Origin of the sequence: Candidatus Kapaibacterium sp., from assembly GCA_023957315.1 — a bacterium.
Taxonomy (GTDB): domain Bacteria; phylum Bacteroidota; class Ignavibacteria; order Kapaibacteriales; family UBA2268; genus PGYU01.
The window spans coordinates 1-43878 of the sequence record JAMLHE010000020.1 but is presented as its reverse complement, the minus strand read 5'-3'; the positions used below and the strand labels follow the sequence as shown (position 1 = coordinate 43878).

The window sequence follows — 43878 nt, the reverse complement described above, 5'->3', positions numbered from 1 at the left end:
TAAAGACAGTTTAGGGCAGCCGGTACTCGATTCGCACGGGCATTTGATAGTAAAACACGACCTTTTCAATCATGACGGCTTAACCAAGGACGGCATTGCTGAAGCTTTCGCAGAATTTGCCAAAAAAGAGCAACTAAGTTTTTTTTGAAACAGCCCTTCGATGAAGCCAAATACAAGGCTTTGTTGGAAGGGCTTGAAATAAGCATACTCCTAAAGAGTGAGTTAGAAAATTTCGGAGATTTATCTTCTGAATATTTTTTATCTGAATTTATTAGAATGTCTACGGAAATAAGAAAGCTGAAATACTTACCTCTTGGAGATATTTCCTACATTACTGATGGAGAACATGGTTCGCCTGATTGGGATGATAATTCTATAATAAAATATATAACCGCTGAATTCATTAAACCGAATTATATTCAAAATGGCAATTTCAAAACCATTTCTGAAAAGCAAGATAGACGAAATACCAGAGCCCATTTAAAAGAAAATGACGTGCTGATATATTCAGTAGGCGCTTATGCTGGATATAGTGCAAAAGCTGAAAAACATCTTTTCCCTGCCAATATCCCCCGGTCTGTTGCTATCGTAAGACCAAATGAATTACTCTCTTCGGAATATTTATCGGTTTTTTTAAATTCAAAATATGGAGAATTCCAAACTAAAAGATTTCGAGCAGGTAATTCTCAACCAGTTTTAGCTTTGGAAAAAATTAAACAGTTTGAAATTCCGATTTTAACCGATGCTTTTCAATCAAACATTAAAGTTATTTACAATCAAGCTTATGCTTACCGTTTACTTTCTCTACAAACCTATACTCAAGCAGAAAACCTGCTTTTAGACACTCTTGACTTAAAAGATTTTCAAGTATTTCATGAACCTGTGAACGTCAAAAACTTTTCAGAATCCTTTGGTAGTTCCGGACGTTTAGATGCGGAGTATTATCAAATCAAATACGAGCAAGTTGTTGAGCGTATCAAATCAACTAATTATGACCGCCTTGTCGATATTGTAAAAATCAAAAAGTCAATTGAACCGGGTTCGGTTCATTATTCTGAAGTAGGTTTGCCTTTTATTCGTGTGTCTGATTATAACAAATTCGGACTTTCAACACCAGATAAATATTTAACAGATGAGTTCTGCAAAGAAAACGCTGAACTAATCAAAGGACTGAAACCTAAAAAGGAAACCATACTGTTCTCTAAAGACGGTAGTGTTGGAACAGCATACATGCTTAGAAAAGATGCTGACTTTATTACTTCCGGTGCAATACTGCATTTAACAATCAAAGACAAGACCAAAATCATACCTGAATACTTAACCCTTGCCTTGAATTCAAAATTAGTTCAAATGCAAGCGGAGCGAGATGCTGGTGGTTCTATTATTCTACATTGGCGAGTTAGTGAAATTGAAAACGTGATTGTTCCTATAATTGCTTTAGATAAGCAACTTGAAATTGCTGAGTTAGTTGAAGAAAGTTTCAAGCTCAAAAAGCAATCCGAACATCTTTTGGAAGTTGCTAAAAAAGCTGTAGAAATGGCAATTGAAATCAATGAAAAAAGTGCGATTGAATACATCGAGAGAAGCACAAAAATAGCAGAGATATCATAATCCCAATGTAGTTAATTAATATTTAGCTTTTTTTCTCATATCCTTCCTTTGGCTGCAAGGCGTCTGTAATGCTCTCCGAGTGCTGTTAAACGACAAGATTTTGATTCCATAGCGGCGTGCCACATGTGTGGTGCTTCATGGGGAACTAACAAATTGAGTCTATTGTATTTTTGAAGAAGAGCAAATATTCTTGTGTTTTCGGGAATTGGTAAAGGCATCCCTTCATCTCTACCCTTCTCCTCAGGCTCATATGTTGGGTCAAGTTTGAATTGAAATCCAGGGTTAGGAAATAACTCTGAAATTCGTCTTAATTCATCAAGTGGTATTGCCGGGTTTACACTTCTTAATGAAACAAACGCTTTTACATTTGTTTTAAAAACAGGTCTTTGTTCCCAAGCACCTAATGATTGGTCAATATGAGCATAAATGCTACCTGGAGTAATATCACCAGTTAAATTTGCTGCACTACCACTTAATGCATCTACTAAAAGATTAGTAAATATACCACTCCCATTTTCTTCAGATGCATATTGGTCTTTAGTTGAGGCTGTTAATACAGTCAAACCTTCTGAAAGAGTGGCATGTTGGTTCCCTGATGGCATTGAACCTGCAATACCTGAATGACAGCTATCAAGTATTATTATTTTGTTTGCTGCGGGCGAATCGTTAGCAAGTGTTAATATGTCGTTCAAAGAAACACCATCGTCTGGACGTTTTGACTCTGATGTTATAAGATATCCACCTGTTCCTTCAATAGACCCATGTCCCGCAAAATAAAATAAAACTATTTGAGCATCTGTCTTAAATAGTTGTTCAATGTTGTCTTTGAGAGATGCCCGACTAATACTTTCACTAGGACCCGATGATGTCGTTAATTTGCAGCCAAAGTTTGGCGAACCGTCACCGTTACGTTCTAATACAGACTTTACTTCATATGCATCGTTCACACAACCCGTAAGAAGTGGATGATTGGCATAGTAGTTTATTCCTACTATAAGCGCTTTTTTCATGTTTTTTATTACAAACTGTTAATAAAGTCAGCAATGGTTTCCCAAGTCCAGACATTAGTTTTGACACCTTCAAGATTAGTTCTGTCATCTTTATATGCATAAATTCCCATTACTCTTTTCATTTCTTCTTTTGCACATTTTATTTCCCACTTCTGCCCACTGGAATTAAGTGAATTTTTACTTACAAGAACAATTACGCCGTCAGAGCGTTTAATCCTTGTTCTCACTCTTGCTTTCCAATCATCATCATATGCATCTTTTACAGACATATCTATATATTCGAAAGGTGATTTAGTGTTAAGGGATTGTCCTTTCAAAAAGTCTCGTTGTCTTTCATCTTCCATGGCGAAGGCTACGAAAATTACTTTTTTGTTTTCCATTACTTTTTATGCTTATTGTTAATAAAAGATGATACTAATATAAACATTTTGACCAAATAAATTATTACGGCAATTAAAATTTTCAATTTTAATGAATTAAATAATTCTTAAAAAATAATCCAAAATAGCAGAATATAACTTGCGTGTGTAAGGTTAATGGATTACATTAGTATCAACAGAAGTGACATTTACAAATATTGAATAGGGATTTGAGATGAGAGTAAGTGAATTGAAAGAGATTTTAGAAAACCTGGATGATGATATGGAGGTTCGAGTTGCATCACAACCGAACTATCCATTCGAATATGCCATTGACGGAGCAGTATCCGGTGCCGAACTCGAACTGGACGGCTGCGACAATATACTCTACTTGGTGGAGGGCGAGCAAATTGGATATTTCACTAAAAAAGCATGGGAGATGATATGATTGAAATAAATATTCAAACCTTCGAGACATTATAAATTTTTAAGCATTTCAATTCACAAATAGAAGAAAGCAGCAATCGCTCAATTCACAAGTGTATCCGTAGAATATTGGAGTACCCCCTGCTTTTCTACAGTAAAAGTTTGGAACGAGCGTGTAATGACCATTGTTGTAATAATCCGGCATAATTACTCCAGAGCAGTTAATTTATGTTCGAAAAAGTTGATGTCCGGGTCAGCAAGATAGAATTGAGTTTCAACAACGCGAGTATGTCCACTCATCGCATTCCTTGCTTCGGGGTCAATTCCCAGTTTTCTCCACTTGTTTATTGCAGACTTGCGGAGTATGTGAAATGTGACTCGTGGATATTTCTTTTTAAGCTCTTTTGACATTTGCACAAGCCCGTCTTGGAGAGTACGTTGTGGATACTGCTGTGATGTCCAAGTAACAAACTTAAAGTTACCCATACTCTTTGACTCTTCGAGAATCTCTATTGCACGCGGAAAGTATTTGACCGGAAAAATCCTGTCTCTATCCCCTTTGCCGTGTATCACAAAGTAACCTTTGTCAAGGTGAATATCACTCCAATTCAAATCTATAATCTCCTGTATTCGCATAGCTGTCAAATAAGCAAATTCAATCATCAAAGTCATAGCATAGTTTCGAGTTTTGAAATAGTTGATGACTTCATAAATTACTTCTTCGCTGCAAATCTCAACAGTTTTATGCTCATATCCCGGCACCATTGACTTTGTAATAGGATTTCGAGTCATCCATTCGAGCTCTATTGCATATGCAAATAGTTTTCTCAATCGTTGCATCCGCTTCCAGATGGTATTTTGTGCCAAGTCCAGACCTTGAATAATCGCGTAAACATGCGCCCGGATTTTATCCACTTCTTCAAGATAGAAGTTTTCGGTAAAAAACTGCTTATACACAATCATATATTGCTTCTGAGTTTCAGCATTGAGCTTGATTATCTTGTCGCGATGAAAACGTTCGAGTAAATGCTCAATGGTTAATTCGCTGACATTGTTTGTATCGCTTACATCAGCTGTCGGATAAAACCATCTATCTATTCGTGTCCGCAAGATTTCCATTGCGGCTCTTTTGTTTTTGGGAAGCCATTCGATACTCGTCGCTTGTCTATGCGAATTTACACAGGTATGCACATAACCATTTCGATTAAAGCAGTATGCTTTGCGATAAGTAGGATGCAACCACCGATTTTCAGAAGGCTTGACATATCTGGGCATAATTTTAAAATTCACGCATTAGTGAAACTGCTTTTCCAAGTATATGCAGCTCATCATCTGCTGCAATTTTGATGGGGTCGTAAGCTTCGTTATCACTTTTGAGGTACACGCTGAAATTATTCCGGTAAAATCGTTTAACATGGAAAGCAGAGTTATGCAAAACGGCGCAAATATCGTTGTGTAAAACAGGAACATCTACATCTATAATAAGTTTGTCTCCTTTTATGAGTGTTGGAGACATGGAATCGCCATGGATTTTCACAATATAAGGCTTTTTGAGGCTTTTTATAAAGTCTGAGGGGACATATTCGTCTTCGGTGCCGTCAAAAAATGGTGTTCCATCACCACAGCTTGGACAGCTGACAACGGAAGCAATTTTTGTAGGATTATTTTCTACTAATTCGTAATCTTTGTTAATGTTCATCATGTGTTATTACTAATTTGTTAATGTTTTCGGATAGTTCAATCAATTGTTGTTTTGATAATGATTCAAGATTTTTAACAGATGACCAATCTGAAGTGCTTATTTCGGCTTCTTCCGCTTTAGGAGTTTGTTTGAGTTGTTCAATGTCCATTTCATTTCTCATCGGTCCAATTCCGTACTCAATCCATAGTGGATTTGCTCCTGCCTGCTCTATTCTTTCCAAGAATTTGTTCCCAATCGAGGCATCTTTGTTAAGATATAAGGATATTGATTGCCTTGCAACGTCCATCACGCGAGCAATTGAGGCAATGTTGTTGTTATAATATTCCTTAATGAACTCTTTTAGCCGTTCATTTGCTTTTTCTTTGCTTAAGCAGGTTCCGATCAGATTGATTTCGGCAGGTGGAGCTTTGGCTTCCTGGACGAACTCTTTCAAATCATTTACGGTTCTCCGGAGCGAGTTAATTTGCTGTTGCAAATCAGCATCGTTTGAGGGGATTTCTGCTTCGGAATCAGGATTAAGTAACGAATCACCTACTCCGGTAAAATACCAGTTAAGATTTAATCCCATGTCAAGTAATTTCTTGACTTTTTCGGGTGATGAAAGAACACTTCCACCCGGTTTGGTATATTTTGGCACGTCTCCGGTTGACATCTCCATTTTTTCAGCAAATTTATTTTGCCTCTCAAATCGAGTATCTATGAACCATTTCAGCCGTTTTTGTGGTGTATCAAGCATAATTTTAAAAAATAAATATGAAAATTTGCATATTTTATTTGCGTATATATGAAATATATCATATATTCGCAGTAGATATTATAACAACAATGAAAATAATGTCTATGTTCTTTGAAAATCGGTTAAGCGTATATTTTTATTCTTTTAACAATTTAGGCAAGTATTCAAGTGCCAAAGGGTCTCTGTATTTAAAATAGTTTAAAGCATTTTCGGGGATCCACTTTTCATGAATATATCTGATGAATACAGGGATTGCATCAATATGATACATATTGGCGTCAACTTCTTTGCCGTCAGGGAAAGTATGGTTGTAAGTTTTGTGTTGGTCGTAAAATTCTGATTCTATGTCACGAAGGTATTTAGCGAATCCTCGCCCAACGGATATGTCGGGCATCATTTGCTTGCCGTCCTGACCTCTATCAGGAATTTGATAACCAATTTTTTCAAATTCAATATAGAGCCTTGCAAACATTTCGCTGATAACAGAAAAATAGTTAGCTGGAAGTTTGTGGTAATTGTCCTTGTATCTGGTAATGAAATTCGGCAACTGAGACCTGTCAATTTTGCCGTAATATCCTTTTTTCCGGATAGATGGAATCACTTCTTTTGTAATCCATTTTCGGAATTGTTGGGCGGATGATTTCCTACTTTTGAATATCAAGTTATAAAGCCCACTCTCGCTAATCAGTGTCACTCTGTGTTCTTGACCTGCTATCGGTACTACCGATAGTAGCTTTTCGTCATCATCAAGACGGCTTACTGCATCGGGAACGTTGACAATTTCTAAAGCTTTGCAAACATCTGTTGCAACAAACCATATTTCATCGTTAATCTCGACGGTTTTAATTTCATTTAGCATATTCTCTTCCGTGTTTTGATATTTAAAAACTACTAATTGCATTTTATTGCTCCTTTGATAAACGGGTTAAGCGTATTTAATTTTTTCACTCATTTCTGCAAATTTTGTTTAGTTCGACCTACTATCGGTAATACCGATAGTAGCTTTGAAAGCCTCTGTTTATGGGGATGTCGTGAAACACGACACCCCCCAAAAAGGGTACGATGATTTACCGTACCCTTGGAGTGGCAGGTGTTATTTCGGTATTTCTACATAATGCCAATTTGATTTTTGACCATCTGAAAAATGATACTTCATAAACGCCATCTGCCTGCGGTTTGCTATCATTACTCCCAAAGCGTTCTTAGATTCATATCTCAGGTTAACTACTGCCAAAGAGTAGGTGGGATTCTGCTTAGCCTCCTCTGAGAGTACTAATTCATCGCCGTTTTCATCTTTTGCTTTAAGACCAAGAAAACTGAAGCCATATTCAGTGCCGGCTGAATCAAGAAGTTCAAAATCACCTTCTTCCAGCTTTTCAAACTTGGCACTACTAGGTGACAACAAATTCTTTTTTACTTCTTTGACTGCCAAATCGTATATCTCGTCTTTGGTAGATTTACTGCAAGAGACAAATAAAATAGAAACAGCAACGAGTGCTACTAAGGTGTAAACAGTTTTCATTAAAGACTCCTAAAAATAATTAATAAAAAGAAGATTATTTGACTTCCATAACAACGATTTTTGAGTTACAGACTCGCTCGATAGAATTGCGGACATTCCAATAAGTAACTTCGCCTTTGCCTGTTTTATCGCTACCATAGGTTGGTTGCATTGTTTCTTTAATGCCTCCGGAAAGATTGGATTCATAGAGAAATGTTTTGTATGTTCCCATAATTTTTCCGTTGCGGACATTAAACTCCCAGACTATTTTTGAACCGTAACCGCCGGCATACAAAGGTGCAGTTTCTCGTTCTGCAACAAGAAAACCAATATTTTCGTTAGCGTTTTTGATCGTGAATTCTTCTTGCATGAGTATGGTTGTAATATCTTTGAAAACATCAACATCAGATTTATCACAATCTGCCATATTCCGATAAATCACAGGGGTGCATGCAGTAAAAACAAAAAATACTGTTAAAGCTACGATGAGTAAAGACTTTTTCATGAGAGGCTCCTAAAAATATTTAATAAAAATGTGATTATTTATCTAATGCACTTACAATAGATTTCAATTTGTCGTGATTCTCGTCGAACCACTTGAGTAACTCACGTATTTCGTTGGTGGTCATATTTTTCAAATCGGGTAATTTTATGTTTTGAATGATTTCTGTTTCGCCTTTTTTGGTTGAAGATAACAACATTTCACCCTCACCAGTAAGATACCACGAAATATTTAGGTCAGCCATCGAAAGTTTTGGTAATATCTTTGCTGAATAAGTGCTTTTTTTTCCGCTTCCAACATATTTGTCGGAACCACTTTTTGAAACATTGATTATGTTGGCAAAATGGTCATACGACCAGCCCTTCTGCTTCAAAAACAATTCAAGTCTTTCTGATGGTTGTAGGTTTTTCATCGATAAAAATAAAAATTTATAAAAATTTCTCGAAATAATCGAAATATTTCTTGCATGTCTCGAAAACTTTATTTACATTTGTACTGTAAATATTAGAAACAAATTAAATATGTAGAAATTACACAATACGCTTAGCCTGAACAAAATGAATAACACGGTTTTTTTAACAAATATAAAGGATTACAAAATGAGCAATCAGCCCGTACAGATTGAAAAAGACAAACAGCTTACTGTTTATGTCAAGCGTGACTTACAAGAGAGAATACAGAAAGTTAAAGCATTCTTCTTGCTCCCGAGAGACACTAACGCTGCATCGCATTGCATTAAAGCAGGACTCGAAGTCTTCAAGGATGACCCGGAACGCTTTAAACGCCTTGTAGCAAGATGATGTAAAGTTATTTCCTTACAAGTGTCAAACATAACTTTACAAAGATATTACTTTTTTCTTACAATGCAAATAAAAATACTTAGAATTTGGAATAAAATTTTGAATAACATGAAACTCGAAATCAAAGAAAGCCTTGCAAAATCAACGTTCACAGTAGAACTTGATGATGAACACAGAAACAAACTTCTTCAACTCACAAAGAAAATGAATGTGAAAAATAAGAGCGAAGTTATTAGAAAGCTCATCAGACTTGCTTATGAACAAAATATCACTAATAAAGGATAGAATTATGAGTAAAAAATTAAATCACCCCGGCATCATTCAACATAAAGAATGGGCAAAAGACTTGAAGGACATCAATCGCAGGCTCAATCAAATGCTGCTTGAGCTTCAAGATGCTTACGGAGTATCTTCACGCGAAGTTACATTGGTTCTTCGTACGAAAGAAGAACTTGGAAGGCTACGGTCGAGATTGGATTCCAATGTGATTATGGACAATCCACATTTACCGTTGCATCAGCTAACCTTTTACTATAAATTAGGAGGCTAAAATGTCTAAGAATTCCGCTTTCTCGACAAAAGCCGGGCGAGCAATTGCTGACCTCTTGGTAAATCACATTGCAAGGACTGAACCTTTGCAAAATTGGGATGAATGTATTGAAGAAATTCATGATGAACTTTGCAGGCTTAGTGATAAAAAAACAAATATTCCATATTCTGCGATTTTGACTGCTGAAGTAAAAGCGAAACTGTCAAACAAGGTCACAAACAGCCGCTACAAAGTAATAATTCAGGAGGCTATATGACAACTGTAGCTAAATCAGTTTACGACGGTCTAATGGCAGGCAAATCATTCTTTGAAGTATTTGCATCTGTGACAATAGAATTTGATTTGCGTGATTCAAAAGAATTCCAATCTGTTATGAATGCTTGGATTGACGGTCATGTTGATGCTTTAACAGAGCTAACTGAATCAGTAATCGGATTGAAATCTATTGAAGAATTTGCGCGCGAATACACAAAAAGTATTCCAGAATTGGTTAAGCAAATCAATGAAGAACATATTCCCGATGCTCCACACTCAAATCATCACCGTTTTGTTGCTGATTGCGAAGGCTGCAAGAATGCCGGACGTGAAGCTGACGAAGATATGAAATATTTAAATCACTTTTATATGGAGACAAGATGAAAGCACGTAGAACATTCAACTTTTGGTACTTTATAAACCATGATTTAAAGCGTATAGCGGTGCTCTTGGGACTTGCAGCATGTATGTTCTTGTTGACTGCAAACAGCTACAATTTAGCAACCGCAATGCCTCACGTGACAGATTTGCTGCCGTTTTTCAAAACATTGGGATATATCGGCATCGTTAGTGGCACAGTTTACTTTGGGTTTTTTACATACAAAGCATTTCAAATTATTCGACGCTCGGGGAAATGATGACAAACGATAACCGAAGATTCAACCTTCTGCAACTTTCGAAGGAAACAAAGACCACCCGAAAGACGCTTTATGAGTGGATTAGGAAAGGATATTTGCAACCTACGCAAATTGCCGGAACGAGAAGGAAATATTCGCTCGAAGCATTCCAAATTGCAGAAGCGAAAGCATGTAAGGAAGCTCTACTTACTGAAGAAGAAAAGGCAGAACTTGCCAAGCAGCCACGAAAAATACCTGATATATTCTTTGACAGACTGATGCGCGAAGGAATGAGAATTTACGAAATGAACAAAAAAAATAACGCCCTTGCAGTTACCAATTGACGTTGAAACCTTGCAAGAGCGAACAAACTAATGTTATACAAATATACTAAGGAGCCACGAGATGGCAAAAAAAAATCTACACGACCACCGGCTTTATTTAGAAGTTCTACAAAAAGCTGACGAAAAACTCGAATCCGGGCTTTTGCTCGACGAATGGCTTCGAGTTGAATTAATCAAACGCGAGAAGCTTGACTTCTTGCAAAAACTTCAAGAAGCTGAGAAGCTTATTCTCAAGCCGCTTATCGCTAATGAAATTGATGAACTCGAAAAAATCATACAGGATTTAATAGAATGAAATTAGACCTCAGCGAGAAGCGAAACATGACCAAATACCTTATCTGTAGCATCACAACAATGATAATTTATGTTCTCTTTATATCAATTTTATTTACAATCTAATAAAGGTCAGCCTTATGAGTGGTACTAAAACAATGGAATTTCTCGCCGGAATTCAAAATTCTATAGAGATGTTCGGTAAACAAATGAATGACTTGTCTAAAAACTTAGTTCCAAGTCAAGCCGAATATGAAATAATGGAGCCTCATTATTTCAATCGAGCATTCCACGATAAACTGAAACTACCTACAGTTTACAGATTCAATCAGTCCGGGATGCGTTATTATTTCACAATCGAAGGTCAAAATGTCACCTTCTACCCTTCCGTAACAACGATTATTGACAAAACAACTCCCCTCAGCTATGGTTTGAAGAAGATGATTGGCGATATGGGCATGGAAAAGTTCAACGCTTACATGAAAGAGCGGGCGCATAACGGCACAATCATGCACATGTTTGTAGCGGATTATCTCCGTTCAAGCGATATTGCTTTAGAGAGATACTTCGATTTGGACAGCATTTCTACTCGATTGGCTCTGTATGCAAGTGAGAATCAAATCCCTTACGATATTTCAGATTGGCAATGGAGTTTGAAAAAGGATATGCTCTCTATCATTCAGTTCTTCTTGGATTATCAAGTAGAGCCAATCGTTGCGGAAGTAGTAGGTATTTACAATCACAATGGATTGAAGTATGCAGGAACTCTTGATTTAATCTGCGAAATGACTATTCCACAAAAAGGGTTTTGGGGTGAAACTTACAAAACCGGAGAAAGAAAAGGCGAGGCAAAGGAGACAAATCAAGACATCAGAATTATTGCTGTTATTGACTTCAAATCAGGCAAATCAGGCTTTTTTGATGACCACGAAATTCAATTACACATGTATAAACAAATTGCAGAACAATCTTTTGGATTACAGCCTCAAAAAGTATTTAACCTGGCTCCGAAAGATTGGCAAAATGAACCAACATATCACTTGAAAGACCAAACAGACTCTATTCAAGCAAAGAAAATCCCATTCTTATTGGGAGCATTCCAATGTGAATGGGAAGATCCAAAGGAAATAACTATCATTAATGGCAAAATCAATGGCAGCGATATGAATAAAAATATTAAGCGATTGCCTGCAAAAGAGTATGCCTTGAATTTAATCAGTTCCACAAATTAATTAAGGATTTATGATGAATGAATTAGTATCTTCAACCGAGGCTTTAGTTGTTTTCAATGAAGCAAAAAGCCAAATTACTGAAATCGCAAAATTATGCGATAACGTTGTTGTCAACTCGGTGACTTCTCTAAGTTATGCCAAGGATTTGGTAAAGAAAAGCTCTACAATTGAGAAGACAATTGAGAAACAACGCAAAGATTTAACAGCTCCAATCTTGCAAGAAAAGCGACAGATTGATGAGTACGCCAAAAAGCTTACCGAAGATTTAACAGCTGCAATTAAAGGGCTGCGCTCTCAAATACTTCGATTCGAAGTTGAGCTTGAAAAAGCCAGGCAGGAAGAATTGCGAAGAATCGAAGAAGCCAAACGTGAAGAATTACGGATTGCCGATGAAGCAAGAAAAGCAGCCGAAGCATCGGGAGAAGTCCCGGAAATTCCTGTTGAATCAACGATTAATTCCATGGTCTTGGATAATCGCAAACAGGAATTAGAAGCCGACAAATCAAAAGCAATACGAAAGGTATGGAAGTACGAAATCACCAATGAAAATGAAATTCCGAGAGAATATCTTGAAATCAATCACAGTTATATAAAAAATGCTATTGCCGCCGGCACTCGTGAAATTCCGGGTGTTAAAATTTACCAAGCTGACCAATTAGTAATTAGATAATTAATTAATATTCCAAAAAAAATAGGAGAAATACCATGGGTTTTGAAAATGATTCACCGAAAAGATATCTCAAGATAAAAGCAGGTCATATTGTAATGAATATCAAAGAAGAACATGCCGAAAATTATCAAGATATTATGCAACACGCAACAGCTGTTAGAAAATTCCAAAATGATAATGGAGTAGATGTTATTGATATCTGCTTTAGAGGGATTACCGGAGTTATGAAAAACATTAGTTTGTCAGATTTTGTATATAAAGATGCAACAACTACTAACTATATCCTGACTCTTACAGACGATGGTGTAGATTACATCTTAAACTTCCAAGAGGATTCTGGTGTAGCGCTTGGCTTAATTAACGCTCTGGCATCAATACAAGATGTTTCTGAAGAAATTACGATTAAGGCATATTCCAGTGATGGAAAAAACAGAATTTCTGTTTATGCCGGAAATGAAAGACTTAATTGGAAAGCCGACAAAGATGAACTACCACCTCTCACTCAATTGACTTATACAAATCCCGAGACCGGTAAGCCGGCTGTTGTTCTTGATCCAAAGACAAAGAAGCCCGTGTTGGACAACACGAAGAGACTCGCTTTTGTGAAAGATTTGGCAAACGATATACAACAAAAGCTTACAGGCAAAAAGATTATTCATTACAAAGCAAACGGTGTCTCTGATGCAGAGCCTGAAGCTGTTGAAGAAGAAAAATTTTAAATCGGAGATAAATGATGAGTGAAGAATTAAATAATGAATACGGTCCAAGAGAGGACGAAAGCGAAGTTGATGAAGTAGTTGTGGATGCCGAAGATATCATTGAAATTGGTTCAGATATGGATAAGGCACTAATGCAAGAATCTCCTGATGATAAAAAGTCAACAGTTGTAATTGGAATCGTACACGAATTCTCAGCCCAAGAGCTTGTTGAATTAGCACAGCAAATCACAGAAATTGATGCAGAAATTGACAGTCTTTTAGGCGAGCAACTTGAGACAAATGAAGTCCTCAAAAAGATTAAGAAGAGAATTACAGGCAAAGACGATATGAGACGTGAGTTAAGTAAGCAGTATGTGCAAGGCTTTACTACGAATCTAATTGACTGCACAGTTGAGCAAGATTACGATAACAGACTAATCAATTTTATTGATGAATTTGGAACCGTTGTGAAATCCGAACCTATTCCAGAAGACAAATTATTATAAACCCACAATGCCCGGCATGGAAAATATCATAAAGTACTTTCCCACTTCCTCTGATTGCTGCACACCATGCCGGGTGTTATTTATAAAGGAAAAATGAAATGGTAAAAAAGGTTGATTGCATTTACAACGATAATCACGCATGGTGTACCAATAAGAACATAGCACGCTCATTGTGGGGTTTGGGTGCAAGGTGTTGCATTGAACATAGTTTCGATTACAAAAAATGTGAATTAAAAATTCCAAATTCACTTAAAAAGGAAAAATCAAAATGAGAAAATTATTTATTTACGACGTCGAAACAACAGGGCTTAACCACGCTATTCATGGTATTCATCAGTTGTCATTTCTTATTGTTATCGACAATGTCATCAAGCATGAAGCGAATTTATTAATAAAGCCAAATCCGAATATAGTTATTGAGGATGAAGCTCTGGCAGTTGGAAATGTGACGAGAGAAATGTTGCAAAGTTATAAACCGGCAAGTGAAAATTATCGCCTCTTGCTTCAGGAATTATCAAAATATGTTGACAAATACAACAAAAAGGATAAATTTCACCTCGTCGGCTACAACAATTCGAGCTTCGATAATCAATTCCTACGTGCTTTCTTTGCTCAAAACAATGATAAATATTTCGGTTCATGGTTTTGGTCTGACACTATTGATGTTATGTGTTTAGCGAGTAATCATTTGTCAGATGTTCGGCATACAATGGAGAATTTCAAACTCGCTACTGTTGCAAAACAATTTGATATTCAGCTTGAAGAATCCAAACTTCATGATGCTACTTACGATTTGTACCTGACAAAAGAAATTTATGATATAATTAATTTGGGGAAGTGAAATGAGAGAGGTTACACATGATGAATTTTGGGCGGCTATTGGTGAGCAGGATTGTTGCTTTAGAATAATAACTGAAAAACATCCCTACACTTCTTTAGTGGAGCTAAAGCACAGTCGAAAAATTATAGGCAAAAAAGTTGATTCATATACCGATGGGATTGAGCATCAATATCCGATTGAAACGAAACTATATTTGCCTAATGAATCAAATCCCGAAATATCATGAAGCACGATTACGCAAAATACGCACAAATCTTAAGAGATATTAAGCAAGATAAACTTCCGCCTTTGTACGAATTATCTTCTAATGACAAAGTGATTATGGTCTCGACTATGCCGAAAATTCGGGCTTATCTGAGCGAACTGAAAAAGAACTGTAATAAACAAATGAATTTATTTGGAGAAACAAAATGAAAGCAAGAGACTTACAGATTGATAGCATTTATGAAGTTAAGCATCTTGACGAGACATTATATATTAAAATTAAGAGAATAACCAAAAAACTGATAAAATATAGCTTTTTAAATAGCTATACTGATTTTTTACATAGTCGTTCATTTGAGAATTTTGATGTGGCATTTCGTATAGTTTGCGAACTTGCACCTGTGGAATCGAGCAATAGCAGATACCCTTCCGATATAAGTCGTTTATCTGATAGAGTAGATGAAATAGCAAAAAATACCGATGCAGATGTAAATAGAACACTATTTAGAATTATTGGCAATCACATTGATGTTTATGAAATTGATTTAAGTGAAGAAGAAGTAAAGTCGTTTTTAGGTAGCTTTAAGATAAATGACTTACAACACGTTAATACACGACATTAACGAAGGGACGGCAAACTGCTCGGGTGGGTCTTTGTAGTGTAAGTTTCCCACCTGCCCTTCGAGTATTATTAATTAATTATTAAAGGAATAAAGAAAAAATGCATCCATATGAATCAAAAACATCAGAACCTATTCGTGAAATAAGTGAATACAATAAGATTGCACTTGACATGGGAAAAGCTATTTGCAATTTTACTCCCGAACAACAAAATGAAATGCTGCAAATTATTCACAAAATTGTAAGAGATTACAGGAATGCACAAATAGAGGAAGTTGAAAAACACCTTGCATACTTAAAAGGCACTTTTAATGATTTAGGTTATTAATCTTAACCACCTCTCGGCACGGCAGATCCTTGAAATATCCACAAATATTAATGCCGTGCCGTGGAGTTTTTTACAATTTAATCATGGAGACTGAAAAATGAAACACTCAGAAGCATTAGCAATAGCGGAATCAAAAGTAGAATTACTGAGACCGCATTGCACAAAAATAGACATTGCAGGCTCAATCCGACGTTTGAAGCTTGACGTAAAAGATATTGAAATTGTATGTTTGCCACAGGAATTTAAAGCCAGACTTTATATAAGGAATAATCTATTTGAGGGCGGCTCCGTAACTCCGAATTTTGCGGACACTATCTATTCATTAGGTCTCCCCGTAAAAGGACAGCCAAACGGTAAATATATGCAAATAGCATCACATGAAGGAATTAACTTAGATTTATTTATGCCGGACGATTTTGATTATTACCGACAATTTGCAATCCGGACAGGGAGTGCCGAATATGCAATGAAGGTAATTGCCGCAGGCTGGCGAAAAATCGGTTGGTGTGGCTCTGATAAGGGATTACGCAAAGTATCGGACTGTGTCGAGAAAAAGGATAAAAACGGAAAGTCCTCTTGGAGGTGTGTAAATCTTGATGCGGAATTGCCACCGGTATGGGAATCCGAGCAGGAATTCTTTGCGTGGTTAGGTGTAAAATGGATTGAGCCACAGTATAGGAATTATTAAAAATGTATGACGAAATCAGTATAATAAATCAAATTGCCGACAAAAAGGCAAAAGCAAGTGTGATTATGCTTTTTCTCGTTGAGTACGGTGGCTGGTTGCAACATCTAAACTCGGTCGGTTTTACGTGGGGTGCAGATGGGAAAGAAAGAGGTGCGAACCATGAAGCAAATAAAACAAGGGCGCATATTAAAGAATTGAAAAAAGAACTTTTGAAATTAATAGTATAGGAATTATTGAAAAATGAGTAGAAATTATCTAACAAGTGATGAAGCCCGCTCGAAATTCCCCACTTTAAAAATCGGCGAAAACTGCAAAATTCATAAAACAGTAACCATGAATTCTAATGTCGAAATAGGCTCAAATGTTTGGGTTGGTTCGGATGTAGAAATTGGTTGCGAAGTGATTATTGAATCAAATGTTTGGGTTGGATGGAATACAAGAATAGCGGGTTACACATTTATAAAGTCAGGACGAAAGATAAGTCCTGATAGTGAAATTGACGAATAACAAACACAAAGGAGTACCGAATAATGAAACCTAAAAAGAGAGAAATTGTTTGGTTAAAATATGACGGCAGATGTGCTTACTGTGGCGATGAAATTGACTACGAAAATATGCAAATTGACCACATAAATCCACTTGCGAGAGGCGGAAAGAACGAAATGGATAATTACAATCCTTCCTGTCGCTCATGCAATTTCTACAAAGCCGATTTTGCTTTGTGGGCTTTCCGGGAACAGTTAATGACTATCATCCAAAGGCTTGAGAAACTGTTCATTGTCCGAATGGCAATCAAATTCAATATCATCAAACTTGCACCTTTCGACGGCAAGTTTTACTTTGAAAAATTAGTATCTAAAAATAATTTATACAACAATATCAACCCAAAAAAGGAACATAATGAAATTACCTGCAATTAACACTCCCGAGCGTATAGCGTTCGATTTTCTATCAGCTTGGGAACGCAAAGATTACGAGGCTATGTTTAAACTTTGCCAAATTACATGGGTAAAAACTACTGAAAACGCCCAACAATGGCTTTTTGATACTTTTTCACAAATGGATTTGAAGCGTTTTGAGATACACCACAGCAATAATGCTACCATGAAAGAGAAAATCCTAAATACAAATACTATTCTTGGAAACTTGGTGTATGTGCATATTAAAGTCAGATTTATTATTGAAGAAAAAACTATTAATAGCGAATTCTCAATAGTGACAATTCGAGAATCTGCACCTTATACTCCCGGCGTGAACGGCACTTGGGGAGTAAATCCAATATCTGCATTGAGAGCTGTGAGCGGAACGACAATTAAAGCTGTCAACCCAGACGAGATAGTCGAACTTCCCGAAATCAATGTTGAAAATGAAGCGGAGAATACGCAAAAATGACACCCGAACAAAAAACAATACTCAAAAATGCTATAAAGCAATTCGGAGTTCCGGAGCAACTTGATATGGCAATAGAAGAATGTGCGGAATTAATTCAGGCAATTAATAAGATTAAGCGGTGGAAGTTAGTTTTTCCGATTCATATTAAAAAACCAACTTACGACACTCGTCAAGTCTTAGCTTACCACACTCTCTGCTCCGAAGTAGCAGACGTTAAAATTATGATGGCACAGCTTGAAATAATGCTTGATTCCGAAATTATTCAAACGTGCTTGGACCGGAAAATTGAGAGATTAAATAATAAATTTAATGGATTTTGAAATGAAAATAGAACTAAAAACTATTAATATCTCAAAGTCAAAAATACAACAAATGGAATATATAAGCATACCCGCTAATCCAAATGTAGAGGTTTTGGGATGGGTAAACATGGATAAAAAGCGTTATGTTATAGTTAAAAGTTCCGATGCTTTTTATAGAGCGGAGTTTATAACCAGAATCGAAACCGAAGTAAGAGGTGTCCAGTTTCCCAAAGAAGGCGGTGGCTGGGAGTTCCCGCATCTGACCAATATAACGGTTTCAACCTACAATGGAGCTCAAAGGGGGTTTTCCGCCTACCGAGAAGAGGAGAAGAACTTAGAACTATACGAACAGTTGAAAAAGTATCAAACGAAAACTGAATCTGCCGGACAAATTTACTATTAATGAGGAGAATAAACCATGATATTTTGGAACTTTAAAACCCCAATAACACTATTCGCTTGCTTTGTATGGAATTGTAGCGAATATTTAAAAATACCATTAGGGAAAATTGCGCCATTCGTTTTTTCAACGGCGATAGGTCGGCAAGGTGCGCGGGTGAACAGCAAAGAGGAGAAAAATGTATGAATAGAGCAATAGAGATTTTGATGAACGAAAAGCGTAAATGCAAATTATGCCTTGATAGAGACCCATCACCGATTTTTGAGGGCGTATTAAAAACAACTATTGCCGACATTGAATCGGCACTCGAAACGTTGGGGCGTGAACAAAACGGCGAACGTGCTTTTACGAATTTTTATGTTGGTGGAGACTGCAACACGTTTGGTGATGAGTATAGTAGTTATGATGAAGCATTCAATAACAGAAATGCCTTTTCCAACAACTACAAAGAGACAGTAGAAATAATTAGGCAAAAGAAATGAAAATAGTGAAATTATTAAAGGGAAAAATGCACTCAAAATTCGACCCTATGTTAGAAGATGGGCAATGGAGTATTTACCACCCTATCACCGAGAAGTTTATTACTCCGGAGCTCTGGAGTGTAAATGAATGTAATGGCGTTACCGGATATGGTTGGTCGTTATCACCATTCTTAAATGTGGATTTTGACAAAAGTCAAACAAAGTTCTATTCTTATGAAGGTATTCCGATTGGCTATTTTAAAAAAAGTCCAAACACTTTAAGAATGTTTGAGAGTGAAACTTTCGATCCCGATTTAATTCATATGACAGGTAAAGACCATCCTGAATTAACGCTTTCAAGACCAATTATGACCAATTGGGGATTTAAAATGATGATGATAGAATTTATTGATTATATCATGGATGATTTTTTAGATATGCAAGTGGATTTCATTATTTCGCCATCAACAAAAGAATGCCACAGAAGAAGCCACCTTGAGCTTACTGAAAACGAATGGGATTTGCCGTTTTAATTTACTATCAAAACTACTGCTAATAACGCGAAGTACGTAACGCAAAAACCGTATCGCAAAATACGAATATTAATATAAATAATAAAGGAATTATTATGATTTCATATCTCGCATCACCATACTCTAGTCCAAGTCCGGCACTCAGGCGAGCAAGATATATCGCTGCCGTTGTTGCTACAAAAGAGTTGATGCAAAAAGGAAAAGTGGTGTATAGCCCAATTGTACATTGGCATATGCAAACTACTATGTTCGATTTACCTTTCGATTATATCACATGGAATAATCAAAATGACCCGATGATGGATGTTTCCGGCGAATTACTGATTCTACAAATTGAAGGATGGAAAGAGTCAAAGGGTGTTCAAAATGAAATTCAGGTTTTCAAGAATAATAATAAACCGATTTCAAATTATTGGCTTCAGAATGCTTTCAATTCTCATGAAATTAATGTTGAATATCATGAAATCGAAGCCAGGATTGCAAAAATCACAAATGAATCACTTGAAAACATCATCAGAAAAACTCGGGTCCAACATATCATGATTTACAAACATATCGCAAGATATATATTTACAGTCTTGAATCCGCATTTTAGTAATATTGCCTTGGCTAAGAAAATAAATCTTCATCCTACGACTATGCGAGCCTCTTTGCAGGTGGTTAAAGACCTGTTGTTCTCGACGGTTTACGATAAAACGTACCGAGCAATTTACGATTTGCTCCTAAATGATTTGTCCGCAGTAAGCTGTGAAAAAAATAATATTGAAGATTTCGCGAAAATCGCATAATAAAAGTTGCGTTTGTAAGATAATTTAATTACATTTGTTATAAGATAATAAACGGCAAACACGTATGAAATTACATTTGAGCATTAATACAAATCTCATCGATAAAGGTGACCCCGAGAAGCCGGGTTGGATAAATGCAGAATTTACACTTGAAGAATTTGTCAGTCACATCAAACGTGGACATGCCTACTCAGGTGGTGTCATCAAGGAAGGGAGAAGCTCCAAAAAGCCTGCTGCTGCTGACATAGCATATGCTCAAATCCTAAGTGTTGATGTTGATAATGAAAAGAAAATTTACAACAAAGATACTAAATCCTATGACAAATACAAGAAGGAACTCGCTGATGAGTATCTACCGTTTGACATTGCTGCTGCTGATCCTTTCGTGGTGGAGAATGCTTTATTAATTTATACATCTCCATCTCATACTGAAGAATGGCACCGATTTAGGATAGTTTTCTTACTACCGGAAAAGATTCATGACATCGTCGAATGGGCGGAACTTTCTACTGCTTTTATCAAAAAATATGACTCCGATAAGTCTTGTAAAAATATTGACCGTTTCTTCTATGGTCACTCCATGTGCGAGATGCATGTTTATGGCAATCAGTTAGATAGTAAAGTTTTACAAAGCTTAAATCATGCTGAAGAAAAAGAAAATTATGAGGTCGTAAAGTATAAGAAAAGCGGTTTGAATGGCGACATCACGGCTGAACTTGCTGAGGAGATGTTAAGTTACATTCCTAAACGCCTCGATTATATGGATTGGGGAAAAATTGTATCGGCTATCGGTAATACTTTTGATGAAGCAACCGCTGTAAGACTTATTGAAGCTTGGAGTCCGGACGAAAAGAAAGGTACTCGTTATAAAATCCAACACCGAAACAAAAAACCTACTATTGCTTCTGTTATTGCCATCGCGGCTGAATTCGGTTTTGACAAATCAAAGATTTATTCCAGACTTACCAAAACGGTTGTTACGACAACAGGTAAGCTTATTGATAAAGAGTCCAAGTTTACTCATTATCCTTTTACGGACCTCGGCAATTCTGAAAGGCTTGTTGATGCTTACGCAGGAAGGATTAAATATAATAACACTTCAAAATCATGGTTCATTTGGACAGGTAAGTATTGGAAAAATGATGAGAAGAATTATATCATGCAAATGGCTAAAAAGACTGTCCGGAAAATGTATGATGAAGCCAAAAAGCTTGATGATGCTTCAAAGCGTACTGATTTGATAAAGCACGCAGTAAAATCCGAAAGCCACTCGCAAATTATGGATATGATTCGCTTGGCAAAAGCGGAACCTCAAATATCTGCTATTCAGAGTGAATTTGATAAGGATAGTTATCTGATTAATCTGCAAAATGGAATATATAACCTGAAAACGAATGAGTTCATGGAGCATAATTCTGAGCTTATGTTGACTCGATGTTCCGGTGCCGAATATGAAGAGGATGCTCATTGTTATCTCTTTGAAGATTCGCTTTTTACGATTTTCGATGATAATATTGAGCTTATCGAGTATGTTCAGCGAGCAATGGGTTTGACTTTATGCGGCGCTCACCTGGAAGAAATTTTGTTCTTCTGTCATGGTGCAGGGAAAAATGGTAAATCTGTATTTTTCAATGTCATGAAGATGGTCTTTGGTGACTATTTCCAAAAAGCACCAACGGAGATGTTGATGTTGAAGCAGCAGGAAGGTATTCCAAATGATATAGCTCAACTTCCGGGAGCTCGGCTTGTAGTTGCTGAAGAATTGCCTGAAAATCGTTCGCTGAATGAAAATAAAATCAAGAATTTAACAGGTGGTGACACAATATCTGCGAGGTTTTTACACAAGGATTATTTCACTTTTCAGCCTACTCATACTATGTGGATCTATGGCAATCATAAGCCTATCATAAAAGGCACAGATGAAGGGATTTGGAGGCGCATATCGCTTATTCCATTCACGGTAACAATACCGGAATCGAAACGCAGACCTCAACATGAGTTGATGAAGGATTTTGAGTTAGAGAAAAATGGCATTTTTCAATGGATTTTACATGGTTGGAAGGAGTATCAACGCATCGGACTTAATCCTCCAGATATTGTTCAAAATGCTGTCAAAAATTATCGTTCTGAGCAGGATGGCTTAGGTGAATTTATCAACGAGTGTTGTATTCAAGACAATGCTCTCGATAAAGTAACAGCTCCTGACCTTTGGACTAAATATCTCGAATGGTGCAAAGCATCAGCAACACATCCGTACACTAAAAAACGATTCTATTCAAAGATAGAAACCATTCAGGGTGTATCTGTATCAGAAGGAAGTGGCAGAATGAAAATTTTTAGAGGGATAAAATTAAATAATGATAATGTTGAACAACCAAGTGCATTTTAAGGTGGTTAAATGATGAACACAGACATTAAACAGAAGCCAATAAAGGCGTTTATACCTGAATCAATCGGCTTGACTATGTTCCTTTCAGAAAAAATAATACTAACCAAGAATCCAAAAGATAAGGTTGTTGGAAAAGAATTATTTGAAAAGTATTTGTTGTGGTGTGAATCGCGAAAATGTATTCCATATACAAGAAATAGATTCTACTTAAATGTTGAAAAAGTGGGAAATATTGCTTCTGAAATCTCAGCTAAAAGCAGAAGAAATTACTTCGAAATCAAAATTATAGAGTAAAAAAAAGATGCAAAAATCCTATTCACTAAAACGAGATTTTCACTTTTTCATGCCATTGTGTAATATATACACAATAAAGGGGCTTATTTTGGCTAAAATTTGTAAAATTGGGGTCAAAAATCATCTTAATTTTCAAATTATTTACGGTGAAAATGTTGCAAATGCTGTGATATTTGCGTGTAGATTTTACACATTGGAAAGTTTTTCACCAAATCGTGATTTTGGCAAAAAAAACGCTTTTGCAAGTGCTTTAAAAATAAATAAGTTACAAAGCCTCGTGCTAAAGGTGAAAAAGTGCGTTTTTCATAAACCTACCTATACGTGTGTGTATAAGACAGGTTTATATAACGTATCACTTTTTCACCTTTAGCACAAAAACGAAAAAATCAACATTTTAAAGAGCAAAATTTTATGACAAACGAAAAAATCATAGAGCATTGGAAACAAAAATTAGCGAATGCTAAAACAGCTGTCGAAAAGAAAATTGCTGAAGAAAGACTTGAATCATATTTAGGGTCTCCGACAACAATTGCTGATAAGGAAAATGACAAAAGCGTGCAAACTGTGCTTGTTGAAAGTGAAAGTCCGGTGATGGAATCAACTCTTGTGTTGTCTGACTTGATTGCAGAACGGGATAAAATGCAACAAATGGTGCAAAAACATCCTCACCTGCAAACGATAATTGATAGCTTGGACATTCAGATTGCTAAAATTGAAGAAAGCAACAGGGCGCCTTATACGAAGTGGGCATATGCTAAAGATGTCGGTCCACTCACTTTCATTTTTGATTACAAAGGTGAGGTGATGCGAACAACGGTTGATTGGGATGCTTATTCAGATTTCAAACCATTGTTTGACGATTTCTTGATTCTCGATAGAGCTGTCGAAAAAGAAATTGCATCATCAAAGTGCTATTTTACAAACATCACAGATGTGTTGCAAGCAAGAGCAATGGTTATAGATACTCTCGTCGTAAGCCAGCAATATCGGGTAATTCATGAATCAATTATGAAAAAAGCAAAAGAAATGAACATTGAAGGAGAAATAATATGCTGAGTATGCACAGAAATTTTGAAAATGGATATCCATGTGATAGCGGAAGTGATTTTGAAAAAGACTTTCAGAATGTAGCGCCTGCAGATTTTTGGGCAGAGCTTTCCAAAAAGCAATTAATGTTAGCAAATAAGGCACTCAAAGTATTGCACTCATTGGGGATTGTTTATACAGCTCTGGAAATGCGAGTCGGCAAATCACGAGTTTCTCTAAAAACGGCCGAGCTATATGGAGCTAAGAATGTACTGTTTGTAACAAAAAAGAAAGCTATTTCATCAGTTCAAGAAGATTATCAAGTTGAAGGGTTTCAATTCAAACTGACAGCTACGAATTATGAACAACTCGGAAACTTATCAAATCCGGAACAGTATGATTTCATCATCGTTGATGAAGCTTCGATGATTGGAGCTTATCCAAAACCAAGCCAGCGAGCAAAGAATCTAAAAAAGATTGTAGGCAAAAAGCCGCTAATGTTACTTTCCGGAACTCCAACGCCGGAATCATATTCTCAGATTTATCATCAATTTTGGATTTCTGAGCGTTCTCCTTTTACGCAGTCAAATTTCTATTCCTGGGCAAGGGAGTTTGTTAAGGTTAAGGAAATGTACATTAAATCAAACAGGGTTAGGAATTATGATGATGCAATCGTCGAAAAGGTCAAAATGTTCATTGAAAAGTATTTCGTTGTTTATACGCAAAAAGAAGCAGGATTTTTGAGGTCTGAAGTTTTTGAAAAGATTTTTTCTGTCAAAATGGACCCGAGAATGGATTTTTTGAAACGTTCGCTTCTGAAAGACAAGTATTACAAGTTCAAAGATGGTCAGGAAATCGTTTGCGATTCGGCGGTCAAATTGCAAGGCAAAATTCATCAACTTTCGTCAGGAACTGTTATAACTGAAGATGGCACATTGAAATTTCTCGACGATTCGAAAGCAAGGTTTATTAAGGAAAATTACGAAGGACAAAAGATTGCAATTTTTTACAAGTATCAAGCTGAAGGTGATATTCTCAAAACGGTATTCCCGGATTGCACGAGTGACCCCCTGGAATTTAATGCAACAGACAAGGTTTTTGTTTGTCAGATTCAAGCAGGTGCTATGGGAATCAATTTGAAAACAGCAGATATTCTGATTTTTTACAACATTGATTTTTCAGCTACGAATTACTGGCAGTCACGAGCAAGATTGCAAAGTTTTGATAGAAAAAGTCTTCCTGAAGTGCATTATTTGTTCTCGGAAAATGGAATTGAAGAAAAGATTTATCAAGCTGTTAAAAATAAATTGGACTACACTACGAAATATTTTAAAAAAGATTTTCTTGCGGTAACGGAGGGTTTATGAGATTTTTGCTTTCGATAATTGTAGCATTATTGATTTTAACATCTTGTAGTGATGTTGTGAATGTGACCGAGTGTGATTGCGAAAATCCATTTGTGGATAGTATATCTACAGTAACGATTTCACGTGTCATCGATGGAGATACTTACAAATTCGGGCTTGGTGCGGACACGATAACGATTCGTTTGCTCAACATTGATTGCTTTGAGGTTAGGAATACTCAAAGATTACGCGATCAAGCTGAGGCAAAACAAATAACTGTTGACTCGGCTCTTGCTCTCGGGTTCATGGCTGAGAACTTTGCGAATCAATTCATGCTTAATCGGCAGGTAAAAATCCATCGTGATTTTACTGAGCCGAACATGGATAGTTTTGGAAGATTGCTGAGGCATGTATTTGTTGGCGGAGTTTCGATGGCTGATACTTTGAAATCATTAGGTTTGGTGTTCGAGGAGTGAGATGACAGAGAAAGCATTGCAAAGCAAGATTCTGAAGCATCTCAAAGCAACCGGTGCTTACATTGTGAAAACCGTTGTGTCAAACCGAAATGGTGTTCCCGACATAATCGGATGTTGGCAGGGACAGTATTTTGCTGTTGAAGTCAAGTCACCCGGAAACAAAGCAACAGCTCTGCAATGCTACAATCTCGAACAAATTAAGGAGGCAGGAGGTCAGACGATTGTCACTTCGAGCTTCAATGAGTTTATCAAATTTTTTGAGGAGGATGTCATGGGTACAGCAGTTGGATGTAGCAACACAACAAAATATAAGCTTTCACAGCTTAAGAAAAAGTATGGGGTCAACGTTACAAAAATTCTTGAAATGGCAGTAGATAATCTGCCGGAAGAGAAGATTGCAAAAGTGTCGAAACTACACAAGCCGACGTGACGTTGACTGATATTGATGTTAAACATAATTGGCGACAGGAGAAACCAACACATGGAACTTAAAGAGGAGATTTTAGACAACCTGAAAATGGAGCATCTATCAGGGGATATCCAGCTTGTTGCTGAAGTGATAGACCTCCAAACAGCAAGAAAATTACTCGCAAGATTTGACGGATTGACACTACACATACCATCGACCAGGTTCATGGATGAACTGCTTGTTGATTATTTGAAAACGCGGTACAGTGGCAAACCGATGGATAAGAAAACTGAATATCAGATTTCACAAGAAATAAATCGTCCATTGCGAGAGGTTCGCAAATTACTTTGTAAAATCTGACTTGCCAAGTTTTGGCTTGTCAATTTTTGGCAAAAGACAAGCCCCTTTCGGGGCTTTTTGTCTTGGCTGTTGTTTTAATTACATTCTTCGTCAAAAACCAATTCTCTAATTTTTTCTTCAATCTCTTCGTCAAAAGAATCTCCAGAGACATAGTGAATTTCGATGCAATATTCTTTGATGCCCCATTCGTTTTCAATTTCGATTTCCCATGAATATTCGCATGATTTTGTTACCATTTGGAAATCGTCTAATTGTTCGTTGTACTCTTCGGTTTCCCATTCGAAGGTTGCTGTGAGTGTTGTTCTTAAGTTTTTCATTTTAAATCCTTTAATAATTCGTATTGTTGATTAATTACATGTCTAATGTAAACCAATATAATGACTTGTGCAAGTTTTATAATGTGATAAGTCTATATAAATCAACTATTTATGTAGATTTGTTTGATTTATTTTAAAATATTTTATTTGCCATCATATGCTGTGCCGTTAATTGAAAATCTGTGAAAATAAAGTTTTGTTTATTTTCTTAAATAGTTGATTTATATAGATTTATAACTTGCGTGTGTTAAATTAATGTGTTAAGTTAGACATAGAAAATGTTAAACAATTAGAATTAGAGGACTTAACACAATGACACAACAAGAAATTTTAAACAGCAATCAAACCAAGACATGGAAGATTGAACAACTTTTGAGACTTGGCTTGAGCAGACAGCAAGTTGCAGAGTTAGTAGGAACAAACTACGGTTTCGTTCAGAATGTTTTTGCAAACATTTTTCCTGAGAGGATTAGAACCAGAGGGAGAAGGGAATTAAGAGAAGCGATTCACAGAGGCTTCAGATTGGAAAGCTTTACATTCAACCATCGCTTTGGAGTAGAAATTGAAATGTTCGGAGTAAGCAGAGATGAATTACGAACCGAATTAGCAAATGCCGGAATTCCAATTAGAGAAGGACAAAGATTAACATCGAACACAGGATATTGGAAAATTACTTCAGACGGTTCGATATCAGGAAACAACAGCCTCGAATTGGTAAGCCCGATTTTGGAAGGGACACAAGGATTGGCAGAGTTAAAGACCGTGATGCTTATTGCGAGAGGATTGGAAGGGAGAGTAAACAGAACATGCGGATTGCACATTCACCTTGATGCAAGAGATTTTGAATTTCAAACTTGGAAAAATTTGTTCATCAATTACGCAAAGATTGAAAAGCACATTGATTCAATCATGCCAAATTCGAGAAGAGCCAACAACAACACTTATTGCCAAAGCATGAGAGTTTCGGAATTTGAAACAAAGATTAAAGCAGCCCGGAACTTGGGAAACATTGTTGACAGCGTGAAAGCATTGCACAGGAAGATAACCGGAGACAGCAGATATTATAAAATCAATGCGAGTGCATTTTGGAGACACGGTTCGGTAGAATTCAGACAGCATGGCGGGACAGTTGATTTCAAGAAAGTAAGCAACTGGATAAAATTTTTAGCGAGATTGATTGAATTTTCCAAGCAAGGAACTTTCCAAACTGAGAACGAGAATGAATTCGATAATTTTTTAGATGAACAAACAATTGCTTATTTTAGAAGTAGAAAGCAAGAATTAGCTTAATTATTTATTTATTATTATTTGGAGTATAAAATGATTTACAAATTGAACACAGGCGAACTCATCGAAGCAAAAAACGCTGATGAGTTCGTCCAGAAGCTTAACGAATCCTCAATGTTTGGTTACTGTGAAAACATCAAGGATTTCATGCAGCAACTTGCTGAGAGAGTGATGGTGGATAAAAGCAAGGAAATAAACAACCGAACAACAGGTTCTTTTGTTGCGGATCTAATCGAAAGCGGATATGTAGAAATACTCTAAGCACAAACTTAGAGCTATTTAAAAACTTTAACATAGAAATCTAAAAAAGCATCTGCTATATCTTCGAGAACTTCGTCCGGCAAACCGTCTTCGGGAAATATTTGTCGAGCCGGCATGAACCGAGTCCCGTAATGCAGATGAACTGCATACGGGACGTTGGTTCCGATAGTAACCCCTTCACGTGATGCTGAGTAGTTGATAGAGCCAAGCAGTCCGGCATCACCTGCTGTTCTTCGCAAAATACGTATAGGTGTGTATCCTTTTCGTTTCCTATCCATTCTTGTAGAAGGAGCGAGCTTCTCCCATTTTTTGTTATTTGGGAAATAGCCACCGATTTTTATAAACTGTTTACTTACAGCTGTAAGTAAAAGTTTGCCAACTCTATTGTAAAACGGATAAAGGTCTATTTCTTTTGCCACCATCGCTCGGATAGCATTGCGAGCTTCATCAGCCAAGATTTCAAATCTGAATTTAGTGTTCTCACTCATTGCTTTATTTTCTCCTTTAATTCCTTTGGAAAGCCTGACAAATCAGGCTCAAATGCTGTGTTCGGCAATTTGCGAAACTCAGGAGCGTTCAAGTATTTTTTAGGTATTGTTGATATTTCCTTTACTGTCAATCCTTCACGCTCTCGTTGTTTTTCGGTGATGGAAACATAGATAGTACGGCAATGAAAGTGTCGTGGAGAATACATCAGCTTAAGATTTTTATCCTTAATTTTAAAGCAGATGTTTTGCTCGTCAAGCCACTTGCATCCGGGCGTGGACTTCTTATCATTCATCGTAATTGGTTGCAGGTAAGGAAAGTAATCAACATCTTCACTCTGTTGTTGGAATCGTCCACCATTGTAAGCGTTAGAGATGTTTTGCGTAACGACGAGGTCAGCGTGCCATGCTCTCAGATTCATGCTCTGCCGGAACTGTTTCTTGAAATCACTTAGAGGTGTGCCGTTTGCGATAGCATCGGAAATTAACTTCTTGGCATCCATCAGGTGATTTGCGTTGTTTACTCCTGCAATTTTGAAAGCATCTTTCTCAAACTGTTTTAGGAAGTCTTCCCAATCATCGGAAAGCACGATGCCGAGTGATTCGAAGTAATCCCTCACTTCTTTCGGGTCCTTCTCGAAAGCGATTATTAAATCTTTAAATTCGATATCCATTAGTCTATCTCCGATTGGTGGTAACCATAAGCATTCATTACTGTCATCATGCGATAAACGAAGTCTTTTTTGTCCTGAATATTCAAATCATCATAAACATTGAAAAGTTTATCTTCGAGTTCTTCGTAAGATTCTGCATCGTCAACAAATTTGGCGATAGTTTCGATAGTGGCATCTTTCAAACTTTTGAATTCCATTGAAGTTAGTACATGCTCGGCGAACTGATCCTCCAAAGTTTCAGTCTCTTCATCATTTTCATTGCGTATGTTTTGAACAGGAAGCGGAATAAAGTTTTTCTTTACTGTTTCTTTCTCAGCCGGTGCCTCTGTGGGAGCTTCAATAATCTGTGGACTCTTATTCAAAGTGAAGTATTTCTTATCAATATTGAACTCAGTTTCGATGTAATCTTCGTTTGGCGTGAATCCAATTGCTGACAGCGAGGTCAATAAATCTGCTTTAGCTTGATACTTCTCCATATCGTCGAGTTGGAAAAATCGAATTGTGCAATGTTTTTGTCCCGGAAAATTTAACTCATGCTGCCAACGCAAAAGAGTGTTGATATGTTGAATCAGAAATTTAGTATATGCCTCTATCCTATCAACTTTAGCAGATAGCGCCATATCCTCACTTCCGAGTTTTCCGGGTGTTGATGATGATGCGCCTTCATGACCAAGGATAAGAATAGATAACTCCGTGTTGCAATAGTCAATGAGTCTGCCATAAATATCTGCACTACCGATTGAGCCTGATGGGAATAAGTCAACCTCCGTGCCTTCCGGGTGAGTGATAACTTTTTGCTGCACCATCTTGCCAAGCAAATCATTAAACCACTCTGTGAAAGTCTCTATGTCCATGTTCATCAAGCTTGCTGCTGCTTGAGTAAATGTTCCTTTGACACCCGGCGAGCCGTGAATTTCGGTAAAGATAGTCCAGAAATCTGCAACATTGTTTTTGATAAATACTTTTTTGTAGCAATTTAGGAACAATCCGTTACCATATGGATTCTCCCAGCTTGGCTCATAAGTTGGCGAAATTAAGCGATAAGGTTCGATTTCCTGACCGTTAATATCACTTGGTTTAGTTATGATTTTTAAAACTCTGTCTATATCGTAGAAAAAAGCATTGTGAGGGAGCTCAATAACTTTGTCAATTTCGTAGTATTTATCCTTTTTCCATATCACATTCAGATACTGATTGCCATAAAACATGCTCCAAACAATTTGCTTAATGAGATTGTTTGATGTCAAACGTGCGAGAGTTGAATTTGCGAGCTCAACTTCAGCGGCTGATGCGCCATTTTTTACTACTTCATATTCGAGACTTGAAATAGCCTCAAAGACGGTGCTAACACATCCGCGAACAAAAGCATCCATGAGAACTTCTTGAAAAATATCATGCCCTCTTTGTCGGAGCAGTTTGTTCGGATTCGGTAGTAACTTGTTGTAACGACTGTATGTGTCATTAAGAGTTTCAAGTCTATCAGTAATGGTTGACTTTTTCTCAACCTTATTTTTGATAACATTGATACTTTTTGTAAAATCGTTTTTTTCCATTTTCTAACCTTACATTTTGTTGAGTGAATCTTTAATTGATAGTCGAGTGTTTTGAAGAATATTCTTCGGAAAGAACATTTTTTGTGTTGTCCAATACTTCACACCATGCGTATAGAGAGCGTAGCGAAAGGCATCCATCGCGTGGTCGTTAAATTTGAGAGGCGAATCGTCAATAATGTTGCCGTTTTTATCCTCCTTATACTTGTAACCCTTAATTTCTTTCAAAATGTAGGGTGAATCCGAAAGGATGTTCAGGTTGTATCTCTTGCAATAGTCAATTCCGGGTTTAACAGCTTTGTCTGCCGGATGAATATTAAACCCGGCTCTGTAAATTTCGTCAATTCGTTGAGGCTCCGCAGAATCTGCATAAATGAAAGCATTGCCGAGATTCATGGTTTTAAATTTTTCGATTAAATCACTGTTCGTAAGTTTTGTTTCATAGATGCGTTCTCGAAGATAGATTTCATTGTCAGCGTTAGTTATTTCAACGAGCGCTGTAGGATTGTTATATCCGAAATCAAGCCCATAAATAACATCACCTGAAGGGCAAGTGTTGGCAGTTCGGAATTTAGTATAAATCAGATTGGTAGCTTGAGCTTTCTCTCCAAGTCCGTATATTTTCCAATAGGCTGGGTCTTCAATTTTCAATCTCTCGATTTCGTCAACTTGAGATTGTGGCAAGAAGTCATAATTATCCAAGTATGTGCTCTGGATGAACTTGACATCCTTGCGAGGTAACACACTGTCGTAGATCCAATGGAATTCATCAGCAGGATTATAATCGCAGAATGTTTTGCCACGCGTACGCATAATCAGCTGCTTCCATTCATCGAAAGAGAGTAAGTTTACTTCATTCACAAACAATATATCACGAGACGGACCGCGTAATTTATCCCCGTTATCAGCTGAGAAAAACTCCATGAATACGTTGGGAGAGAATTTGTAAATCATTTCAGTTTTATTAAACTTTTTATCTTCGTATATTCCCATTGATTGCATAATTTTAAAAAAATCTCGTAAAGAACCTTTTTTGATATGTGGCAAAGTGTGCGACACAGTTGAAATTTCAAGAGGCTCGGTAGAATAGTAAGCTTCGATACATAATAATTGCAGGATTGAAAAAGTCTTACCACTCCGCGTACCTCCTTGATTGACAATGATATTGTAATTTGGGTCATTGAAAGCAAGATGATTTGCGTAAAACACAGGCGAAACACTTATATTGATTTCATCAATCATCATCTTCTTCAAAATCAATTTCTTTTGGAATCTTCTTTTCTTTGAGTAAATTAGACTGAGACCCCGACACATTGATGCTGATACTTGGTTTGATTTTTTCACCTCCGGAAGTATGGTCAAGTCCCATTTTCCGAATATCTGTAGGTTCGCCACGCGTCTTACGTTCCAAGTCAGCAACACTCACAAGCACCTGTGCTGATTTGAAAGTTAGAGCAAGTAACTCTTTCGATGACATATCTGTAATATCCTTCGTGTCACCACGTTGAATTTTCTTAAGCAATTCGATAATCGGGAAGTATGCAGCATAGATAGTATTCTTGGCATAATCTGCGTGCCGAGAAGCCATTTCCTTTACAGCTTTTTCGGTTTCTTCCATTTGGATTTTATCGAGATGGCGCTGATAAGCATCAATCCGTTCAGTCCATCTCCAGATTGCTGCAATGTTACCGATATTGCGACGTGCAATATCTACTCGTTCAGGTGTATTAAAGATTTTAGCGACATTTCGATGCGAGCGAAAAATACCCATGTCTCGATATGATTTAAAATATTCCCACGCTATCGTTGATTCTTTGGGCTGCTTTTCCCATTCAGGATAAACCAACACTTTCTTCGATGACCTCATTGAAGTAATCCTTATTTATTAAACTTCCATTCAATTTCACTTCGCATTGTATATTATTATCTTCGCAATATTTGAAGTATCGAAGGACAATATTATCCACAAATGCCGGAGATAATTCCATAACAAAGCATCTTCTAACAAGTTGTTCCGCAGCTATAAGTGTTGAGCCGGAGCCTCCAAATAACTCGAGAACAATTTCATTTTCTTTTGAGCTGTTCTTGATAGCTCTTGCAGGCAGAGTAACAGGTTTCTGGGTTGGATGGATATAATTTCGATTGTCTTCACGATTATATTCCCAAATATTATTTTCATTATTGGGACCAAACCAACGAGCCCCTTCCCCATTACCATTTACCGCGCCTTTGCCTGCAAATATGCAAGGTTCGTATTTTCTTTTATATCGAACCCATGAGAGAGGCGCAACTTGCTTAACCCAAATGATTGGAACTTTGTCAATTGGAATTTCAAGTTTCTCAAAAGCGTTTAGGAAAGTTCGAATGTATGAAGTAGCATGCCAGACGTAGTAATGAGCGTGTTCAATCATATTTAGTTTCGCAAGCTCAAGGAATTTAAAGACAAACTCTTCATAATCTACATCTGCCATTGAATCATTCCAGTCTGTACAGTAAACATCAGTCCAATCTTTACCGGTCTTGGAGCGTTTTTTATTGAGTTCGGCATATTGCACATTGTAAGGGGGATCAGTATGAAGCATATGAGCCACTTCCCCATTCATCAATCTTGCTACATCGTCTTTTGAGGTAGAGTCACCACAAAGCATACGGTGATTGTTCAACTCATACAAGTCTCCGGGCTGAGTTTTGGGTTTTTCTCGGAGTGGTTCATCATAATCATCTTCGATGATATCAGATAATGGGATTTCTGAAGAATCAAATTTCAACAACTCTTCAATTTGCTTTGAATCGAAAGGCATTGTTAAATCAAGCTCGCCTGTATCGTAAGTTAGTTTCAAATCATTCATAATCCGAGCGAGTTTTTCCGGGTCATGCTCGAATCTGGTTTCATTAGTTTCGATTGCAATACGCTGTGCTTCTGCGAGTGATATTTTACCGTGGTCGTAAGCCACAATGAACTTCCTGCCTATGGCATCGTTGCTGTCTAAGCGATGATTACCATTTACAACTTCATAAAATCCTGTTTCGAGTAACCGGACTTGAATATTTTCAACTTGCCCAATTCTTTTTATGTTATTTGTTAGCTTTTCGCTTGTAAAATCATTGTTGTTTTTGTAGTTCCAATCAGCTTTCACGAGTATTTCTCTCGGAAAAACTTTATATTGTAAATAGTTATTCACCTCATACTCGGGAATATTCATTTCTGATAGCTTTTTTGAGTTGAAAAAGGGAATAATACTCTTTTTAAGTGCTTCTAAATCCATAATTGCTCCAATATTAGTGTAACCATACTACAAAAGTGTGTTATTTTTTATGCTAAATTACTTTCCAAATCACTTGCTAAATCACTTGCTAAATCGCATGCTAAATCGCATGCTAAATCACATGCTAAATCACATGCTAAATCGCATGCGATTTGGAAAAAAAAATAACACAAGTAGTTTATACTTTTAAAAAAAATAGATGAGGGACTTATGGAAATTGATATTTTTGGACAAATAACACCTTGGGGAGATGAGGACTGGGGCGTATCTGCGAAGATGATACGTAAGAAATTAGAAAACCACAAGGAAGGTGAAGAACTTACAGTTTACATCAATTCTGTTGGTGGAAGTGTGTTCGAAGGCATCGCAATTTATAATTTATTGGCAGAAAAAAGACCAATTATAAAAATAATTGGTGAAGCAAGTTCAATAGCTTCTGTAATTTCGTGCGCCGGACGAGAAGTAATGATTGCAGAGACTGCTATGATGCTTATTCATAAGCCCTGGACAGTAGTAATCGGCAATGCTGATGAAATGCAAAAGGTTGCTAAAGACCTTGAGGCAATTAAAGATTCCATCATCGCTGCATACAAAACAAAAACTGGCATGGAAGCCGAAGATATTGATGCTTTGATGTCTGAAGACCGCTACATGACAGCTACCGAGTGTTTAGAATATAAACTTGTTGACAAAATCTACTCGCCAACACAGGACGAAGTCAAAAAAGTTATTCTTGCCAAAACACAAATTTACGCAATGAAACATCGCAACTCAAAACCAATAACAATAACTGGAGGAAACATGGACCCCAAAGATGCTCAAATTACTGAGCTAAACAACAAGGTTGTAGAATTCTCATCGCAAATAACTGCGATTCAATCAGAGAACGAGACCTTGAAAACGACCAATTCGGAATTGATGAAAACTCATGATGAGTTATCGACACAAATTTCGACATTGAACGCACAAGTAGCTACGATGCAACAGCAAGAACTTGTTAATCAAGTTAGACTTGACATCGAACGAATTAAGGACAAAATCCTTCCTGCTGAAAATTCAGAAGAAAACAAATACGAACTTGAGCAAGAGCTAATCATGCTCAAAACTTTGAGTATGGACGAAAAATATCGCATCAATGGCAAGACTCCGTACGACAAACGAATAGAAGAAATCGCATCTCGCAAAAGTTTGTCATCACTCGAAGACCCATTGCCGATTTCTGCGGCTGTTGTCAACTTATCTCAAGTTGATTTTAATACAGAAGAAGGTCGTGAGAAGACCCACGAAGCAATCTTGGCAATCATGAAGCGAGACAGCATTGACGATTACAACCAAGCATTACAAATTTTAATGAAGGAGATAGAGAAAGATGCCTAACAAAAGAACAAAAAACCTGAGACTGGGGGTTGATCCGATTCTGACGAGCCTTGCTCAGCAGTTTGAACAGTCAGCATTTGTCAGCCAATTTATTTTGCCTGACACTTTTGTGGAAAAGAAAACCGGAGAATATCCTGTTTTCGGTAACGAGCACATGCGTGTTCATGATACTTCCAGACCAATGAAAGCACCCGTGAAAACGATGCCAACGGACAACTGGAGTTTAAAAGAGTTTATGTTGAATGAACATGCTTTGGAAACGGCTCTTGATTATCTCGAAATCGAAGCCGCTGAAGATGTGATGGATTTGGAAAAATACGCTCTTGATGCCTTGCTCGCTTCTTTGTATCTTGGCAAGGAAGTAGAAGCAATCGAGTTAATTCAAAATACTGCTACATATAGTGTTGACCATGTTGAAGCTTTATCTTCGGGTGAAGAATTCAATGATCCGCTTTCTGACCCATTAGTGGTAATTCAAGATGCTATGGAAACAGTACGTCGCAAAATCAACTACTTACCGAACGTCCTTATTTTTGGTCCGAGAGTATTTAATGCTCTACAAAATCATCCAAAAATCTTGGATAGAATTAAGTATACTCAAACCGGGATTGTATCAGAAGCACTCATTGCAGGACTGATTGGCAACAATGTAACAATTAAAATCGGTTCAGGTATGTACGAAGACCCGGCTACTAAGACTAACATTGACTTATGGGGAGATGTTGTTGCAATGGCTTACAATAAGAACCTTGCAAGAACAAAATCTAAGTTCGAACAAAGCTTCGGAAAGACTTTCCTTTTGAATGGATATCCTGAAGTGTCGTTTGACTCAGCAAATCATAGCAAGTTGCAACTAATCGCTGCTACAATGTTCTACAAAGCACACATTACTCAGAAGGATGCAGGCTTTTTAATCACTAATGCTTATGTAGAGTAAGAGGTAGAATATGAATAAGTGTAAAATAGCGGTCGGTATTCGCAAAAATGGAGTTCGGTATAAAGCCGGCTCCATAGTCGAACTAACTGATACAGAGATTGCTAGATTGGGCGGAATTGTGACCATTATGGAATCAGTTCCGGAAGCGACAAAAGAAACAGGAAAGGAAATCAAAGCTCCAAAAGGTGGTGAGCAATCCAAACTTCCTGAGACGGAAAAAACAACTGAAAAAATCGAAACACAAACTATTAAAGGAGATAAATAATGTCTAAAGTAAACCCAACCTATGTGCCTCAGAGCAGAATAGGGGTAACATTTGGAGCAGCTGTCGGCGGATTTAAATTCATAACCCCAGCTGGAGTTTTACCGGCTGCCGGTGCCTTGGCTCTTGGAGTAACTGAACACGAATGGGACAATGGAGATGAAGGTTCTGTAGTAACATCCGGTACTATCTTGGTGAAAATCAAAGCAGAACTCACAAAAGGTGCATTAATCGCATCCGACATTGCAGGTGACGGCGTTTTAGCAGTAGAGGGTGATTACGTAAACGGCATATTGCTGCATGATGCAGCAGCTGACGAAGTTCAGGAAGTGTTCTTGACTAAATTCAAATTACCAGTAACAGCTCCATAAAAAAAATGTTTAATTTATTAAATAGAGATTATATCACAAGCAAGATACCTGAGCAAGATATCAATGCTTTTACTAATAATGATTCGGCGCCCGATAAACTTGAGCTCTTGATGAGTGAGGCGGGCGCTTATATCGATTTGATGTTATCAGATATTTATGATTTAAGCGGAGTAGCTTTGGAAAGTGAAAATTTTCCATCGAAACAAGTGTTGACAAGGATTCAATTCGAGATTTTTAAATACTTCTTGTACCAAATGGTGTATGATGACGAGCAGATGAAGGCAGTAGTTCTTTCATATCAAGAGCAATTAAATATGCTTGAGCGGATTCGCAACGGTTCAATAACATTAGCGGGAATTCCACGAAAAACAAGAAAAGGAATCGCTGTAACAAGCCCTTCTCAGGTATTTACAAAGTGCCGATTGGAGAGCTATGATAATTGAGCTGAGAAATAAAATCAAAGATGATTTGATTTCTGGATTTAAAGAAGCCGGAATTAGACCATACATCACTGTTACATCATTTCCTGATTCACCTGAAGCATTAGAGAGTATTGGCAAGGAAGCGCAAGCCAAACCCGACGGTGCTATTTACATAGCATGGTCTGCGGAAGAGCCGGGACCGAAAAGTGGAGGGATATACGGAAAACTCATTGATTTGTTTACCATCTTTATCTTCTCGAAAAGCCAGGAGGGTGATGATGAGATTATTCAACATTATGAATTGGCAAGAAATATACTAAACAAAAGTTTCTACTTATATCGCGGAGAAATGTCACCTGTTAAAACGGCGAAAACCGGACTTTACATCGCTTACTTACAGGTCGGCATTCAGAACATATATCAAGGACACTAACATGGACAATTGGCTGATACTTGGAATAATACTCGAATTTATTTTAGCTGTTTTCCTTCTGCTTTTCGGCTTTATTTTAAAGTCAGCGGCGAATGCAGTTAAAGAGCTTAAAATCATTGTTCAAAGCCTTGTTTCTTTTATGGACAAACAAAGCGAAAAGAATGACAATTGGACAAAGCAATTCGAGTTACTGTGGAATAAATACAACGACCACTCAAAAGAAATTAACGATTCGAAAGATAGAATTAAATCAATAGAGTATAAGGCGAAATATGGCAGAGAATATAGAAAAGAAAACTGATAACATAGGTAAATTGCTAACAAAAATCAATTCCTTGTTATCATATGCTGATTTGCAAGAACTTGAGGTTGCCGGCAAAGTTGACCTATTGGTATTAAGCAAAGAAATACGCTTGTTGACCATAGCGGCTAAAGAAGAAGCTAAAAACATCACAGATGACCAAGCTGATGAACTTAGTTTGCGGTTTGGCGATGCGTTCTTTAAAATACTGCGAGGCTGACATGACTACGATTGATGAAAGACTAACAGGTCTTGAAGAAAATATTGCCGAAATATTGGAGCATATTAGACCCAAAGAAGTTAAAACCGAAGCAGACCCAAACCAAATGCTTATGGATGAAATAGTTGCTATTTCAAACGAGATGGATTTGTTAATTGACGAGGTTAAATCGGTTCGCAAAGATGTTCAAATTGCAATCGAACAACCGTTTGAGACATCAGAAGAACTTACCGAAGCTGATAAAAAGTTCAACACACGAAGAAACATCTTTGTTATAGGTGGATTAGCCGTAACAGGAGCATTGTCTTTAACTTTTTGGCTCTACTTTCTGCCACTATTCGCGGTTGCAATTGGAGTGTTCTTCTCATTTGGGATGTTGGCTCTGGTTTTAGCTTACGATGAATTTGTATTACCCGGAAACACAATTAAAAGGATAGCACAAAATGCGATTGCTTCCGCTATATTTATTCTTGCTCTTGTTGTCATTATTAGCACTGGCATTCAGGTCGGAAATTCCCTTATCTCTGACAGAAGTCAGAGCGAAGAGTATCGCCAACCAACTGCTACTGAAAGACAAGCAGAAACAAGAACAGAGCCAAGCATCGGAGACAGCGAGGAGTGAAATACCACTTCATGTTCAGCTTATGCTTGAATGCCTTCATGTTGTTGAACAACCGAAAGGCTCAAATCGTGGTGACAGTATTGATGTTTGGCGTAAGTATTTCGGCTTCTTATATCCTGTGCCGTGGTGTGGAATTTTTGGGGGGATAAAATCAAAAGAGGGCAAAGCATATCCAATCATTATGTCCGCACGTGCAAGAGATTATGCAGTAATTGGGCGTACTTATGCTTTAAGCGACGTAATTTATGGCAATTATATCCCTAAGCCCGGAGATTGGAGAGTAAAGCGAAGACCGGGCGGAGCACATGTTGACACGTTTGTTTCATGGGACACTTTAGCACAAGAAGGCATTATTATCGGGGGGAACGTGAATGATGCAGTAAAAATGAGGGAAATTACGCTTAGAGGCATGGTTGCTGACGGCACAACACATATAACTGATGTTACAAGTTATTATGAATTTTTAGAAGCGGAGACTAAAGATGAGATTCTTGAAACTATGGAAGGTATTGCGACCTATTATTCCGATTATTTTGACGGTCGCAGGACAGCTAATGGAGAAATATATAGACCGGAAGATTTCACAGCAGCACACAAAGAACTCGAATTTGGAACAAGAGTTAGAGTCACAAACATCAGAAATGGAAAGTCAGTCGAAGTCAGAATCAATGACCGTGGACCCTTCGCAAACAATGCAATAATTGACTTGAGTCGTGCAGCAGCAGATTCAATTAATATACGAAAAGGAAAAGTACTTGTAGAAGTGCTTAATTATTAAAAATATATGGAGTTTATCATGGAATTTTTAATTGAAGTATTTAATAATAATACCGTATTGTTTGGGTTGGTTGGATTGCTTGTTGTATGCTTTATAGGAATAATGTTATTGCAATGGATTGCAGATAAGACAGGCGTAAACACGGACAAACTTCAAGAGGAGCTAAAAAAGACTGCCGAAGATGCTCAAGTTGAAACCGCTAAGGAACTGAAAAAGACAGTTGAGAAAATTACTGATGGTGGTCAAGCTGAATCCGCTCCCAAAAACAAATACGCTCTCCGCGATGAAACAGGAAAGTTTGTCAAAGCTGACGGTACTACTGAAAAGCGTAAAGTTGGACGTCCGAGAAAGGTGCAAAAATGAGCGAAATAAACGAGAAACGTATCTACTTATTTGGTGGATTGACTGGGGTACTCATTTTAACCATTGCAATCTATCTACTCGCCGCATTTATAAACGTTGAATGGAATCCATTGGAGTGGAATATTGTTGTAAAAGCTGTATCTGCCATAGGATGGATGTATGGAAGTTCATATATCATGAAAGATTATATCAATGTTTTAAAAGCCACTAATAAAAAACAGATATGTGAAGTAAAAACACCAAAGGCAAAGCAATGAGAAACCGCGAACCTGTGACTATTAACATTAGCGACGAAGCACGGCGAAAAGCTGACAAGGCAGCTAAAGAAATCAAATGTAGCCGTAATGACATAATCGAATCACTACTCTTGTTTTTCAATGTAGAAATGTACGAACGATGCTTTAGGTATCAACAAATCCAAGATGCTTTAAAAGGGAAGTCATGAATAAATTAATCAAATCAATATTGTTATTCTCAGTAATACTACTTAGTTTGTCAAGTTGTGATACTGCTAAATACATATACGAGAATGTATCAATTACTTGGAAGCCGTTAGAAGCCCAAAGAAATACCGCTCCGATAGATTCCATTGTTGTGAGATATGAGCCGGTATATTGGACAGAACCGCCATGTATGGACGGCTCTACAAATGAAGTTGAATACGAAATACTTAAAGATGGTAACCTTATTTGGTGTCTCGATAATCCGTTTGCAAGACGTAGAGAAGTTTTGATTAAAGATACAGTTATATATATTTATAGGAAGTAACATGCTAACGGAGATGGTCAGGGGTGCGACTGAAAAGATTCGCTTTAATTATAGCTTGAATAGTGTTCCACAGTCATTAACGGGAACAACAATTGTGCACACTTGGAAAAAGTCACCAAAAGACCCTGAGCCCGCTCTAAGGATAAGTAAAACTGATCATGATAATGAATACGAAACTCTTGTTGTAATAACTCCTGCTATGACAAAAAATCTGGAATTAACGACTTATTATTGGGAGTTTGTCATCATAAAATCTGACGGTACAAGGATTTCGCGTAAAAAAGGACTGCAGGGACATCTTGAATTAACTTTTAATTTAGAGCCGATACCGGGGTAGAGATGGAACACATTATATCAGTCAATATAACCACCGAAGTTCACGAAGTTGAATTGAAAGAAACAAAAATTGCTGTTTTGGAAACGGACAGTTCAACTGCAAATAACGATGTTGGTCACAATCACGACGAACGCTACTATACTAAAGCTGTTATTGATGGTAAGTTAGATTTAATTCACACAACAGGCGAAGTCATCAATGGACACAGATTGGTTTACTTGAAAGATGGACTTGCTTATAAAGCATCAAACGACAACCCTGAATGCTTCAATCGTTTAGTTGGAATGTCGGTAAATTCGGCAAGTTTAGGCGATGCAGTGACAGTAAGAACCGGAAAGATTGTAAATCCGGGTTGGGGATTGTCAGCGAACGCAATTTATTATCTTGGGCTTGATGGCAATATTACATTGACTTCGCCAAGCACAGGAATATGGCAAATTGTAGGTTACGCATCAGATACAGAAACTTTAATTGTAAATATAGAAATAGGAATAATGAGGTAAATTATGGCACAGAAATATTTAAAAGTAGGTACTACGAACCTTGAAGAAGTAGAGGGGTTAGTTGCAAGTTCGGGTGCAGGAGATGCAGGTAAGATTATAGCAGCGGATGCAACAGGGAAGTTAGATGCAACATTCTTGCCTGTTGGTGTTGGAGCAGATACAAAGTTAATTGCTGCGAGCGAGAATTTAGTAGCAGGTGATTATGTCAATATTCATGATTCAAGTGGTGAAAAGGTACGTAAGGCAGATGCTTCAACAATCACTAAGAAAGCCGATGGTTTTGTTCTTGAAAACGTTACAGCACCCGCAAATGCAACCGTTTACTTAGGTAACAAGACAAACAATCAAAAATCAGGATTAACAGTTGGAGCGGTTTATTTCTTAGATGCTTCTACTCCGGGCGGAGTTACAACTACAGTCCCTACAACAGCAGGACACATCAGACAGAGACTTGGGAAAGCTATCAGTACAACTGAAATAGCTACTGAAATCGGCGAACCAATAATAAGAGCGTAAAGTGGCAAAAGCTGTTGGCATAAATGGTAATAATTTGGAAGAGTTTGAAATTGCGTCAAGTGCAGGATTAATAAAATATACTCAGTCCAATTTAACAATTAACTTCAATAATGGGTCTTGGATTGTAGCTACTATAGCAGCAAACGCAAGTTTTTCATTATCTAACATACAAGAGAATTTCGCATATTTAATTACTGTGAAAAATTCATCAGGCTCCGGTATTGTAATAACCTTGCCGAATACAGCAGATGAATTTCAGAGGGCTACCGAAAGAATAGCGGCGTCTTCCAGCAAAGATTTTTCTATGATTTATGACGGAACTATTAGAAGATGGTTGGTGAGTGACAATTATTCGTAAAAATATAAATTTTTAGATATGGATGCAAATATAAGAAGAAGAGTTTTTGGTAAATCATTACGAATGATGGCTTCCGCTCATTTAACCCGTTTATGGAGTTATCTGGATGGCGTCTGGTCTGAAGAACAACCTGTAGGTAATGTAAATCGAAGATGGTTTGGTAGCTGTGTAGATGGCGACCAAATGGTTGCTGTTGTGAATAATACTGCAGGCAGAGTATATTGTAAATTGAATGGTGCTTGGGCCGAACACCAACCGGCAGGAGACTTTGATAAATATTGGATGGGAGCATCTATTCATAAGGGTCAAATAATAGTTTCAATAGAAAATTCCATAGATGGTAGATTATATAGTTATAATGGTACTTCATGGTCTGAAGAACAACCTGCAGGGAACGTGAATAGAAATTGGAGACCGGTTGCTATAAATAATGGTCAAATGATAGCAGGGGTGAATGCGACGACAGGAAGATTATACAGCAAATTGAATGGGACGTGGGTAGAAGAACAACCTGCTGGAAATGTTGATAGAGTTTGGTGGTCGGCTGATATAAATAATGGTCAAATGATAGCCACCTCAAGGTCATTGTCAAACGGTAGAGTTTATAGTAATTTATCAGGTACATGGGTTGATGAACAACCGGCAGGCAATGTGAATAGTAATTGGGGGTGTTGCTCTATAAATAATGGTCAAATGATGGCTGGAAATACCGCTCGATTATATAGTAAATTAAATGGAGTGTGGGTTGAAGAACAACCTGCAGGGAACGTGAATAAAGATTGGGCAGGATGTGCTATATATGATGATATACTTCTTGCAG

At 37.3% G+C, this 43878-nt stretch carries 73 protein-coding genes; 57 read left to right on the top strand and 16 right to left on the bottom strand.

Going from position 1 to position 43878, the window contains the following annotated elements; genetic code table 11:
* Positions 1 to 144 precede the first annotated feature (144 nt).
* Positions 145 to 1611, top strand: coding sequence for a restriction endonuclease subunit S (locus tag M9949_14460; protein ID MCO5252607.1), 1467 nt, complete (start codon positions 145 to 147; stop codon positions 1609 to 1611).
* Between the two features lie 35 nt (positions 1612 to 1646).
* Here M9949_14460 and M9949_14455 read toward each other — a convergent pair whose 3' ends face one another.
* Both M9949_14455 and M9949_14450 read right to left on the bottom strand, forming a co-directional pair.
* Complete coding sequence (locus tag M9949_14455) at positions 1647 to 2621, bottom strand: caspase family protein (protein ID MCO5252606.1); 975 nt, start codon at positions 2619 to 2621, stop codon at positions 1647 to 1649.
* An 8-nt stretch (positions 2622 to 2629) separates the two neighbouring features.
* On the bottom strand, positions 2630 to 3001 hold the full coding sequence (locus M9949_14450; GenBank protein MCO5252605.1) for a TIR domain-containing protein: 372 nt from the start codon (positions 2999 to 3001) through the stop codon (positions 2630 to 2632).
* A 214-nt stretch (positions 3002 to 3215) separates the two neighbouring features.
* Here M9949_14450 and M9949_14445 point away from each other — a divergent pair, with 214 nt between their 5' ends.
* Positions 3216 to 3428, top strand: a complete 213-nt coding sequence (locus M9949_14445) for a hypothetical protein (protein MCO5252604.1) — start codon at positions 3216 to 3218, stop codon at positions 3426 to 3428.
* A gap of 185 nt (positions 3429 to 3613) precedes the next feature.
* On the opposite strand, the gene M9949_14440 is transcribed toward M9949_14445, so the two are convergent.
* From M9949_14440 to M9949_14410, 7 genes are all read right to left on the bottom strand, one after another.
* A complete protein-coding gene (locus tag M9949_14440) occupies positions 3614 to 4681 on the bottom strand; it encodes a tyrosine-type recombinase/integrase (GenBank protein ID MCO5252603.1) in 1068 nt (355 codons plus the stop codon).
* Positions 4682 to 4685: 4 nt separating this feature from the next.
* Positions 4686 to 5108, bottom strand: a complete 423-nt coding sequence (locus M9949_14435; GenBank protein ID MCO5252602.1) for a S24 family peptidase — start codon at positions 5106 to 5108, stop codon at positions 4686 to 4688.
* Positions 5095 to 5844 carry a hypothetical protein gene (locus tag M9949_14430; GenBank protein MCO5252601.1) on the bottom strand — a complete coding sequence of 250 codons (750 nt, stop codon included), beginning with the start codon at positions 5842 to 5844 and terminating at the stop codon, positions 5095 to 5097. Before M9949_14430 ends, M9949_14435 begins: the two co-directional genes overlap by 14 nt.
* Before the next feature lie 136 nt (positions 5845 to 5980).
* Complete coding sequence (locus tag M9949_14425) at positions 5981 to 6745, bottom strand: Bro-N domain-containing protein (GenBank protein ID MCO5252600.1); 765 nt, start codon at positions 6743 to 6745, stop codon at positions 5981 to 5983.
* A gap of 192 nt (positions 6746 to 6937) precedes the next feature.
* Positions 6938 to 7366 (bottom strand): hypothetical protein, encoded by a 429-nt coding sequence (locus tag M9949_14420; GenBank protein ID MCO5252599.1) that lies wholly within the window; start codon positions 7364 to 7366, stop codon positions 6938 to 6940.
* 34 nt (positions 7367 to 7400) lie between these two features.
* Entirely contained in the window at positions 7401 to 7850 is a 450-nt protein-coding gene (locus M9949_14415) for a hypothetical protein (protein MCO5252598.1), read from the bottom strand.
* A 34-nt stretch (positions 7851 to 7884) separates the two neighbouring features.
* Complete coding sequence (locus M9949_14410; GenBank protein MCO5252597.1) at positions 7885 to 8259, bottom strand: hypothetical protein; 375 nt, start codon at positions 8257 to 8259, stop codon at positions 7885 to 7887.
* 187 nt (positions 8260 to 8446) lie between these two features.
* Here M9949_14410 and M9949_14405 point away from each other — a divergent pair, with 187 nt between their 5' ends.
* The 34 genes from M9949_14405 (at position 8447) to M9949_14240 (ending at position 26650) form a co-directional block, all read left to right on the top strand.
* Entirely contained in the window at positions 8447 to 8647 is a 201-nt protein-coding gene (locus M9949_14405) for a hypothetical protein (GenBank protein ID MCO5252596.1), read from the top strand.
* 99 nt (positions 8648 to 8746) lie between these two features.
* Positions 8747 to 8932, top strand: a complete 186-nt coding sequence (locus tag M9949_14400; protein MCO5252595.1) for a ribbon-helix-helix protein, CopG family — start codon at positions 8747 to 8749, stop codon at positions 8930 to 8932.
* Between the two features lie 4 nt (positions 8933 to 8936).
* Positions 8937 to 9197, top strand: coding sequence for a hypothetical protein (locus M9949_14395; protein MCO5252594.1), 261 nt, complete (start codon positions 8937 to 8939; stop codon positions 9195 to 9197).
* Between the two features lies 1 nt (position 9198).
* Positions 9199 to 9453 carry a hypothetical protein gene (locus M9949_14390; GenBank protein MCO5252593.1) on the top strand — a complete coding sequence of 85 codons (255 nt, stop codon included), beginning with the start codon at positions 9199 to 9201 and terminating at the stop codon, positions 9451 to 9453.
* Positions 9450 to 9836: a hypothetical protein gene (locus M9949_14385; GenBank protein ID MCO5252592.1), complete on the top strand. Its 387-nt coding sequence runs from the start codon at positions 9450 to 9452 to the stop codon at positions 9834 to 9836. The genes M9949_14390 and M9949_14385 overlap by 4 nt, the downstream gene beginning before the upstream one ends.
* Complete coding sequence (locus tag M9949_14380; GenBank protein ID MCO5252591.1) at positions 9833 to 10090, top strand: hypothetical protein; 258 nt, start codon at positions 9833 to 9835, stop codon at positions 10088 to 10090. Before M9949_14385 ends, M9949_14380 begins: the two co-directional genes overlap by 4 nt.
* Positions 10087 to 10413, top strand: a complete 327-nt coding sequence (locus tag M9949_14375; GenBank protein ID MCO5252590.1) for a hypothetical protein — start codon at positions 10087 to 10089, stop codon at positions 10411 to 10413. The genes M9949_14380 and M9949_14375 overlap by 4 nt, the downstream gene beginning before the upstream one ends.
* A gap of 61 nt (positions 10414 to 10474) precedes the next feature.
* Positions 10475 to 10708 (top strand): hypothetical protein, encoded by a 234-nt coding sequence (locus tag M9949_14370; GenBank protein ID MCO5252589.1) that lies wholly within the window; start codon positions 10475 to 10477, stop codon positions 10706 to 10708.
* A 118-nt stretch (positions 10709 to 10826) separates the two neighbouring features.
* On the top strand, positions 10827 to 11918 hold the full coding sequence (locus tag M9949_14365) for a hypothetical protein (protein ID MCO5252588.1): 1092 nt from the start codon (positions 10827 to 10829) through the stop codon (positions 11916 to 11918).
* Positions 11919 to 11928: 10 nt separating this feature from the next.
* Entirely contained in the window at positions 11929 to 12588 is a 660-nt protein-coding gene (locus M9949_14360; protein MCO5252587.1) for a hypothetical protein, read from the top strand.
* A 35-nt stretch (positions 12589 to 12623) separates the two neighbouring features.
* Positions 12624 to 13307: a hypothetical protein gene (locus M9949_14355; GenBank protein ID MCO5252586.1), complete on the top strand. Its 684-nt coding sequence runs from the start codon at positions 12624 to 12626 to the stop codon at positions 13305 to 13307.
* Between the two features lie 11 nt (positions 13308 to 13318).
* Positions 13319 to 13792 (top strand): hypothetical protein, encoded by a 474-nt coding sequence (locus tag M9949_14350; protein ID MCO5252585.1) that lies wholly within the window; start codon positions 13319 to 13321, stop codon positions 13790 to 13792.
* Positions 13793 to 14060: 268 nt separating this feature from the next.
* Positions 14061 to 14633, top strand: a complete 573-nt coding sequence (locus tag M9949_14345; protein MCO5252584.1) for a 3'-5' exonuclease — start codon at positions 14061 to 14063, stop codon at positions 14631 to 14633.
* A 1-nt stretch (position 14634) separates the two neighbouring features.
* The gene (locus M9949_14340) at positions 14635 to 14859 is read left to right on the top strand and encodes a hypothetical protein (GenBank protein MCO5252583.1); all 225 of its coding nucleotides are present in this window, start codon (positions 14635 to 14637) and stop codon (positions 14857 to 14859) included.
* Positions 14856 to 15047, top strand: coding sequence for a hypothetical protein (locus tag M9949_14335; protein MCO5252582.1), 192 nt, complete (start codon positions 14856 to 14858; stop codon positions 15045 to 15047). Before M9949_14340 ends, M9949_14335 begins: the two co-directional genes overlap by 4 nt.
* A complete protein-coding gene (locus tag M9949_14330) occupies positions 15044 to 15460 on the top strand; it encodes a hypothetical protein (protein MCO5252581.1) in 417 nt (138 codons plus the stop codon). Before M9949_14335 ends, M9949_14330 begins: the two co-directional genes overlap by 4 nt.
* A 98-nt stretch (positions 15461 to 15558) precedes the next feature.
* A complete protein-coding gene (locus M9949_14325; protein ID MCO5252580.1) occupies positions 15559 to 15786 on the top strand; it encodes a hypothetical protein in 228 nt (75 codons plus the stop codon).
* 97 nt (positions 15787 to 15883) lie between these two features.
* Complete coding sequence (locus M9949_14320; protein ID MCO5252579.1) at positions 15884 to 16474, top strand: hypothetical protein; 591 nt, start codon at positions 15884 to 15886, stop codon at positions 16472 to 16474.
* 2 nt (positions 16475 to 16476) lie between these two features.
* Positions 16477 to 16701, top strand: coding sequence for a hypothetical protein (locus M9949_14315; GenBank protein ID MCO5252578.1), 225 nt, complete (start codon positions 16477 to 16479; stop codon positions 16699 to 16701).
* 13 nt (positions 16702 to 16714) lie between these two features.
* On the top strand, positions 16715 to 16981 hold the full coding sequence (locus M9949_14310; GenBank protein ID MCO5252577.1) for a hypothetical protein: 267 nt from the start codon (positions 16715 to 16717) through the stop codon (positions 16979 to 16981).
* A gap of 23 nt (positions 16982 to 17004) precedes the next feature.
* Positions 17005 to 17394: an HNH endonuclease gene (locus M9949_14305; GenBank protein ID MCO5252576.1), complete on the top strand. Its 390-nt coding sequence runs from the start codon at positions 17005 to 17007 to the stop codon at positions 17392 to 17394.
* A complete protein-coding gene (locus M9949_14300; protein MCO5252575.1) occupies positions 17375 to 17866 on the top strand; it encodes a hypothetical protein in 492 nt (163 codons plus the stop codon). The genes M9949_14305 and M9949_14300 overlap by 20 nt, the downstream gene beginning before the upstream one ends.
* Positions 17863 to 18186 (top strand): hypothetical protein, encoded by a 324-nt coding sequence (locus M9949_14295; protein ID MCO5252574.1) that lies wholly within the window; start codon positions 17863 to 17865, stop codon positions 18184 to 18186. The genes M9949_14300 and M9949_14295 overlap by 4 nt, the downstream gene beginning before the upstream one ends.
* A gap of 1 nt (position 18187) precedes the next feature.
* Complete coding sequence (locus tag M9949_14290; protein MCO5252573.1) at positions 18188 to 18571, top strand: hypothetical protein; 384 nt, start codon at positions 18188 to 18190, stop codon at positions 18569 to 18571.
* A gap of 179 nt (positions 18572 to 18750) precedes the next feature.
* Entirely contained in the window at positions 18751 to 19050 is a 300-nt protein-coding gene (locus tag M9949_14285) for a hypothetical protein (GenBank protein ID MCO5252572.1), read from the top strand.
* Complete coding sequence (locus M9949_14280) at positions 19047 to 19562, top strand: hypothetical protein (GenBank protein MCO5252571.1); 516 nt, start codon at positions 19047 to 19049, stop codon at positions 19560 to 19562. Before M9949_14285 ends, M9949_14280 begins: the two co-directional genes overlap by 4 nt.
* Before the next feature lie 95 nt (positions 19563 to 19657).
* Positions 19658 to 20350 (top strand): DUF1937 family protein, encoded by a 693-nt coding sequence (locus M9949_14275; protein MCO5252570.1) that lies wholly within the window; start codon positions 19658 to 19660, stop codon positions 20348 to 20350.
* A 64-nt stretch (positions 20351 to 20414) separates the two neighbouring features.
* Complete coding sequence (locus M9949_14270) at positions 20415 to 22739, top strand: phage/plasmid primase, P4 family (protein MCO5252569.1); 2325 nt, start codon at positions 20415 to 20417, stop codon at positions 22737 to 22739.
* A 9-nt stretch (positions 22740 to 22748) separates the two neighbouring features.
* Complete coding sequence (locus tag M9949_14265; protein MCO5252568.1) at positions 22749 to 23033, top strand: hypothetical protein; 285 nt, start codon at positions 22749 to 22751, stop codon at positions 23031 to 23033.
* 411 nt (positions 23034 to 23444) lie between these two features.
* The gene (locus tag M9949_14260) at positions 23445 to 24089 is read left to right on the top strand and encodes a hypothetical protein (protein ID MCO5252567.1); all 645 of its coding nucleotides are present in this window, start codon (positions 23445 to 23447) and stop codon (positions 24087 to 24089) included.
* On the top strand, positions 24083 to 25426 hold the full coding sequence (locus M9949_14255) for a hypothetical protein (GenBank protein ID MCO5252566.1): 1344 nt from the start codon (positions 24083 to 24085) through the stop codon (positions 25424 to 25426). Before M9949_14260 ends, M9949_14255 begins: the two co-directional genes overlap by 7 nt.
* Positions 25423 to 25881, top strand: a complete 459-nt coding sequence (locus M9949_14250; protein ID MCO5252565.1) for a hypothetical protein — start codon at positions 25423 to 25425, stop codon at positions 25879 to 25881. Before M9949_14255 ends, M9949_14250 begins: the two co-directional genes overlap by 4 nt.
* A gap of 1 nt (position 25882) precedes the next feature.
* On the top strand, positions 25883 to 26311 hold the full coding sequence (locus tag M9949_14245; protein ID MCO5252564.1) for a VRR-NUC domain-containing protein: 429 nt from the start codon (positions 25883 to 25885) through the stop codon (positions 26309 to 26311).
* A gap of 15 nt (positions 26312 to 26326) precedes the next feature.
* Positions 26327 to 26650 carry a hypothetical protein gene (locus tag M9949_14240; protein ID MCO5252563.1) on the top strand — a complete coding sequence of 108 codons (324 nt, stop codon included), beginning with the start codon at positions 26327 to 26329 and terminating at the stop codon, positions 26648 to 26650.
* 74 nt (positions 26651 to 26724) lie between these two features.
* On the opposite strand, the gene M9949_14235 is transcribed toward M9949_14240, so the two are convergent.
* Entirely contained in the window at positions 26725 to 26967 is a 243-nt protein-coding gene (locus M9949_14235) for a hypothetical protein (protein MCO5252562.1), read from the bottom strand.
* Positions 26968 to 27279: 312 nt separating this feature from the next.
* Between M9949_14235 and M9949_14230 the strand changes: the two genes are divergently transcribed.
* A complete protein-coding gene (locus M9949_14230) occupies positions 27280 to 28257 on the top strand; it encodes an amidoligase family protein (protein MCO5252561.1) in 978 nt (325 codons plus the stop codon).
* Between the two features lie 30 nt (positions 28258 to 28287).
* Positions 28288 to 28515 carry a hypothetical protein gene (locus M9949_14225; GenBank protein MCO5252560.1) on the top strand — a complete coding sequence of 76 codons (228 nt, stop codon included), beginning with the start codon at positions 28288 to 28290 and terminating at the stop codon, positions 28513 to 28515.
* Positions 28516 to 28529: 14 nt separating this feature from the next.
* On the opposite strand, the gene M9949_14220 is transcribed toward M9949_14225, so the two are convergent.
* The 6 genes from M9949_14220 to M9949_14195 are packed head-to-tail and all read right to left on the bottom strand — an operon-like array spanning position 28530 to position 34490.
* Complete coding sequence (locus M9949_14220; GenBank protein MCO5252559.1) at positions 28530 to 29003, bottom strand: phage virion morphogenesis protein; 474 nt, start codon at positions 29001 to 29003, stop codon at positions 28530 to 28532.
* Entirely contained in the window at positions 29000 to 29674 is a 675-nt protein-coding gene (locus M9949_14215) for a phage head morphogenesis protein (protein MCO5252558.1), read from the bottom strand. Before M9949_14215 ends, M9949_14220 begins: the two co-directional genes overlap by 4 nt.
* On the bottom strand, positions 29674 to 31227 hold the full coding sequence (locus tag M9949_14210; protein ID MCO5252557.1) for a DUF935 domain-containing protein: 1554 nt from the start codon (positions 31225 to 31227) through the stop codon (positions 29674 to 29676). The genes M9949_14215 and M9949_14210 overlap by 1 nt, the downstream gene beginning before the upstream one ends.
* Positions 31228 to 31236: 9 nt before the next feature.
* Complete coding sequence (locus tag M9949_14205) at positions 31237 to 32469, bottom strand: PBSX family phage terminase large subunit (GenBank protein MCO5252556.1); 1233 nt, start codon at positions 32467 to 32469, stop codon at positions 31237 to 31239.
* Complete coding sequence (locus M9949_14200; protein MCO5252555.1) at positions 32459 to 33091, bottom strand: hypothetical protein; 633 nt, start codon at positions 33089 to 33091, stop codon at positions 32459 to 32461. Before M9949_14200 ends, M9949_14205 begins: the two co-directional genes overlap by 11 nt.
* Positions 33057 to 34490, bottom strand: a complete 1434-nt coding sequence (locus M9949_14195) for a ParB N-terminal domain-containing protein (protein ID MCO5252554.1) — start codon at positions 34488 to 34490, stop codon at positions 33057 to 33059. The genes M9949_14200 and M9949_14195 overlap by 35 nt, the downstream gene beginning before the upstream one ends.
* A 210-nt stretch (positions 34491 to 34700) precedes the next feature.
* On the opposite strand from M9949_14195, the gene M9949_14190 reads away from it, so the two are divergent.
* The 19 genes from M9949_14190 to M9949_14100 all read left to right on the top strand — a co-directional run.
* Positions 34701 to 35867 carry an ATP-dependent Clp protease proteolytic subunit gene (locus M9949_14190; protein MCO5252553.1) on the top strand — a complete coding sequence of 389 codons (1167 nt, stop codon included), beginning with the start codon at positions 34701 to 34703 and terminating at the stop codon, positions 35865 to 35867.
* The gene (locus tag M9949_14185) at positions 35860 to 36804 is read left to right on the top strand and encodes a major capsid protein (GenBank protein MCO5252552.1); all 945 of its coding nucleotides are present in this window, start codon (positions 35860 to 35862) and stop codon (positions 36802 to 36804) included. Before M9949_14190 ends, M9949_14185 begins: the two co-directional genes overlap by 8 nt.
* Before the next feature lie 10 nt (positions 36805 to 36814).
* The gene (locus tag M9949_14180) at positions 36815 to 37069 is read left to right on the top strand and encodes a hypothetical protein (GenBank protein ID MCO5252551.1); all 255 of its coding nucleotides are present in this window, start codon (positions 36815 to 36817) and stop codon (positions 37067 to 37069) included.
* Positions 37069 to 37437: a hypothetical protein gene (locus tag M9949_14175; GenBank protein ID MCO5252550.1), complete on the top strand. Its 369-nt coding sequence runs from the start codon at positions 37069 to 37071 to the stop codon at positions 37435 to 37437. The genes M9949_14180 and M9949_14175 overlap by 1 nt, the downstream gene beginning before the upstream one ends.
* A gap of 5 nt (positions 37438 to 37442) precedes the next feature.
* Entirely contained in the window at positions 37443 to 37880 is a 438-nt protein-coding gene (locus M9949_14170) for a DUF1320 domain-containing protein (protein MCO5252549.1), read from the top strand.
* A complete protein-coding gene (locus M9949_14165) occupies positions 37870 to 38292 on the top strand; it encodes a hypothetical protein (protein MCO5252548.1) in 423 nt (140 codons plus the stop codon). The genes M9949_14170 and M9949_14165 overlap by 11 nt, the downstream gene beginning before the upstream one ends.
* A gap of 1 nt (position 38293) precedes the next feature.
* The gene (locus M9949_14160) at positions 38294 to 38593 is read left to right on the top strand and encodes a hypothetical protein (protein ID MCO5252547.1); all 300 of its coding nucleotides are present in this window, start codon (positions 38294 to 38296) and stop codon (positions 38591 to 38593) included.
* Entirely contained in the window at positions 38565 to 38813 is a 249-nt protein-coding gene (locus M9949_14155) for a hypothetical protein (GenBank protein ID MCO5252546.1), read from the top strand. Before M9949_14160 ends, M9949_14155 begins: the two co-directional genes overlap by 29 nt.
* A complete protein-coding gene (locus M9949_14150; GenBank protein ID MCO5252545.1) occupies positions 38761 to 39435 on the top strand; it encodes a hypothetical protein in 675 nt (224 codons plus the stop codon). Before M9949_14155 ends, M9949_14150 begins: the two co-directional genes overlap by 53 nt.
* A 22-nt stretch (positions 39436 to 39457) precedes the next feature.
* A complete protein-coding gene (locus tag M9949_14145; protein MCO5252544.1) occupies positions 39458 to 40213 on the top strand; it encodes a septal ring lytic transglycosylase RlpA family protein in 756 nt (251 codons plus the stop codon).
* Positions 40214 to 40231: 18 nt separating this feature from the next.
* Positions 40232 to 40576 carry a hypothetical protein gene (locus M9949_14140; protein ID MCO5252543.1) on the top strand — a complete coding sequence of 115 codons (345 nt, stop codon included), beginning with the start codon at positions 40232 to 40234 and terminating at the stop codon, positions 40574 to 40576.
* Entirely contained in the window at positions 40573 to 40833 is a 261-nt protein-coding gene (locus M9949_14135; protein ID MCO5252542.1) for a hypothetical protein, read from the top strand. The genes M9949_14140 and M9949_14135 overlap by 4 nt, the downstream gene beginning before the upstream one ends.
* Positions 40830 to 41021 (top strand): hypothetical protein, encoded by a 192-nt coding sequence (locus tag M9949_14130; GenBank protein MCO5252541.1) that lies wholly within the window; start codon positions 40830 to 40832, stop codon positions 41019 to 41021. The genes M9949_14135 and M9949_14130 overlap by 4 nt, the downstream gene beginning before the upstream one ends.
* Positions 41018 to 41344, top strand: a complete 327-nt coding sequence (locus M9949_14125) for a hypothetical protein (GenBank protein MCO5252540.1) — start codon at positions 41018 to 41020, stop codon at positions 41342 to 41344. Before M9949_14130 ends, M9949_14125 begins: the two co-directional genes overlap by 4 nt.
* Before the next feature lies 1 nt (position 41345).
* Complete coding sequence (locus M9949_14120; protein ID MCO5252539.1) at positions 41346 to 41681, top strand: hypothetical protein; 336 nt, start codon at positions 41346 to 41348, stop codon at positions 41679 to 41681.
* Between the two features lie 2 nt (positions 41682 to 41683).
* Positions 41684 to 42184 (top strand): hypothetical protein, encoded by a 501-nt coding sequence (locus tag M9949_14115; GenBank protein MCO5252538.1) that lies wholly within the window; start codon positions 41684 to 41686, stop codon positions 42182 to 42184.
* Between the two features lie 3 nt (positions 42185 to 42187).
* Positions 42188 to 42700, top strand: a complete 513-nt coding sequence (locus M9949_14110) for a hypothetical protein (protein MCO5252537.1) — start codon at positions 42188 to 42190, stop codon at positions 42698 to 42700.
* A gap of 1 nt (position 42701) precedes the next feature.
* Complete coding sequence (locus M9949_14105; protein ID MCO5252536.1) at positions 42702 to 43058, top strand: hypothetical protein; 357 nt, start codon at positions 42702 to 42704, stop codon at positions 43056 to 43058.
* Positions 43059 to 43076: 18 nt separating this feature from the next.
* Positions 43077 to 43878, top strand: an 802-nt coding sequence (locus tag M9949_14100; GenBank protein MCO5252535.1) for a hypothetical protein, incomplete at its 3' end; no start/stop codon positions are given.

What these genes read in the sequence shown, in the direction of transcription:
- M9949_14135 (MCO5252542.1), top strand. Translation starts at nt 40,573, where the DNA reads ATGAGCGAAATAAACGAGAAACGTATCTACTTATTTGGTGGATTGACT.
- M9949_14340 (MCO5252583.1), top strand. Translation starts at nt 14,635, where the DNA reads ATGAGAGAGGTTACACATGATGAATTTTGGGCGGCTATTGGTGAGCAG.
- M9949_14210 (MCO5252557.1), bottom strand. Translation starts at nt 31,227, where the DNA reads ATGGAAAAAAACGATTTTACAAAAAGTATCAATGTTATCAAAAATAAG.
- M9949_14390 (MCO5252593.1), top strand. Translation starts at nt 9,199, where the DNA reads ATGTCTAAGAATTCCGCTTTCTCGACAAAAGCCGGGCGAGCAATTGCT.
- M9949_14250 (MCO5252565.1), top strand. Translation starts at nt 25,423, where the DNA reads ATGAGATTTTTGCTTTCGATAATTGTAGCATTATTGATTTTAACATCT.
- M9949_14215 (MCO5252558.1), bottom strand. Translation starts at nt 29,674, where the DNA reads ATGGATATCGAATTTAAAGATTTAATAATCGCTTTCGAGAAGGACCCG.
- M9949_14120 (MCO5252539.1), top strand. Translation starts at nt 41,346, where the DNA reads ATGCTAACGGAGATGGTCAGGGGTGCGACTGAAAAGATTCGCTTTAAT.
- M9949_14380 (MCO5252591.1), top strand. Translation starts at nt 9,833, where the DNA reads ATGAAAGCACGTAGAACATTCAACTTTTGGTACTTTATAAACCATGAT.
- M9949_14375 (MCO5252590.1), top strand. Translation starts at nt 10,087, where the DNA reads ATGATGACAAACGATAACCGAAGATTCAACCTTCTGCAACTTTCGAAG.
- M9949_14230 (MCO5252561.1), top strand. Translation starts at nt 27,280, where the DNA reads ATGACACAACAAGAAATTTTAAACAGCAATCAAACCAAGACATGGAAG.
- M9949_14220 (MCO5252559.1), bottom strand. Translation starts at nt 29,003, where the DNA reads ATGAGTGAGAACACTAAATTCAGATTTGAAATCTTGGCTGATGAAGCT.
- M9949_14145 (MCO5252544.1), top strand. Translation starts at nt 39,458, where the DNA reads ATGCTTGAATGCCTTCATGTTGTTGAACAACCGAAAGGCTCAAATCGT.
- M9949_14300 (MCO5252575.1), top strand. Translation starts at nt 17,375, where the DNA reads ATGAAATTACCTGCAATTAACACTCCCGAGCGTATAGCGTTCGATTTT.
- M9949_14175 (MCO5252550.1), top strand. Translation starts at nt 37,069, where the DNA reads ATGTCTAAAGTAAACCCAACCTATGTGCCTCAGAGCAGAATAGGGGTA.
- M9949_14115 (MCO5252538.1), top strand. Translation starts at nt 41,684, where the DNA reads ATGGAACACATTATATCAGTCAATATAACCACCGAAGTTCACGAAGTT.
- M9949_14345 (MCO5252584.1), top strand. Translation starts at nt 14,061, where the DNA reads ATGAGAAAATTATTTATTTACGACGTCGAAACAACAGGGCTTAACCAC.
- M9949_14275 (MCO5252570.1), top strand. Translation starts at nt 19,658, where the DNA reads ATGATTTCATATCTCGCATCACCATACTCTAGTCCAAGTCCGGCACTC.
- M9949_14455 (MCO5252606.1), bottom strand. Translation starts at nt 2,621, where the DNA reads ATGAAAAAAGCGCTTATAGTAGGAATAAACTACTATGCCAATCATCCA.
- M9949_14125 (MCO5252540.1), top strand. Translation starts at nt 41,018, where the DNA reads ATGAATAAATTAATCAAATCAATATTGTTATTCTCAGTAATACTACTT.
- M9949_14270 (MCO5252569.1), top strand. Translation starts at nt 20,415, where the DNA reads ATGAAATTACATTTGAGCATTAATACAAATCTCATCGATAAAGGTGAC.
- M9949_14310 (MCO5252577.1), top strand. Translation starts at nt 16,715, where the DNA reads ATGAGTAGAAATTATCTAACAAGTGATGAAGCCCGCTCGAAATTCCCC.
- M9949_14130 (MCO5252541.1), top strand. Translation starts at nt 40,830, where the DNA reads ATGAGAAACCGCGAACCTGTGACTATTAACATTAGCGACGAAGCACGG.
- M9949_14110 (MCO5252537.1), top strand. Translation starts at nt 42,188, where the DNA reads ATGGCACAGAAATATTTAAAAGTAGGTACTACGAACCTTGAAGAAGTA.
- M9949_14260 (MCO5252567.1), top strand. Translation starts at nt 23,445, where the DNA reads ATGACAAACGAAAAAATCATAGAGCATTGGAAACAAAAATTAGCGAAT.
- M9949_14430 (MCO5252601.1), bottom strand. Translation starts at nt 5,844, where the DNA reads ATGCTTGATACACCACAAAAACGGCTGAAATGGTTCATAGATACTCGA.
- M9949_14295 (MCO5252574.1), top strand. Translation starts at nt 17,863, where the DNA reads ATGACACCCGAACAAAAAACAATACTCAAAAATGCTATAAAGCAATTC.
- M9949_14205 (MCO5252556.1), bottom strand. Translation starts at nt 32,469, where the DNA reads ATGATGATTGATGAAATCAATATAAGTGTTTCGCCTGTGTTTTACGCA.
- M9949_14195 (MCO5252554.1), bottom strand. Translation starts at nt 34,490, where the DNA reads ATGGATTTAGAAGCACTTAAAAAGAGTATTATTCCCTTTTTCAACTCA.
- M9949_14200 (MCO5252555.1), bottom strand. Translation starts at nt 33,091, where the DNA reads ATGAGGTCATCGAAGAAAGTGTTGGTTTATCCTGAATGGGAAAAGCAG.
- M9949_14450 (MCO5252605.1), bottom strand. Translation starts at nt 3,001, where the DNA reads ATGGAAAACAAAAAAGTAATTTTCGTAGCCTTCGCCATGGAAGATGAA.
- M9949_14190 (MCO5252553.1), top strand. Translation starts at nt 34,701, where the DNA reads ATGGAAATTGATATTTTTGGACAAATAACACCTTGGGGAGATGAGGAC.
- M9949_14280 (MCO5252571.1), top strand. Translation starts at nt 19,047, where the DNA reads ATGAAAATAGTGAAATTATTAAAGGGAAAAATGCACTCAAAATTCGAC.
- M9949_14405 (MCO5252596.1), top strand. Translation starts at nt 8,447, where the DNA reads ATGAGCAATCAGCCCGTACAGATTGAAAAAGACAAACAGCTTACTGTT.
- M9949_14445 (MCO5252604.1), top strand. Translation starts at nt 3,216, where the DNA reads ATGAGAGTAAGTGAATTGAAAGAGATTTTAGAAAACCTGGATGATGAT.
- M9949_14360 (MCO5252587.1), top strand. Translation starts at nt 11,929, where the DNA reads ATGATGAATGAATTAGTATCTTCAACCGAGGCTTTAGTTGTTTTCAAT.
- M9949_14225 (MCO5252560.1), top strand. Translation starts at nt 28,288, where the DNA reads ATGATTTACAAATTGAACACAGGCGAACTCATCGAAGCAAAAAACGCT.
- M9949_14425 (MCO5252600.1), bottom strand. Translation starts at nt 6,745, where the DNA reads ATGCAATTAGTAGTTTTTAAATATCAAAACACGGAAGAGAATATGCTA.
- M9949_14265 (MCO5252568.1), top strand. Translation starts at nt 22,749, where the DNA reads ATGATGAACACAGACATTAAACAGAAGCCAATAAAGGCGTTTATACCT.
- M9949_14185 (MCO5252552.1), top strand. Translation starts at nt 35,860, where the DNA reads ATGCCTAACAAAAGAACAAAAAACCTGAGACTGGGGGTTGATCCGATT.
- M9949_14155 (MCO5252546.1), top strand. Translation starts at nt 38,565, where the DNA reads ATGGCAGAGAATATAGAAAAGAAAACTGATAACATAGGTAAATTGCTA.
- M9949_14305 (MCO5252576.1), top strand. Translation starts at nt 17,005, where the DNA reads ATGAAACCTAAAAAGAGAGAAATTGTTTGGTTAAAATATGACGGCAGA.
- M9949_14370 (MCO5252589.1), top strand. Translation starts at nt 10,475, where the DNA reads ATGGCAAAAAAAAATCTACACGACCACCGGCTTTATTTAGAAGTTCTA.
- M9949_14385 (MCO5252592.1), top strand. Translation starts at nt 9,450, where the DNA reads ATGACAACTGTAGCTAAATCAGTTTACGACGGTCTAATGGCAGGCAAA.
- M9949_14435 (MCO5252602.1), bottom strand. Translation starts at nt 5,108, where the DNA reads ATGATGAACATTAACAAAGATTACGAATTAGTAGAAAATAATCCTACA.
- M9949_14180 (MCO5252551.1), top strand. Translation starts at nt 36,815, where the DNA reads ATGAATAAGTGTAAAATAGCGGTCGGTATTCGCAAAAATGGAGTTCGG.
- M9949_14140 (MCO5252543.1), top strand. Translation starts at nt 40,232, where the DNA reads ATGGAATTTTTAATTGAAGTATTTAATAATAATACCGTATTGTTTGGG.
- M9949_14245 (MCO5252564.1), top strand. Translation starts at nt 25,883, where the DNA reads ATGACAGAGAAAGCATTGCAAAGCAAGATTCTGAAGCATCTCAAAGCA.
- M9949_14255 (MCO5252566.1), top strand. Translation starts at nt 24,083, where the DNA reads ATGCTGAGTATGCACAGAAATTTTGAAAATGGATATCCATGTGATAGC.
- M9949_14315 (MCO5252578.1), top strand. Translation starts at nt 16,477, where the DNA reads ATGTATGACGAAATCAGTATAATAAATCAAATTGCCGACAAAAAGGCA.
- M9949_14415 (MCO5252598.1), bottom strand. Translation starts at nt 7,850, where the DNA reads ATGAAAAAGTCTTTACTCATCGTAGCTTTAACAGTATTTTTTGTTTTT.
- M9949_14235 (MCO5252562.1), bottom strand. Translation starts at nt 26,967, where the DNA reads ATGAAAAACTTAAGAACAACACTCACAGCAACCTTCGAATGGGAAACC.
- M9949_14330 (MCO5252581.1), top strand. Translation starts at nt 15,044, where the DNA reads ATGAAAGCAAGAGACTTACAGATTGATAGCATTTATGAAGTTAAGCAT.
- M9949_14395 (MCO5252594.1), top strand. Translation starts at nt 8,937, where the DNA reads ATGAGTAAAAAATTAAATCACCCCGGCATCATTCAACATAAAGAATGG.
- M9949_14165 (MCO5252548.1), top strand. Translation starts at nt 37,870, where the DNA reads ATGATAATTGAGCTGAGAAATAAAATCAAAGATGATTTGATTTCTGGA.
- M9949_14355 (MCO5252586.1), top strand. Translation starts at nt 12,624, where the DNA reads ATGGGTTTTGAAAATGATTCACCGAAAAGATATCTCAAGATAAAAGCA.
- M9949_14440 (MCO5252603.1), bottom strand. Translation starts at nt 4,681, where the DNA reads ATGCCCAGATATGTCAAGCCTTCTGAAAATCGGTGGTTGCATCCTACT.
- M9949_14150 (MCO5252545.1), top strand. Translation starts at nt 38,761, where the DNA reads ATGAACTTAGTTTGCGGTTTGGCGATGCGTTCTTTAAAATACTGCGAG.
- M9949_14160 (MCO5252547.1), top strand. Translation starts at nt 38,294, where the DNA reads ATGGACAATTGGCTGATACTTGGAATAATACTCGAATTTATTTTAGCT.
- M9949_14325 (MCO5252580.1), top strand. Translation starts at nt 15,559, where the DNA reads ATGCATCCATATGAATCAAAAACATCAGAACCTATTCGTGAAATAAGT.
- M9949_14335 (MCO5252582.1), top strand. Translation starts at nt 14,856, where the DNA reads ATGAAGCACGATTACGCAAAATACGCACAAATCTTAAGAGATATTAAG.
- M9949_14410 (MCO5252597.1), bottom strand. Translation starts at nt 8,259, where the DNA reads ATGAAAAACCTACAACCATCAGAAAGACTTGAATTGTTTTTGAAGCAG.
- M9949_14420 (MCO5252599.1), bottom strand. Translation starts at nt 7,366, where the DNA reads ATGAAAACTGTTTACACCTTAGTAGCACTCGTTGCTGTTTCTATTTTA.
- M9949_14350 (MCO5252585.1), top strand. Translation starts at nt 13,319, where the DNA reads ATGATGAGTGAAGAATTAAATAATGAATACGGTCCAAGAGAGGACGAA.
- M9949_14365 (MCO5252588.1), top strand. Translation starts at nt 10,827, where the DNA reads ATGAGTGGTACTAAAACAATGGAATTTCTCGCCGGAATTCAAAATTCT.
- M9949_14170 (MCO5252549.1), top strand. Translation starts at nt 37,443, where the DNA reads ATGTTTAATTTATTAAATAGAGATTATATCACAAGCAAGATACCTGAG.
- M9949_14320 (MCO5252579.1), top strand. Translation starts at nt 15,884, where the DNA reads ATGAAACACTCAGAAGCATTAGCAATAGCGGAATCAAAAGTAGAATTA.
- M9949_14240 (MCO5252563.1), top strand. Translation starts at nt 26,327, where the DNA reads ATGTTAAACATAATTGGCGACAGGAGAAACCAACACATGGAACTTAAA.
- M9949_14290 (MCO5252573.1), top strand. Translation starts at nt 18,188, where the DNA reads ATGAAAATAGAACTAAAAACTATTAATATCTCAAAGTCAAAAATACAA.
- M9949_14285 (MCO5252572.1), top strand. Translation starts at nt 18,751, where the DNA reads ATGAATAGAGCAATAGAGATTTTGATGAACGAAAAGCGTAAATGCAAA.